The sequence below is a fragment of the Bacillus sp. 1735sda2 genome (assembly GCF_024159245.1).
Lineage (GTDB): Bacteria > Bacillota > Bacilli > Bacillales > Bacillaceae > Bacillus > Bacillus pumilus_O.
In genome coordinates this window covers 2,694,979-2,752,649 of sequence record NZ_JAMYWZ010000001.1, presented here as the reverse complement: position 1 = coordinate 2,752,649, position 57,671 = coordinate 2,694,979, and the positions used below count along the sequence as shown (strand labels likewise).

The window sequence follows — 57,671 nt, the reverse complement described above, 5'->3', positions numbered from 1 at the left end:
CAGTCCTTGTCTTTATTTTTGCTTCTTTTAGTATTATCAGCAATTACACAGGAATTGAAATCCAGCAGCAGATGGTCATGAACCATGAGTTTTCCTATCATCTCGGCTCGTCAAGCTCGATTGCCAATACGAGAATCATGGGGATCGAAATGGGCGGATTAATAGGAGGGCCGTTTGTTGGTATTGGCGCAGGGCTTTTAGCTGGTATTCACCGTTATTCATTAGGAGGAAGCACGGCACTCAGCTGTGCGATTTCTTCGATTTTAGCCGGTGTGATTGCAGGCTATGTCGGGAGTAGGTTTAAGCGGAAGAATCGAATGGTGACACCTCGCCAAGCCGCACTTTTTGGTGTGGCAATGGAATCGTTGCAGATGGTCATTATCCTTCTATTTGCAAAGCCATTTGCTGATGCTTGGGGGCTTGTGAGTATTATTGCCTTGCCGATGATTTTTGTGAATGGAATTGGCAGCTTTATCTTTTTATCAATCTTACAGTCAGTCATTCGGCAAGAAGAGCAAGCAAAGGCGATGCAGACACACCGCGTATTTTCAATCGCCGATCAAACGCTTCCTTTCTTCCGCCAAGGGTTAAATGAACAGTCATGTAAAAGTGTGGCGGAGATCATTCATCGATTAACAGAAACAGATGCGGTCTCCTTAACCGATACAGAAAAGATTTTAGCGCATGTTGGTGATGGGACAGATCATCATATTCCATCGAAAAGCCTCATTACAGGGCTGTCGAAACAAGTATTGATGAGCGGCAAAATTATGAAGGCACATTCGAAAGACGAAATCAATTGTTCAGTCCCGCATTGCCCGCTTCAAGCGGCGATTGTGCTGCCCCTCACCTCCAATGGTCAAACGATTGGAACATTAAAAATGTATTTCAATTCTCCGGTCGGATTAAGCAGGGTGGAAGAGGAGCTTGCAGAGGGTTTGGCGATGCTATTTTCTACACAGCTTGAGCTTGGGGAGGCGGAGACCCAAAGCCGTCTGCTAAAAGATGCAGAGATCAAAGCACTTCAAGCGCAAGTGAATCCGCACTTTTTATTTAACGCCATTAATACCATCTCTGTTTTGTGTAGAACGAATGTAGAGATGGCTAGGAAGTTGCTGCTTCAGCTGAGTATTTATTTTCGATCCAATTTGCAAGGCGCCCGCCAGCTGCTCATCCCACTTCATAAAGAAATACAGCATGTAGAAGCATATTTGTCACTTGAACAAGCAAGGTTTCCAAATAAATATCACGTGACCTTTCAAATTGAAAAGGAGCTGGAGCAGGTGATGATTCCGCCATTTGTGCTTCAGGTACTTGTTGAAAATGCAGTGAGACATGCTTTTCCTAAACATCAAACGAGCTGTGAAGTCATCGTATCCGCTGTGATGAAAGATGGACATGTCAATATGAAAGTGACGGATAATGGACAAGGAATCGAGAATGACAAGATGGCTCAGTTATTAAAAGCGCCTGTTGAATCAAAAGAAGGAACAGGTACGGCTCTTTTTAATTTAGATCAGCGGTTAAGAGGGATTTTTGGCAGACAAGCAGCTCTATCCATTCATAGCAGCCAAGGCACTGACATCTCATTTCGCATTCCAATGGACTATGTAAAAAAGGATGATTTTCGTTGATAAACGTATTAATCGTAGATGATGAAGTGTTAGCAAGAGACGAATTAAAATACTTATTACGCAGAACGAAAGAGGATGTTCAAATAGAGGAAGCAGAAAATATAGAATCAGCTTTTGACCGGATGGTGGATCATAAGCCGGACCTGCTCTTTTTAGACATTGATTTATCAGGTGAAAATGGATTTGATATTGCCAAAAGGCTCAACCGGATGTCTGATCCGCCAGCGATTGTATTTGCGACAGCCTTTGATCAATATGCGCTAAAGGCGTTTGAGGTCAGTGCGCTTGATTACTTAACAAAACCATTTGATGAAGAGCGGCTTTTGCAAACGATCCAAAAGTTTAAAAAGTGGAAGTCTGTTGAGACGCAAGACCACCAGCTATCAGATGAGAAAATTCCCCATCAGCAAAAATTAGCCATCTCAGTCGATGATTCAATTGTCATTCTGCAAGTAGAAGAGATCATGTATGTAGGGCTTAGTGAGGGAAAAAAGGTTGTAAAAACAAAGGATCACATGTACGAGGTCACAGAACCGCTTGTGGTCATTGAAAAGAAACTCCCTGAGGCTTACTTTATGAGGGTTCATCGAAGCTATATCGTGAACACCTCTCATATGAAAGAAGTACAGCCGTGGTTTAATTCGACGTATAATCTGCATATGACAGACGGATCGATTATTCCTGTCAGCCGTACGTACGCCAAAGAACTAAAGAAGTCGCTCCTACTAGAATAGGACGGCTTTTTTATTTGTATTTCAATACTCGTTTTCTGCATTTCATTCATTGAATCCGGTGAGTTTGATTGTAAACGCTTCATTCATTTATTTCATGCCGTATACTGAGGTCAGTCGAAGAAAGAGGTGAAGGGGCATGAGTGCCACTAAAGTATATGGATTTCTATCTCAAGCATTTATCTTTGCAACCGTAATGTTCGTTTCTAATCTCATTTCAATGTATTTACCCATTCCGATGCCTGCATCTGTGATTGGTCTAGTTCTATTATTTGTTTTGCTGACAACGAAAATCGTCAAACTGGAGCAGGTGGAGCAATTAGGTACATCATTGACAGGGCTCATTAGCTTTCTATTTGTTCCCTCTGGTATTTCGGTTATTCAATCACTAGGTGTCATGCAAGAAGTAGGTGTGCAAGTCGTCGGTGTTATCATCATTGCAACGATTATGTTGCTTGCAGCGACAGGGCTATTTTCACAGCTTCTCATGCAATTATCAGAAAAACCACAGAAACGTAAAGAGACAAAGGAGAGCAAATCGACTCCTTCTCATTCTAATAAACCAGCTTCAAGTACGCATTAAAGGAGAGATGCAGGATGGGTACAAGTACAATGAGTCCTTATTTTGGTATAGTCGTCTCATTAGTCGCCTTTGGAATCGGTACATTCTTATTTAAAAAATCAAAAGGCTTCTTCTTATTCACACCACTGTTTGTAGCCATGGTGTTAGGTATTTTATTTTTAAAAATTGGCGGTTTTTCCTATGCAGATTATAATGAGGGCGGCAAGATTATCAAGTTTTTCTTAGAGCCCGCGACCATTGCTTTCGCTATTCCGCTTTATAAGCAGCGTGCATTGCTTAAAAAATATTGGTGGCAGATTTTATCCGCTATTTTTGTAGGATCACTTTGTTCCATTACAATTGTGTATGTCGTAGCAAAAGGAATTCATCTTGATGCAGCTGTCATGAAAAGTATGCTCCCACAGGCAGCGACGACAGCGATTGCTCTTCCGATTTCAAAGGATATTGGCGGAATTGCAGATATCACAGCCTTTGCGGTCATATTTAATGCAGTCATCGTGTATGCGCTAGGTGCTTTCTTCTTAAAATGGTTTCGAATTAAAAATCCAGTGGCAAAAGGGCTTGCACTTGGTACATCAGGACATGCACTTGGCGTCTCTGTTGGAATTGAGATGGGTGAAGTAGAAGCGGCCATGGCAAGTATCGCCGTTGTGGTCGTAGGAGTTGTGACCGTCATTGTCATCCCAATCTTTATGCAATTCATCCTTTGATGGCGTCATTGTTTTGAAAAAGCCTTGCTCTATTCGTTTAATCATGCTAGAATGAAAAAGTTGTTTCAAGAGTTCGATTACTTGACGGACAAATGAAAATTGTGTAGAATAATTAACGAATTGAATAGATATCACAAGCAGAAGCACCCGCTTCTCACCTGATTGACACGTGTTTGTAGTTGACAGGTTGACCGTACATTTATTTTTTCATGCAAATGTTCGCAGTGTGGGTGTTTTATATGCCCACACTTTTTGTTTGCCTGTAAAACATACAACGAAATGGTCAAAATGAATTGTGAACTCAATTCAAAATCTCATGGAGGTGGCTCACTATTAGCAAAGATCAATTAGTTAATGAAGGTATTCGTGCGCGTGAAGTTCGTTTGATCGGACAAAATGGCGATCAGCTGGGAATTAAAACCCGCCAGGAAGCTCTGGAAATTGCTACGAAAGCCAATCTTGACCTTGTGTTAGTTGCTGCAAATGCAAAACCACCTGTTTGCCGAATCATGGACTACGGTAAGTTCCGATTCGAACAGCAGAAGAAGGAAAAAGAGGCACGTAAGAATCAAAAAATCATTAGCTTAAAAGAAGTTCGGTTGAGCCCGACAATCGATGAACATGATTTTAACACGAAGCTCCGTAATGCAATCAAATTCCTTGAAAAGGGCGATAAAGTGAAAGCTTCTATCCGCTTTAAAGGCCGTGCGATTACGCATAAAGAAATCGGACAGCGCGTGTTAGACCGTTTCTCTGAAGCTTGCGCTGAAGTAGCAACAGTAGAAACAAAACCTAAGATGGACGGACGCAGCATGTTCCTCATGCTTGCACCAAAAGTCGAAAAGTAAAGTAACAGAGGGAGGAAACATCCAATGCCAAAAATGAAAACTCACCGCGGATCTGCTAAACGTTTCAAAAAAACAGGTTCTGGTAAACTTAAACGTTCTCATGCGTACACAAGTCACTTGTTCGCTAACAAATCTACAAAGCAAAAACGTAAATTGCGTAAGAGCGCAATCGTAAGTGCTGGAGATTTCAAACGTATCAAACAACAACTTGCAAACATCAAGTAATCTGGAATAGGAATCATAGGAGGGAATTACAATGCCAAGAGTAAAAGGCGGAACTGTGTCGCGTCAGCGTCGTAAAAAGGTTCTTAAATTAGCAAAAGGTTATTTCGGTTCAAAACATAGATTATATAAAGTAGCAAACCAACAGGTGATGAAATCTGGAAACTACGCTTTCCGTGACCGTCGTCAGAAAAAACGTGACTTCCGTAAACTATGGATCACTCGTATCAATGCTGCAGCTCGCATGAACGGTCTTTCTTACAGCCGTTTAATGCATGGCCTAAAGCTTTCTGGTATCGAAGTAAACCGCAAAATGCTTGCTGACCTTGCTGTGAATGACCTAAGTGCATTCAATCAGCTTGCTGATGCTGCAAAAGCACAACTAGACAAGTAAGTCATATAAAAGATCATTCCGTCGAGGGATGATCTTTTTTGCTCATCATGTGAGGTGAAATAAATGAATATCGCGTTAATTGTGCTGCTCATCTTGGTAAATGGCTATGGTTTCTTTCTTATGGGAGAGGACAAGCGCCGGGCAAAAGCGCATAAATGGAGAATTTCAGAGGCGCACTTATGGAGTGCTGCCGTGCTTTTTGGGGCTGCTGGATCGTATGTAGGGATGCAGTATTTCCGTCATAAAACAAAGCATCCTGCCTTTCAAATTGGCATGCCCGTGTTAATCATGGTGCAGTTGATCATATTAGGATATATCAAGTTCATCTGAAAAAGGAGCAGACGCCATCAAGACGGCGTATCTGCTCCTTTCTTTTGTTTGATTTTTTTAATGGGCTGATCCCAATCAATTTTTGTTTGAGGATAACGTTCGATAATGTTTTCCTCCAATTTTTCAAAGTCTTCTAATGTAAATTCACTTAGCTTCTCAGGTGACTCCGTCCAAACGTAAATGGAGTGGACAAACAGAGGATGATCCTTAGAAGGAACATGCTTCTCCCCTTCAAACAAGACACCTTTATAGACGAAATTAAAATTTTTACGTGCATTTTGTTGTTCGTCCATAAAATAAAAGCCTTCTTTTAATTGTGCTTGTTTCAGCTTTCTTCTCGGATTTGAGAAGAATTTTACCGCCATGTAGAAGATGTAGACAAGCAGTGCAACAAGAGCTAGTCTAATGAGGATTACAAACATGACAGGATGCACCTCCAATACCGTTATCTGATGTACTACGAATGAAAAGGCCAAAAGGTTTCAACTTTATTTAAAAAAATATTTCGGAAAACGAAAAAATATTCATAAAAAGATCGTATTGAACGAAAGAGGTTTTGTATAATAAGAATGCACCATGAAGATAAAGGAGGATATATGGAATGACAAAGCTAGATCAAACATTAACTATGCTGAAAGACCTAACGGATGCAAAAGGGATTCCAGGAAATGAACGTGATGTCAAAAAAGTCATGCAGACATACATAGAATCATATGCAGATGAAGTCTCTAGTGACCGCCTTGGCAGCTTAATTGCTAAGAAGGAAGGAAACGCAAACGGACCTAAAATTATGCTGGCTGGTCACTTAGATGAAGTCGGATTCATGGTGACAAAAATTGATGACAAAGGCTACATTCGTTTCCAAACTGTCGGTGGATGGTGGTCACAGGTCATGCTCGCGCAGCGTGTCACCATTGTAACGAAAAAGGGAGACGTTACAGGGGTGATTGGCTCAAAGCCGCCACACGTCTTGTCACCTGAAGCACGAAAAAAGTCGATTGAGATTAAAGATATGTTTATTGATATCGGTGCATCAAGCAAAGAACAGGCAATGGAGTGGGGCGTTCTGCCTGGAGATCAAATCGTTCCTTATTTTGAGTTTACAGTGATGAATGATGAAAAAATGCTCCTTGCAAAAGCATGGGACAACCGTATCGGCTGTGCAGTAGCAATTGATGTCATGAAGAACTTACACAATACTCAGCATGAGAATATTGCTTATAGTGTTGCAACTGTACAAGAGGAAGTTGGCCTGCGTGGTGCCAAAACAGCAGCGTCTACAATTCAGCCTGATATTGGATTTGCCATTGATGTTGGTGTAGCAGGAGACACGCCGGGCATCACTGAAAAAGAAGCAACGAGCAAACTTGGCAAAGGGCCGACGATTGTTGTATTTGATGCTTCGATGGTATCTCATAAAGGGCTTCGCGATTTTGTTGTCCAAACAGCGGATGAATTGAACATCCCTTACCAATATGACTCCATGCCTGGCGGCGGGACAGATGCTGGCGGTATCCATTTAACAGGTCATGGTGTGCCATCACTATCGATCGGGATACCAAGCAGATATATCCATACCCATGCAGCGATGATTCACCGAGATGATTATGAAAATGCCGTGAAGCTTTTAACAGAAGTGATCAAAAGACTTGATCAAAAAACAGTTGAGCAGATCACGTACGGTTCTTAAGTAAGAAAGCCTTTCCTCAAATAGGGGAAGGGCTTTTTTATTTCAGTGAATTTCCCAGGAAATGAATGCTTTTTTTTCATTACGTCAAAAAGAACTGTTTTTGACAGAAGAAGAAAACATATTCTAGTGAATAAGGCACATGTGATCTGGCTTTTATTTTTGTAAGATGAAAGCAATAAAAAGGACAGAGCCTAAAGAATGCCCTGTCAAAAGAGAGTTTATGGAAGTAGGTGAAGATACCTCAAGAATAAACATATTATTCTTATTTGTCAACTAGGTTTTAAAAGAAAGAAAAATCAATCAATTTATGTTATATTTGTAACAAATTGTTTGTGCAAAGGGGATGGTTAAATGAATGCGGTTACAATTGTCATAGCTTCTATGTGTATTTTAGCGATTGCCTATCGTCTTTATGGCACTTTTATGATGGTCAAGGTCTTAAAGGTGACAGACGAACATCCTACACCAGCTCACACATTAGAGGACGGAAAAGATTATGTGCCAACCAATAAGTGGGTCACATTTGGGCATCACTTTGCTGCGATTGCAGCTGCCGGTCCGTTAGTGGGGCCGATTTTAGCCGCACAATTCGGGTATTTACCGGGTCTTCTTTGGCTGTTAATTGGCGCAGTGATTGGCGGAGCTGTACATGATCTTGTCGTCTTATTTGCGTCGATGAGAAAAAAGGGGAAATCGTTATCAGAGGTAGCGAAGGAAGAGCTAGGACCTGTCGCAGGATTTTGTACAGGGCTTGCGATGCTGTTTATCATTACGATCACAATGGCAGGTTTGTCCATGGTTGTGCTTCATGCGTTAGAACGTAACCCTTGGGGGACATTTGCAGTCGGAATCACGATTCCAATTGCGATGGGGGTTGGTCTTTATTATAAAAAGACAGGCAATTTAAAACTGGCGACAACTGCGGGATTTATTTTGCTGATGGTCGGTGTATTCCTTGGGCCGAATATTCAAGGAACGGCACTTGGCGATCTTTTAACACTTGATACAAAAACGCTTGCTCTTGCTTTACCGATCTATGCTTTTTTTGCTGCGGCATTGCCGGTTTGGCTGCTGCTTGCACCGAGGGACTATTTAAGTAGCTTTATGAAAATAGGTGTTTTTATCGCATTGATTGCTGGAATCTTTGTTGTCAATCCAACGATTCAATTCCCAGCGTTTACGGAGTTTGTCAATGGAGGAGGTCCTGTTTTAGCTGGTCCTGTCTGGCCGTTTATTTCGATTACTATTGCTTGCGGGGCCATTTCTGGTTTCCACGCATTTGTTGGATCTGGAACAACGCCTAAGATGCTTGATCGATGGAGCGATATGAAGCCTGTCGCTTTTGGCGCAATGCTAGTCGAATGTCTAGTTGGAATTATGGCGTTAATTGCCGCTACGGCTCTTCATCCAGGTGATTATTTTGCGATAAATAGCACGCCAGAAGTGTTCAGAACACTCGGGATGAGTGTCGAGAACCTTTCGCAGCTGAGTAAGGAAATTGGTCTTGATTTAGAAGGAAGAACGGGTGGAGCTGTGACATTAGCTGTAGGAATGGCGTATATCTTTACGGGAATTCCGTTCTTTGGTCATTTGGCGTCTTATTTTTTCCAATTTGTCATTATGTTTGAAGCTGTCTTTATTTTAACCGCTATTGATGCAGGAACACGTGTGGCTCGTTATTTAATTCAAGACTTTTTTGGCGAAGCTTATAAACCGCTTAAACGAAATGACTGGGTCCCTGGGTCGGTGTTCGCAAGTGCGCTTGCTTGTTTTATGTGGGGGTATTTACTTTACTCTGGAGACATCGGGTCCATTTGGGCACTGTTTGGGGTGTCAAACCAGTTAATGGCATCGGTCGGACTTATCATCGGAGCAACCGTTGTATTAAAAATTGCAGATAAAAGGCGCTATATGCTGACTTGTTTAATTCCGCTTGCTTACTTATATGTGACAGTGAATTATGCGGGCTATTGGATGGTAGCAAATGTATACCTTAATCCCGAGGCATCGGGTTACAGTGTGCTGAATGCGGTGCTGTCAATCATTATGCTGATCTTAGGATTTGTGATTATTGTGTTTGCGATTAAAAAATGGGTTGACATTTGGCGTGATCCAGCGCTTCGAATGGAAACACCGATCACTGGCTAAATGAAAAAGCCGGTTTGCTATGATAAGCAAACCGGCTTTTTTTATTGCTGCTGATGAGGCTTTAAGCCTTGCTCTAATGTTTCAAGAATCTCGTTCTTCTCGTTTTCTGATGCTTCTTGCCATAGCACTTCAAACAACACGCCAAGGCCTGGCAACATTTTTTCCTCACCGCTTTGAATGGCATCTAAAATCGTATGCTCAAGCTGTTCTTGATTATGGCCAGTAATGTTTTGAATGACTGCGCCTCTTAAATTAAAATCCATTACCCACACTCCTTTTTTGATGGTGATAGCCCTATTCTGTCTCAAAGACAGGTTTATTATGTAGTGTGCATGAGATATAATAAATTCATGATATTTAAAGGAGTTAAAGTCACTTGAAATATATAGAATCAGCAAAAAACACACACATTAAACAGTGGAAAAAGCTCCATACGAAAAAAGAACGAACGAAAACGGGGCTGTTTCTCGTGGAGGGAATCCACTTAGTCGAAGAAGCATTGAAGAGCCGAGCTGTGAAAGAATTAATGGTCACATCGCCTGATAAGCTTCCTTCTCATATCGATCCTGACATTGAGCTTTATGAACTGAGCGAAGAAGCCTTTTTTGCCATGACCGAAACGGAAACGCCTCAGCACATCGCGGCAGTTTGTACAGTTCCTGTATTTGAAGAAAAGAAGTATGAACGACTTCTTCTGTTAGATGCAGTGCAGGACCCAGGTAATTTAGGCACACTCATTCGGACAGCAGATGCAGCAGGTCTTGATGCTGTGATCTTAGGCGATGGAACAGTTGATGCGTATAACGGAAAAACGCTCCGTTCCGCACAAGGGTCACATTTCCACCTACCCATTTTAAAGCAAAGCCTTCAGCAGACCATAGCAGCATGTAAGGAGCAAGGCATTCCTGTATACGGAAGCGCGCTAAACAATGCGAAAGCGTATAAAAGCGTAACGGCAGAAGGTCCGTTTGCGTTGATTGTGGGTAATGAAGGAGGGGGTATAAACCCAGAGATTCGTCAAATGACTGACCACAATTTATATGTGCCAATGTATGGACAGGCTGAATCATTAAATGTGGCTGTTGCAGCGGCAGTTCTTGTTTATCATTTGCGTGGATAGTGTTGCAACATGCGCTCATTTTCACTATAATGAAACTAATATTTTAAAAACCATGATAGAGGAAGATTGTTTCAAGGAGCGGCCTTATAGGGAGAATGCATCGTAGACTGAAAGTGCATTTAAGGAATGCGGAAACAGGAATTCACTTCTGGAGTTGTCACCGGGACCGCAAGCTTTGCGTAAAGGTGAACCGGATTCGTTTGATTCCGTTATGTCAATGAAGCTTATTCGCACATGTATTTGTGCTTAACAAGGGTGGTACCGCGACCACAACTCGTCCCTTCTTTTCTAGAGGGGACGGTTTTTTTTATTGTCTTCAAACGATCAAACAGCCGTTTATCCAGGCGGTTTTGTATATCAAAAGGAGGATTACACTCATGCAAGAAACGTTAAAACAGCTTGAAACAGAAGCGATAGCGAAGGTTGAAGCAGCTAGCTCGCTCAAAGAAGTCAATGACATACGTGTTCAATATTTAGGGAAAAAAGGACCGATCACAGAGGTACTCCGCGGAATGGGCAAGCTCTCCGCAGAAGAAAGACCGAAAATGGGCGCACTCGCAAACGAAGTGAGAGAGCAGATTGCTGGTGCTATTGCTGAAAAAAATGAACAGCTGGAAAAAGAAGAAGTGAAGAAGAAACTTGCGTCTCAAACGATCGATGTGACATTGCCAGCAAACCCAATCAAAATAGGGGCAAGACATCCATTAACGATTGTTGTTGAAGATATTGAAGATTTATTTATTGGCATGGGCTATACCGTTGAAGAAGGTCCTGAGGTAGAAACGGATTACTATAACTTTGAAGCGCTGAATCTTCCAAAGGAGCATCCGGCACGTGATATGCAGGACAGCTTCTACATTACCGAGGATACACTGCTCAGAACACAAACGTCACCAGTTCAAGCGCGTACACTTGAAAAATATAAAGGACAAGGTCCTGTGAAAATCATTTGCCCTGGGAAAGTATATAGACGAGACAGTGATGACGCGACTCATTCACATCAATTTATGCAGATTGAAGGGCTTGTTGTTGATCACAATATTAGCATGAGTGATCTAAAAGGTACGCTTGAAACAGTCGCAAGAAAAATGTTTGGTGAAGATCGTGAAATTAGACTGCGTCCAAGCTTTTTCCCATTCACAGAACCATCTGTAGAAGTGGATGTGTCTTGCTTTAAATGTGGAGGAAAAGGCTGTTCTGTATGTAAAGGAACAGGCTGGATTGAGATTTTAGGAGCTGGAATGGTTCATCCGAATGTCCTGAAAATGAGCGGATTTGATCCGGAAACTTACCAAGGCTTTGCTTTTGGAATGGGTGTTGAACGGATTGCGATGCTCAAATACGGCATTGATGATATTCGTCATTTCTACACAAATGATATTAGATTCACAAAGCAATTCAAGCAGGACTAAGAGGAGGAAATCAACATGTTTGTTTCATATAAATGGTTAGAAGACTATGTCGATTTAGAAGGCATTCAGCCGGATGAATTAGCAGAAAAAATCACAAGAAGTGGAATTGAAGTGGAAGCCGTTGAATATAAAGGCGAAGGCATTAAAGGAGTTGTCGTTGGACACGTCGTGGAGCGAGAACAGCACCCGAATGCCGACAAATTAAACAAATGTCTCGTGGATATCGGAGAAGACGAACCGGTTCAAATAATTTGCGGGGCGCCGAATGTGGATAAAGGTCAATATGTGGCTGTCGCAACGGTTGGCGCAGTCCTTCCTGGGAACTTTAAAATTAAAAAAGCAAAGCTGCGCGGCGAAGAGTCTCATGGCATGATTTGTTCTCTGCAAGAATTAGGTGTCGAAAGCAAACTCGTACCAAAAGAATATGCAGAAGGTATTTTTGTTTTCCCAAATGACGTCAACCCCGGGGAAGATGCCCTTCAGGCACTTCAGTTAGACGATGCAGTACTTGAGCTTGGCTTAACGCCAAACCGCGCGGATGCCCTGAATATGCTAGGTGTTGCCTATGAGGTTGCAGCCATCTTAGGGAAAGAGATCAAACTTCCTGATACAGCACATGACACGTCTTCAGAAAAAGCAGCAGACTATATTTCTGTGAAAATTGAAGATCAAGAAGCGAATCCACTTTATGCTGCGAAGATCATTAAAAATGTAAAGATTGGACCAGCACCGCTTTGGATTCAAACAAGATTGATGAATGCAGGCATTCGCCCAATTAACAATGTCGTCGATATTACAAACTTTGTACTGCTTGAATACGGTCAGCCACTTCATGCATTTGATTATGATCGCTTTGGTTCAAAGCAAGTGGTCGTACGTAAAGCAACTGATAGTGAAAGCATTCAAACACTTGATGAGCAAGAGCGTACACTTTCATCAAAGCATCTTGTCATCACGAATGGCACGAAAGCGCACGCTGTCGCAGGCGTCATGGGCGGCCTTGAATCAGAGGTGCGTGATGAAACGACAACGATTCTCTTAGAAGCGGCATATTTCAACGGTCAAACAGTCCGTCAAGCATCTAGAGATTTAGGGCTTCGCAGTGAATCAAGCGCACGATTTGAAAAAGGACTTGATCCGCAACGTACGAAATCAGCAGCCGAAAGAGCAGCGCAATTGATCAGCATCTATGCAGGTGGTGAAGTGTTAAGTGGGACTGTGGAGGAAAACCACCTTGAAACAAATATGAATGTCATCCACGTATCCACTGAGCGTGTGAACAAGGTGCTTGGCATGAGCATTTCAAAAGAAGATATGATTCAAATTTTCAACAAACTGGGCTTTACAGTGGGCGAATCAAATGACGTACTTGTTGTAACGGTTCCTTCTCGCAGAATGGATATCACAATTGAAGAAGATCTCATTGAAGAAGTTGCGAGATTATACGGCTACGATAATATCCCATCTACACTACCTGCGACAGCTGGTACAGTTGGAGGTCTCACGCCATACCAAGTGAAGCGTAGAAAGGTGAGACGTTTCTTAGAAGGCGCAGGTCTTTCTCAAGCGATCACGTATTCATTGACAAATCAGCATAAATCTACTGCCTTTGCATTGAATTCAGCTTATAAAACAAGACTTTCCTTGCCAATGAGTGAGGAACGAAGTGTGCTTAGACAAAGTCTGCTGCCAAACTTACTTGATTCAGTTGCCTATAACTTGGCTAGACAAGCTGATTCATTTGGCTTTTATGAAACGGGTTCTGTGTTCTTAGCAGAAGCTGAAGGGGCAAAACCAGTGGAAAAAGAACATGTCGCTGGGGCGCTGACAGGCTTATGGCATAAAAATCTTTGGCAGGGCGAGAAAAAAGCTGTCGATTTTTATGTAGCGAAAGGAATTGCAGAAGGTCTATTTGAAAAGCTTGGTGTATCAGGCCAAATCACATATGTTCAAGCAGAGCGTGAAGGTCTTCACCCAGGACGTACAGCAGATGTTCATTTAAATGGAAAAGTCATTGGGTTTGTTGCTGCGCTTCATCCAGTCGTTGAAAAGGAATTAGATTTAAAAGAAACATATGTCTTCGAGTTTGATTTAACAGATGTGATGACGTCTGAATCCAAGGATATGAAATATACAGCAATTCCGAGATTCCCTGCTGTGACAAGAGATATTGCACTTGTCGTAGATCAGCATATCTCAAGCGGACAGCTGGAGCAGGTCATCTTTGAAGCAGGCGGGAATTTACTGACTGATCTATCCGTCTTTGATGTGTATGAAGGTGAACACATGGAAGAAGGCAAAAAGTCTGTTGCATTCTCTCTCCAATATTTAAATCCGGAACAAACATTGACAGAGGAAGAAGTCAACGCTGTTCATACAAAAGTATTGAAAGCATTAGAAGATACGTATCAAGCCGTCTTGCGCGGTTAAAGAAAAAAGAGCTAAGGCCGTATTGGCCTAGCTCTTTTTTATAACCATTTTTTCGCTTTTTGTGTGTTGGCAAAATGCAGTTTTGTAAATTGACGTAGAGCCTCTTCGCCGTGCAGCTTGATGAGCTTTGCAGCGGCCTTGTCCACATGAGGACCTGCTCCCTTTGGAATCTCAAACCCTGCTGCTTCAGATAACTTATCCATTTCAATTAAAAAAGCGTACCTTGCAATAATGGAAGCGGCAGCAACTGACAAATGAATGCCTTCTGCTTTTGTGCTAAAGTACGTCCGCTCCCGAATGATTTTTTTTCCAGCAAGATGCTTAAAATAAATACCCGGTTCTGCAAATTGGTCAATCAAAATAGCTTCAGGCTGTTTCCCATCTAATTTCTCCAGCGCAGAGGTGATCACTTGGTTGTGAAGGAGCGCCTTCATTTTCCCTTGGCTCATGCCCTTTTCCTGCATGGCATTATACTTTTCATTTCGTAGTACGAGAAGGCTGAACGGAATGGTTTTGATGAGATCTTTAGCAATGTTGATAATTTGCGGGTCTTTTAGGCCTTTTGAGTCTTTTACGCCAAGCTCTTTCATGAGAGCAAGGTGGCTAGCATCAACATAGGCGGCACAGACCGTTATCGGTCCAAAATAATCACCAGTTCCTACTTCATCTGAACCGATGACGGACATAGAGGCAATCCCTGACGGCGGACTATATTTTGTGACAGCAGGTGTTTTTGAACTTTTCGGATCAGTTGCTTTTAAATGGCTGAATTGACTGGCTTCAGCTTCAGCCTTTTGTCCTTGAAATAGCACTTTTCCAGATCGATAAGCTGTAATCGTACAGCCAGGAACCTTTGCTTGAAAAAGGGCGCCTGGTGGTAACGTATCAGTTAGGTGGTGCGCATACGCGCTCTTCATCTTTTTAAGGTCTTCTGATGTTGCTTTTAAGACGGATTGGGGCACAGTGGATAACTCCTTTTTACCTTGATATCATTGATTTCTAAAGTGTACCATAACAGGGAAGGGCTCGTCTTTCCATTCAATGTCTAAACATGTTATGATAGAGACTAGGATTCTCGTGGAATGGAGGAGAAACGTTGTCTGACGGCGGTAAAACGAAAACAACAGTTGAGATTTACGGACAGTCCTATACGATCATCGGTCAAGAAACGAAGATGCATATGCGACACGTTGCTTCAATTGTTGATGATAAAATGAGAGAAATAAATGAAAAAAACCCATACCTTGATATAAACAAATTAGCTGTACTGACAGCAGTCAATGTCGTCCACGACTACTTGAAATTAAAAGAGCAATACGAAAAACTAGAGATTCAGCTTAAAGAAAAGGAATGAAATTACCGTGATCGATATCATCATTTTGTTTTTGCTTCTTATGGGAACGCTTGTCGGTCTAAAACGCGGGTTTATTCTTCAATTTATTAAATTGATCAGCTTTGTTGTTTCTATCTTAGTGGCTTCCATGTTTTATCAGTCACTTGCACCACAGCTTACGTGGATTCCAGCACCTAATTTTAGCGGCGGTCAAGCGCAGCTCGCTTTCTTTAGTGGGAATCTAGAAACAGCTTATTATAATACCATTGCGTTTATCATTCTGTTTATCTTGACCAAAATCCTGCTCGCCATCATTGGCGGATTGCTCACAACCATTGCAAGTATACCTGTAATTAAGCAGGTCAACAAACTGCTTGGCGGTGTTTTAGGATTTCTTGAAACCTATCTATTTGTATTTATTCTCTTGTTTGTCGCTGCATTACTTCCAGTCGATGCACTGCAAACAATGTTGAGCAAATCGATATTAGCAGATGCGATCGTAAGCCACACCCCTTATCTGTCCGGTCTTGTCAAAGACTTATGGACGACGTATGGAGTTTAAAAACTTCTCCTATCTTGGAGAAGTTTTTTCTCATTCCATGACAGAAAGTTGTAGGATGAAGGAAAAGTTTGTATATTTATAAATGAAGATGCCAAAGCGGCTGGAGGATGAGAGATGAATAAAAAAGATATTATCAAACTTCTTGAAACAATTGCAGTCTATATGGAGCTAAAAGGAGATAATCCTTTTAAAATTTCTGCCTTTCGTAAAGCAGCAGCGGCACTGGAACAAGATGACCGCAGCCTTTCTCAAATAGATGATCTATTAGCATTACCCGGCATTGGAAAAGGAACCTTTGCTGTGATCACTGAGTATATCGAAAAAGGACAATCAGAAACACTCGAACAATTAAAAAAGGAAGTGCCTGAAGGACTTGTCCCGCTTTTGAAATTGCCAGGACTCGGCGGGAAGAAGATCGCTAAGCTTTACCAAGAGCTTGGCGTCCATGATGCACAGTCTCTAAAAGAAGCATGCGAAGCGGAAAAGGTACAAGCGCTTGCTGGCTTCGGGAAAAAAACAGAAGAAAAGATTCTTGCAGCTCTTGAGGAAGCAGGAAAGCAGCCAGAACGACTGCCAATTGGCTTTGCATTAGATGTGGCAGAGAGGATTGATCATGCACTTGAAGAGATGAAAGGTATCATCCGTTTTTCAAGAGCCGGCAGCTTAAGACGTGCACGCGAAACCGTCAAAGATTTAGATTATATCATTGCAACAGACAATCATGAGCAAGTCAGAGAACAACTTGTTGCACTTGATGATGTGAAAGATGTAATCGCAAGCGGTGATACGAAAGTATCTGTTGTGCTTGCCCTTGATTTTGAAATCAGTGTTGATTTCAGGCTTGTGACATCAGATCAATTCGCAACGACGCTGCACCATTTCACTGGCTCAAAAGATCATAATATTCGAATGCGTCAGCTTGCGAAGGAACGCGGAGAGCGCATTAGCGAATATGGTGTGGAAACGATTGAAACTGGAGAAGTAAAAACGTTTAAAGACGAAAGCGCTTTTTATGCGCATTTTCAACTTCCGCTCATTCCACCAGAAATTCGTGAAACCGGAGCAGAGATTGATACGTATAAAGAAAGTATGCAGTTTGTAGAATTGAGAGATATCAAAGGCGACCTACATATGCACTCGACATGGAGTGACGGAGCTTTCTCTATTCGTGAAATGGCGGAAGCATGTATCGCAAAAGGCTATGAATACATGGCGATTACAGACCACTCGCAATATTTAAAAGTAGCCAACGGTTTAACAAAAGAACGTTTGCGTTTGCAAGCAAAAGAAATTGATAAGTTGAATCAGGAATTCGAGCATTTTCACATATTCAAAGGGGTCGAAATGGATATCCTGCCTGATGGATCGTTAGATTATGATGATGACTTTTTAAAAGACATGGATTTTGTCATTGCGTCTATTCATTCTAGCTTCTCTCAGCCGGAAGAAGTCATTATGGAACGCCTTGAAAATGCCTTGCGTAATCAACATGTTGATTTAATTGCACATCCAACAGGCCGTTTAATCGGTAGACGGGATGGCTATGCCTTAAATATAGATCAGCTCATAGAGCTTGCGAAGAAAACAGGCACTGCACTTGAACTCAACAGCAATCCATCAAGACTTGATTTGAAAACAGAGCACTTAATCAAAGCAAATGAAGCGGGTGTGAACATCATGATCAATACAGATGCGCACAACATCGCCATGCTGGAACATATGGAAGTTGGTGTAACAGCTGCAAGAAAGGGCTGGACACAAAAAGGAAATGTCGTGAATACTTTTACTCTAAACGAGATCAAAAAGTTTTTAACGCGTGACAGGTAGTCGTTAGGAGGCTGGACCATGCTGCAACAAAAAGTGTTATCATCATTAGAATTTCATAAAGTAAAAGAAAAAGTGATGTCCTATACCGCATCCACATTAGGAAAAGAAAGAGCGCAGGATTTAACACCTTTGACGGATATAGAAACCATTCAGCATTTGCTGGAAGAGGTAGCAGAAGCGCAAGATGTGATCCGCTTAAAGGGATCTGCGCCATTTGGCGGATTAACAGATATTAGACGTGCAGTGAAACGGGCAGAAATCGGCAGTACATTAAGCCCTTCTGAGCTGATGGAAATCGCAGGACTATTATATGCGGTGAAAAATATGAAACACTTTCTCACGTCCATGTATGAAGATGGAGTAGATATACCGCGCCTTCATACATATGCAGAGACGCTCATTTTACTGCCTGACATTAGAAAAGAAATTGAAAGCTGTATCGGCGACAATGGAGAAGTACTTGATCATGCAACACCGGCACTTCGTACAATTCGAACGCAATTACGTTCTTTAGAATCAAAAGTCCGTGATAAATTAGAAGCGATGATTCGTTCACAATCGGCTTCAAAAATGCTGTCAGACACCATTGTCACCATTCGTAATGACCGGTTTGTTATTCCAGTGAAACAAGAGTACCGCTCGAATTACGGCGGAATTGTTCACGATCAGTCTTCATCAGGGGCAACTCTTTTTATTGAGCCGCAAGTCGTCGTGGATGTAAATAACACCTTGCAGCAAACCCGTTTAAAAGAGAAGCAAGAGGTTGAAAAGATCCTGCAAATGCTGACAGAGAGTGTGTCAGAGCACATTGGGGAACTGCTTCACAATGTAAAGGAACTACAGACGCTAGATTTTATTTTTGCTAAAGCTAAATATGCAAAGACAGAAAAAGCCACTAAACCTGCTGTGAATGATCAAGGAGAAATCTATTTAAAACGAGCAAGACATCCTCTATTGCCTCGGGATCAAGTTGTCGCAAATGATATTGAACTCGGTAAAGATTTTTCAACAATTGTGATCACTGGACCAAATACAGGGGGAAAGACCGTTACTTTAAAAACGCTTGGTCTTCTGACTTTGATGACACAGGCGGGCCTCCATATTCCAGTTGAAGAAGGCTCTGAAGTGGCTGTGTTCGACCAAGTCTTTGCTGATATTGGAGACGAACAATCCATTGAACAAAGCTTGAGTACGTTCTCATCTCATATGGTCAATATTGTCGATATCTTAAAGAATTTGACTTCTAACTCTCTCGTTTTATTTGATGAATTAGGGGCAGGAACAGACCCAGCTGAAGGTGCGGCACTTGCGATGAGCATATTAGATGAAGTGCATCAAACAAATGCACGTGTCATTGCAACGACTCATTACCCCGAGCTGAAGGCATATGGGTATAACCGGGAAGGCGTCACGAATGCAAGCGTGGAGTTTGATATCGAAACCTTATCACCAACGTATCGCCTGCTCATCGGTGTGCCTGGACGAAGTAACGCATTTGAAATTTCAAAGCGTCTTGGTTTGCCAGATCACCTGATAGACCGGGCAAAAGCGGATATGCATGCAGAGCATAATGAAGTAGACCAAATGATTGCTTCATTAGAAGATAGCAAGAAACAGGCAGAAGAAGAACTGCATGAGACAGAAGTCTATAGAAAAGAAGCAGAAAAGCTTCATAAAGAATTGCAAAGACAAATTCTTGAATGGAATGAGCAAAAAGACAAACTGCTTGAAGAAGCTGAACTGAAAGCGAAAGAGAAAATTGAACAAGCATCAAAAGAAGCAGAAGAGATCATTCAAGAGCTCCGTTCGATAAAAAGTGAACACCGCTCATTCAAAGAGCATGAACTCATCGATGCGCGAAAGCGTCTTGAAGAAGCCGTTCCTGAGTTTGACAGGAAAAAGAAGCCAGAGCCAGCGAAAAAAGCAGTAAGACAGCTGAAGTCAGGCGACGAAGTCAAAGTGCTCACCTTCGGGCAAAAAGGAACGTTGCTTGAACAAACAGGCGACAAAGAATGGAGTGTCCAAATGGGCATTCTGAAAATGAAGGTAAAAGAAAAAGACATGGAATTTATCAAATCAGCACCTGAATTTAAGCAAGAAAAAGCCATCACGGCAGTTAAAGGGAAAGATTATCATGTCTCGCTCGAACTCGATTTAAGAGGCGAGCGTTATGAAAATGCCTTAAGCAGAGTCGAAAAATATTTAGATGATGCTGTATTAGCTGGTTATCCGCGTGTGTCTATTATTCACGGAAAAGGAACTGGCGCCCTTAGAAAAGGGGTTCAGGAATTACTGAAACAGCATCGAAGTGTGAAAAATGCTCGTTTTGGCGAACAAGGTGAGGGAGGATCAGGCGTCACCATCGTCGAATTAAAGTAAAAAGGAGAAAACGCATGAAAGCCTTTTGGGAAAATGAACTTGTGGAAATTGCCGCCTATTATAGCGTGGCCGTCCTCTGTCTCGTCTTATTTCTAACCATTTTTGAACTCGTCACCTCTTATAAAAACTGGGAAGAGATCCAGCGTGGCAACTTAGCTGTTGCCATGGCAACAGGCGGGAAGATCTTTGGGATTGCGAATGTGTTTCAGCATTCAATCGCACAGCACAATTCCCTTCTTCAAATGGTTGGATGGGGCGTATACGGCTTTGTGATGCTGCTCGTCAGCTATTTCATTTTTGAATTTTTAACACCGCGTTTTAAAGTAGACAAAGAGATTGAAAATGATAATAGAGCGGTCGGGTTTATTTCACTTATCATTTCAGTTGGGCTGTCTTATGTAGTAGCAGCCGGCATTTAAGGAGACGACATGGAAAAGCTAGCAAAAGTATTAATCGTAGTTGCCTGCACTTTTGCGGTCATTGGTGCCGTTTATCTGTTCCTGTGAAATGAAAAAACAACGTTAGAAAGCTGTCAGGGAACCCTTGACAGCTTTTATCTCATCAAAGGCGGCGAATGATGATATGAAGCACATTCTGCAAAAAGACGAACTGATCAAGCGCATTGACACTTGTCTTCAAATGACATCCCTCCCAAGAAACATATATGAACCGTATATTGCACGTCCATTTCAAACGTCAGGGTTTTTTGATGATTTGAGTCCCTATATTCAAATCGATTCGAGTGGTTATATCCTCATTCAATATGAACGAGGAATTCAAATGTTGCATAAAAGAACAAAAGTGGCGGATGAAGTCATTTACTGGATTTTAGAAGACACCATTTTTCTCACGGTTTACATCGACATGATGAGGAAGTATCAAGTCGACAACATCCAGACGCATTTACCGAATGATCCAAGTATCCATCAACAGATCGTGGATAGAGTCAACGAGTCTTTTCGTGCAATTGGAGGTTTATATGAACAGTGGCATCATGAAGGAAAAAGAGCTTCTATTGAAACACCGGCCAAAAAGTAAACATGTGCAATTGAACCAAGCCCTATTAGAAAAAAGCAAACTGCCCTAAGGAAAAGTTTGCTATACTATAATAGTACGAAAGTTCAGGAAGGAGGGTTTTTATGCAGTCAGATAAACGTTGGCTTCTGCATTACCCGAATCAAATTCCCCACGAACTCACCATCCCAAATGAAACATTACAATCTTACTTATTCAGCTCCGCAGAGGCTGCACCTGAGCATACAGCCATTCATTTTCTAGGAAAGAACATCACCTATGAACAGCTGCAAGAAGACGTATTGAAACTAGCCAATCATTTGATCAAAATTGGCGTGAAAAAAGGCGACAGAGTAGCGATCATGCTACCGAACTGCCCTCAATCAGTCATCTCTTATTACGCTGTTTTAATAGCAGGTGGCATCGTTGTTCAAACAAATCCGCTCTATACAGAGAAAGAACTGGAATATCAAATGGAAGACAGCGGCGCCAAAGTGCTGATCACGCTAGATTTGTTGTATCCAAAGGCTTATAAAATGAAAGCGTTGACAAGTATGGAGCACTTCATCGTTACCAAACTACAAGATTATTTACCATTCCCGAAAAACATACTGTTTCCTATTGTGCAAAGAAGAAAAAACAAAATGGTCATCCAAGTCGAGAAAAATGATACCATTCATCACTTCTCGCAGATTATGAAAAAATCGGCTGGTGAACAGCAGATACCCGCACTTGCCTTTGATCCGAAAGAGGATATCGCTGTTTTGCAGTATACAGGCGGAACGACCGGTTTACCAAAAGGGGTCATGCTCACACATGAGAATATTTTAGCGAATACTGAAATGTGCGCTTCCTGGATGTATAAAACAAACAGGGGGAAAGAACGTATCCTCGGCATCATTCCGTTTTTTCATGTCTACGGAATGACGACTGTCTTAAATCTTGCGGTCAAAGAAGGGCATCAAATGATTCTGCTCCCACGCTTTGATGTCGCAGATACCCTCAAAACCATTGAAAAACAGAAGCCGACACTATTTCCAGGCGCACCAACTATGTATATCGCCTTGCTAAATCATCCGAACATTGAAAAGTATGACCTGTCGTCCATCACTGCATGTTTAAGCGGCTCAGCGGCACTACCTGTTGAAGTCAAACAAAGCTTTGAAAAATTAACAGGAGGACGCTTAGTGGAGGGGTATGGACTTTCAGAAACCTCTCCCGTCACTCATTCTAACTTTTTATGGGGAGCGAACAAAACAGGCAGCATTGGCTGCCCGTGGCCTAATACAGATGCCGGTATTTACTGCGAAGAAACCGGAGGCCTCAAAGAGCCATATGAGCATGGGGAAATTATTGTGAAAGGCCCTCAAATCATGAAAGGGTACTGGAATCAACTAGAGGAGACAGCAGCTGTACTAAGAGATGGTTGGTTTTTTACGGGAGATATTGGATATATGGATGAGGACGGTTTTTTCTATATCGTCGACCGAAAAAAAGATGTCATCATTGCGAGCGGCTATAATATATACCCAAGAGAGGTCGAAGAAGCCCTTTTTGAGCATGAGCTTGTACAAGAAGTCGTCGTTGCAGGTATTCCAGATCCGTACAGAGGAGAAACAGTGAAAGCATTTATTGTACCGAAAAAGAATGCCTACTTAACAGAGGACGAACTTGATCGCTTTGTCAGAACGAGAATTGCCTCATTTAAAGTACCGCGCGTGTATGAATTTAAAGAGTCACTGCCTAAAACAGCCGTCGGGAAGATATTGCGCAGAGTATTAATTGAAGAAGAAAAAAGAAAGCACGCTTCTTCAGCTGAAACGCCTGCCGATCAATCGAAAACATAGCGGCATCGTCATCCGGTCCACCGGCCGGATGATTTGAATGTTGACCGCTTCCTCTGTTATGCTAAAAGAGGAAAAGAAAGAAGAAGATGACTTGACAAATCGCCCGTTTCTTTTTAACATAAAGTTATGAATGAATACTCATTCAATTTAGAAAGGGACGAAGCACATTGAAGCAGAAAAGACCGAAGTACATGCAAATTATTGATGCAGCAGTTGTGGTGATTGCAGAGAACGGCTATCACCAATCACAAGTTTCAAAGATTGCGAAACAGGCAGGGGTAGCAGACGGAACCATTTATCTTTATTTTAAAAATAAAGAGGATATTTTGATCTCATTATTCAAAGAAAAAATGGGACAATTCATCGAACGGATGGAAACAGATATTCAAAAGAAACCGTCTGCGAAAGAAAAGCTTTTACTGCTCATTGAAGAGCATTTTCGTATGCTTGCGCAAAATCATCATTTGGCTCTTGTGACACAGCTTGAACTCAGGCAGTCAAACCTTGAGCTGCGGCAAAAAATCAATGAGGTGCTGAAAGGGTATTTAAATATGCTCGAATCCATTTTAGCAGATGGAAAGAAAACAGGAGAATTTAGACAAAATCTAGATGTCCGTTTAGCGAGACAAATGGTATTTGGGACGATTGATGAAACCGCTACAACATGGGTCATGAATGATCAAAAATATGATCTTCCTGCACTCGCAGAAAACGTACGTGATCTACTCTTAAACGGAATACATCAATCTTAAAGACATTTTGAAAAAGGATGATTGACATGGAAAAGATACTCACCTTACATCATGAAGGACAGACAGCACTTATCACGATTCAGCATCCACCAGCAAACGCCTTATCTTCTCAGCTGCTTAGCGAGCTTAATGACATGTTTGACCAGCTCGAACAAAATGAAGAAGTAAGAGCCATTGTGATCCATGGAGAAGGAAGATTTTTCTCAGCAGGTGCTGATATTAAGGAATTTACGACCTTGCAGGAAGAGTCTGACTATTCAAGCCTTGCAGACAGAGGGCAGCAGGTCTTTGAACGGATTGAACAATGTCCAAAACCGGTCATTGCTTCAATTCACGGAGCTGCATTAGGCGGGGGCCTTGAGCTTGCTATGTCTTGTGATATCCGAATCGCAACAAAAGATGCGAAGCTTGGACTGCCAGAACTAAACCTCGGCATCATTCCAGGATTCGGTGGTACGCAGCGCCTGCCGCGCTATGTTGGTTCTGCTAAAGCGCTTGAAATGATGGGTACAGCTGAACCGATTACAGGGGAAGAAGCATTTGCTTGCGGACTTGTGTCAAAGCTGGCAGAAACAGAGGAAGAGGCGCTCGAAGCAGCCAAAACACTTGCGTCAAAATTTGCAACGAAAAGTCCGAAATCACTCGAGTATGTGCTGGATTTATTGAATGCGACAAAATTGTATTCATATGACGGCGGTATGAAGCTAGAAGCCAAAAAGTTCGGTGAGATTTTCCAATCGAATGATGCCAAAGAAGGCATCCAAGCCTTTATCGAAAAGCGCAAACCAAATTTTAAAGGGGAATAAGGGATTAAACGACACAAGGGGGAGAAATAAATGAATATATTTGTTTTGATGAAGCGTACGTTTGACACGGAAGAGAAGATTTCGATTCAGTCTGGTGCAATTCAAGAAGATGGAGCAGAGTTCATTATTAATCCTTATGACGAGTACGCCATAGAAGAAGCGATCCAGCTTCGCGACGAGCACGGGGGAGAAGTGACCGTTGTGACAGTTGGCAGTGAGGATGCGGAAAAACAGCTGAGAACAGCGCTTGCTATGGGCTGCGATCAAGCCGTTTTATTAAATGTGGAAGATGACTTAGAAGAGTGGGATCAATATTCAGCTTCTACGATTCTTTACCATTATTTAAAGGACAAAGAGGCTTCCTTGATCTTAGCAGGGAATGTGGCAATTGACGGTGGCTCTGGACAGGTTGCCCCGCGTCTTGCTGAATTACTTGGGTTTTCATATGTCACAACGATTACAAGTATCCAAATTGATGGCGGCTCTGCTTCGATTGAACGAGATGCAGAAGGTGATGTGGAAGTCATTTCTGCTGAGCTCCCGCTTGTTGTCACTGCGCAGCAAGGTCTCAATGAGCCACGCTATCCATCATTACCTGGCATTATGAAGGCAAAGAAAAAGCCTTTAGAAGAATTGGAACTTGATGATTTAGATCTCGATGAAGATGATGTGCCATATAAAATCAAAACAATTGAACGTTTCTTACCGGAGAAAAAAGAGGGTGGCAAGGTGCTGAGCGGAGAGCTTCAGGATCAAGTCAAAGAACTGACAGATTTACTTAGAAATGAAGCGAAGGTCATCTAAACATCCACTTTACGATATCACGAGAACAAGGGGGAACTTGAAAGATGAGTAAAAAAGTTGTTGTACTTGGAGAAAGTCGTGACGGTAAATTAAGAAATGTGACATTTGAAGCCATTGCTGCCGCTCATCAAGTGGCAGATGGCGGTGAAGTCATTGGCGTGTTAATAGGGGATGACGTCAAAGACCAAGCGAATGAACTGCTTTACTATGGAGCGGATCATGTCATGATTGTGGAGCATCCGCACCTTTCATATTATACGTCAGATGGATTTGCGCAAGCACTTCAAGCTATATTAGATCAGGTTGACCCAGATGCCGTCCTTTTTGGCCATACGTCTATCGGAAAAGACTTGTCGCCGAAAATAGCTGCACGCTTGCAAACTGGCCTCATTTCAGATGCAATTGATGTAAGCGTTACCGGAGAACATCTTGTTTTTACAAGACCGATTTATTCTGGAAAAGCCTTTGAAAAAGTGATTTCAACAGATCGTCTGCTTTTGGCAACCATCCGCCCAAACAACGTGGCACCTCTTGAGCGGGATGCCTCACGAAGCGGAGACATTACACCGGTTTCTGTCGATATTCAAAACTTGCGAACGATTGTGAAGGAAGTCATTAAAAAAACGTCAGAAGGTGTAGATTTATCTGAAGCAAAGGTCATTGTTGCCGGGGGACGTGGGGTCAAGAGTAAGGAAGGGTTTGAACCGCTGAATGAACTCGCTGAGACGCTGGGTGCAGCAGTCGGTGCCTCGCGTGGCGCCTGTGACGCAGACTACTGTGATTACGCCCTGCAAATTGGGCAAACAGGCAAGGTCGTCACACCTGATCTCTATATTGCGTGCGGGATATCAGGGGCGATTCAACATTTAGCCGGAATGTCTAACAGTAAAGTCATTGTGGCGATTAACAAAGACCCAGAAGCTGAGATCTTCAAAATCGCCGATTACGGAATCGTCGGTGACTTGTTTGAAGTGGTACCGCTTTTGAATGAAGAGTTAAAAAAGATGAATATCCACTCGTAACGCTCATACACTCAGAATGCCTAGGTATTCTGGGTTTTTTTGTATGTAATCAATACACAAAGGAGCGGTTGACAAGTGAAGGGGACAGTAAAAGTCAATGACGTGATCGGACGTATTTCTAAACACATCTATGGACATTTTCAAGAGCATTTAGGAAGAGGGATTTATGACGGGATTTGGGTCGGAAAAGATTCAGAGATCGATCATATTGAGGGGATTCGTACGGATGTGCTTAAAGCCCTTCAAGCATTACATATTCCGGTGCTTAGGTGGCCGGGCGGCTGCTTTGCAGACGAGTATCATTGGGCAAATGGTGTAGGAGATCTGAGCGAACGAAAGCCAATGGTGAACACTCATTGGGGTGGCACGGTTGAATCCAATGAATTTGGTACACATGAGTTTATGAAATTGTGTGAGCTACTTGAATGCGAGCCTTATATTTGCGGAAATGTGGGAAGTGGGACTGTTCAAGAATTAGCAGACTGGGTTGAGTACATCACCTTTCCAAAGGGAACGCCTATGTCTGATTGGCGCATTCAAAATGGAAAACATGAGCCTTGGGATTTGACCTATGTTGGTGTAGGAAACGAAAGCTGGGGCTGCGGCGGGAATATGACGCCTGAATACTATGCCGATTTATATAAACGATATCAAACGTATGTGAGAGAATTTGTAGGTCAATCCATATACAAAATTGCGTGCGGAGCCAATTCAAATGATGTGAATTGGACAAAAGTATTAATGGAGCGCGCCGCACCTTGGATGGATGGACTCAGTTTGCATTACTACACTGTACCTGGTACGTGGGAGAAGAAAGGGTCAGCGACTGAATTTGATGAAGATGAATGGTTTATCACGTTGAAAAAAGCCTATGAGATGGAACGGCTTGTCTTGGATCATGGAGAGATCATGGATCGGTATGACCCAGACAAGAGAATCGGGATGATCATTGATGAATGGGGGACATGGTATGATCCAGAACCAGGAACAAATCCAGGGTTTTTGTATCAGCAAAACACGCTAAGAGACGCACTTGTTTGTGCCCTTCATTTTCATATCTTTCATCGTCATTGCCAGCGAATTCATATGGCGAATATTGCTCAGACGGTCAATGTTCTTCAAGCAATGGTGTTAACGGAAGACGAAAAAATGCTTCTGACCCCGACGTATCATGTGTTTCACATGTTTCAAGTGCATCAAGAGGAGGAAGCACTTGAAGTGGATTTCGTGTCAACGCCTTATGAACGAAGCGGTGAAAAAATACCTCAAGTTAGTGTGTCAGCTTCGCGCTCGTCAGATAAGATGCATATTAGCTTCTGTCACCTGAATCCGCATGAACAAAACGAAGTATCCCTTGCCATTGAAGGTTTGGATGCACAAACGAAAGTCACGGGCCGCGTGCTGACAGCGGATCGCATGAATGCGCACAATACATTTGATGATCCCCATGCTGTCCAGCCAGTAGAGTTTCAGCAATTTGCTGTAAAATCCGGTGAGTTGACCATAGATCTGCCGCCAATGTCTGTGGTGATGATCACGATCGATCTGGCTTGATCGCATATTTAAATGTTTGATGAGCGGGATGTTGGGGCATCATACATTGTAAACAAAGCGGAAAGGGAGTTATTGATATGCTTAGAACGATTCTCATGATTATCGGTGCAATTGTTGTCATTGGTGCGATTGTGCGGTTTGTTTTTTAATTCATTTCATCAAAAATGATTCGTAAGCATTTCATTCGCAAGTCACATTGGTAGATGCTATACTAAAAAGCATAATTTACATTGGAGGAATGAATAATGGCAATCGTAAAAGCTACTGACGCAACATTTTCACAAGAAACTGCAGAAGGTGTTGTTATTGCGGACTTTTGGGCACCATGGTGCGGACCTTGTAAAATGATTGCTCCAGTTCTTGAAGAACTTGATCAAGAAATGGGCGATAAAATGAAAATTGTAAAAATTGATGTAGATGATAACCAAGAAACTGCTGGTAAATACGGCGTAATGAGTATCCCAACACTTCTTGTTTTAAAAGACGGCGAAGTGGTAGAAACTTCTGTTGGTTTCAAACCAAAAGAAGCACTTGCTGAGCTTGTTAACAAACATCTATAAACCTGTCTATGCCCAAGCGGCATACTCACTGAAGCGGTTCTCGTAAAGACGAGAGCCGCTTTTCTTTCAATATGGTATAAAACAAATGTTCGTGATACACTAGAAGGAGTGAAAGAGGAAAACAAGGACGGATGAAAATATGAACAAACTGATCAAAGAAAAGCTATCGGTCTTGCCAGATCAACCTGGCTGCTATTTAATGAAAGATCGACAAAATACAGTCATTTATGTGGGAAAGGCAAAGATCTTAAAAAATAGAGTACGCTCTTATTTCACTGGATCTCATGACGCCAAAACGCAGCGACTTGTCAGTGAAATTGAAGACTTTGAATACATTGTCACCTCTTCTAATATCGAGGCACTCATTTTAGAGCTGAATTTAATCAAAAAATACGACCCAAAATACAATGTCATGCTCAAGGATGACAAAACGTATCCTTTTATTAAAATTACGAATGAACGGCATCCTAAATTGATCGTCACCCGTCATGTAAAAAAGGACAAAGGGAAATATTTCGGACCATACCCGAACGTACAGGCAGCACGTGAAACAAAAAAACTGCTCGACCGTTTATATCCTCTCAGAAAATGTGCCACCCTCCCTGACCGCGTCTGTCTCTATTATCATCTTGGACAATGTCTTGCGCCATGTGTGTATGACATTTCTGAAGAAACGAATAAGCAGCTCGTGGATGAAATCATAAGGTTTCTAAACGGAGGACACCAGCAAATAAAAAAAGAACTCACCGAAAAAATGCAGGAAGCTGCCGAACAACTAGAGTTTGAACGGGCAAAAGAACTGAGAGATCAAATCGCTTACATTGACTCTACGATGGAAAAACAGAAAATGACGATGAGCGATTTATCAGATCGAGATGTTTTTGCATATGCCTATGACAAGGGCTGGATGTGTGTCCAAGTCTTCTTCATCAGGCAGGGAAAATTGATTGAACGCGACGTTAGCCTGTTTCCTATGTATCAAGATCCTGAGGAAGAGTTTCTCACGTTTATGGGGCAATTTTATGCAAAGAACAACCACTTTCTACCGAAGGAAATTTTGGTGCCAGATAGCGTAGATCAAGAGATGATTGAACAATTGCTTGAGACGAACGTTCATCAGCCGAAAAAAGGAAAGAAAAAGGACTTGCTTTTACTAGCCCATCAAAATGCCAAAATCGCTTTAAAAGAAAAATTTTCGCTCATTGAGCGTGATGAAGAGCGCTCAATTGGTGCGGTGAAGCAGCTTGGAGATGCACTAAATATTTATATGCCTTACCGGATTGAGGCTTTTGATAACTCGAATATTCAAGGTGCTGACCCAGTTTCTGCCATGGTCGTTTTTCAGGACGGGAAGCCGTATAAAAAGGAATACCGAAAATACAAAATTAAAACCGTCACAGGTCCAGATGATTATGCATCGATGCGTGAAGTCATTAGAAGGCGATATACTCGCGTGTTAAAGGATGAGCTTCCGCTACCAGATTTGATTTTAATTGACGGTGGAAAGGGACAGATCAATGCAGCGATAGATGTCCTTGAAAATGAGTTGAATCTGTCTGTTCCAGTAGCAGGTCTAGTCAAAGATGAAAAGCACCGGACTTCCAATCTGATGATGGGCGATACACTTGAAATTGTTGCACTTGAGCGGAATAGCCAAGCCTTCTATTTATTGCAGCGCATTCAAGATGAAGTGCACCGGTTCGCAATTAGCTTTCACAGGCAGCTGCGCGGAAAAAATGCATTTCAATCTATTCTAGACGATGTGCCAGGTATCGGAGAAAAGCGTAAAAAACAATTGCTTAAACATTTTGGCTCCGTGAAAAAGATGAAAGAAGCCACGATCGAAGACTTTCAAGAGGCTGGCATCCCGAAACAAACGGCCGAGCTTTTAATAGAAGCTTTAAAAAAATAGATTGTACTTTTTCAAAAAGTCTGTTAAGATTGTGACTAAATTTAATAAATGAACGTGTTGTTTGTTGAAGATAGAGGTGCGAACTTCAAGAGTAAGCCTTCAGAGATCGATGGGATCTAGGAAGAGGGCTGAAAGGGGAGCGTCGCCGAAGTGAATAAAATCCACTCATTTTATTCGCTGGCTGTACATTGAAGAAATGTAGGGCTGTCAAGAATTTATTTCTTGGAGGGCTATCTCATTGTTTGCATCGTTTGATGATGATTATAAAGCAATGGGAGATCTGTTCTCTCATTGCTTTTTTTATTTGCAGTGAGCGGGCAATCTCCAAAGCCGCTTCTTGCCTCTTCTCTCACACGTGATCTTTTGAAAAAGGGTGGTAGACATGGGATTAATTGTACAAAAATTTGGCGGAACGTCTGTTGGATCAACAGAAAAAATTCGCAATGCTGCAGAAAGGGTCATCGCTGAACGCAAGGCTGGACATGATGTGGTTGTGGTTGTGTCGGCAATGGGTAAATCAACGGATGTTCTAGTAGACCTAGCGAAAGAACTCACAGATCATCCGAGCAACAGAGAAATAGATATGCTGCTCGCAACTGGAGAGCAAGTGACCATTTCCTTATTAACGATGGCGCTACAAGCAAAAGGCTATGATGCCATTTCCTTTACAGGCTGGCAGGCTGGTATGAAAACAGAGCAAGTACATGGTAACGCAAGAATCGTCGATATTGATGAATCAAGAGTAAAAGAGGAATTAAATGCTGGGAAAGTGGTTGTCGTAGCAGGCTTCCAAGGCATCGCAGATGATTTGCATATCACAACGCTTGGACGTGGTGGATCAGATACAACAGCTGTGGCACTTGCTGCTGCACTAAAAGCGGATAAATGTGATATTTACACAGACGTTCCAGGTGTGTTTACAACAGATCCGCGTTATGTACCAGCGGCGCGAAAACTTGCAGGTATTTCATACGATGAGATGCTCGAACTGGCTAATTTAGGAGCTGGCGTCTTGCATCCGAGAGCTGTCGAATTTGCGAAAAATTATCAAGTCCCCCTAGAAGTCCGTTCTAGTATTGAAAATGAATCAGGTACGTTAATTGAGGAGGAATCATCCATGGAACAAAATTTAGTCGTCAGAGGCATTGCATTTGAGGATCAGATTACACGCGTGACGGTATGCGGTCTTTCAAGCGGTCTCACCACATTGTCGACCATCTTTACGACACTTGCGAAACAAAATATCAATGTGGATATCATCATTCAGTCCGTCACAAGCACCAATCAGACGTCGATCTCTTTCTCTGTGAAAACGGATGATTTGTCTAAAACAGTTGAAGTGTTAGAAGAATATAAAGGAGCACTTGGCTATGAACAGATCGAGACAGAAAGCAAATTAGCCAAAGTATCTATCGTTGGATCTGGTATGGTCTCAAATCCAGGCGTAGCCGCAGAAATGTTCGCTGTGTTAGCGGAAAAAGACATACAAGTGAAAATGGTCAGTACGTCTGAAATCAAAGTCTCAACAGTGGTTGGCCGTGACGATATGGTCAAAGCAGTAGAAGCACTGCATGATGCGTTTGATTTATCAAAGGTAGCTGCCCATTCTTAAAACAAAAAGGAGGTGTATCTCATGAAAGAGTGCACCTCTTTTTTATATTCGAAACCGCCGCATTCAACAAAGGAAAACGTGCGTAAACATATTCACTAAGTATGCTATGATAGAAGAAGGCAAACAAAAAAGGCGTGACCTAAAGTCCGCGCCTTTCATAAAGAGTGTTAGCTAGGGTCTCTTAAATCCCATTTAACGGTTAAAATGACTTTTTCAGCACGCTTTTTCACTTGTTCATAAGATTCAGCCACATGCTCGTTGAGAAGCTGGATTTGTTCAGCAATAAAACCTGCTTCCATCTGAAAGCAAGGCTCCTTTTGATAGGTGAGTCGATTTGATACAAGTGGACCTTCGAGCTCAAACTCAATTTCCTGTTTTTTCGAATGGACCATCGTGAGAGTTCCCCAACCGGCATCATGGAAAAATTCGGGGATCTTCTCCCATGACTCTTGAGGAAATTTACGAGCAAGTAGCTTACCCGCAAAATACATCATAGATGAATGATCCTGACCAAGAATATCAGGCAGCAGAACTTCGCGTATCAGCTCGTAGGCAAATCCATTGACTTCAATTTCTTTTAGCTGTTCTAAGTTAGATTCGAATTTATTCATTGTACGGCTCCCCTCTTTCAACAATTTATTATAGCTTATGTGAGCATATGATGACAGAGTTTTCCCTGAAGTCTAAGAAATTCTTATTGTAGTAAAACGAATTTTGATTTAAAACTTTTAAATTTCGGAAAATTTTAATTTATGTACGCGGTTTCTTGACGCTTTTTTGACATAGGAGTAAAATGAAATTGTCAATAAATTTGAATAAAGTGCTTACAATTGAAAGAAGCGGGGGTAAGACAATTTTCAGCAATTGCACTTTTTATTAGGGGGTAAAGTAATGTCGGGGAACAAAGAATTTTTTTATCGGAGATTGCATTCTTTGCTTGGCGTCATTCCGGTCGGTCTATTTTTAATTCAGCACTTAGTTGTGAACCATTTTGCGACGAGTGGACCAGAGGCGTTTAACAAAGCTGCACACTTTATGGAACAGCTTCCATTCAGATATGCACTTGAGCTGTTCGTGATTTTCTTACCACTGATCTATCATGCTGTTTATGGGGTGTACATAGCCTTTACGGCACAAAACAACACGTCTCGCTTCAGTTACTTAAGAAACTGGTTGTTCAGACTGCAAAGGATTTCAGGTATCATCACATTGATTTTTGTCAGTTGGCACGTATGGGAAACACGAATTCAAGCGCAGCTTGGAGCTGAAGTGAACTATGACATGATGGCGAATATTTTAAGCTCTCCATTTATGCTAGGCTTCTATATTGTCGGCGTTTTATCTACTATTTTCCACTTTGCTAATGGCTTGTGGTCATTTGCTGTCAGCTGGGGAATTACTGTTTCACCACGCTCACAAAGAATCTCCACATATGTGACATTAGGTATATTTATAGCGCTTTCATATGTAGGGCTAAGAGCAATTTTCGCTTTTGTTTAAGAGGAAATAGATTAGTAGAAGAGGGAGAGGGGCTACAATGAGTAATTCTAGCATCATCGTTGTCGGAGGCGGCTTAGCTGGTCTCATGGCAACTATTAAAGCAGCAGAAGCGGGAACAGCTGTTAAACTATTTTCAATCGTACCTGTAAAACGTTCGCATTCCGTATGTGCACAGGGCGGAATCAACGGAGCGGTAAATACAAAAGGTGAAGGGGATTCACCTTATGAGCATTTTGATGACACGGTATATGGTGGAGACTTCTTAGCCAACCAGCCGCCAGTAAAGGCAATGTGTGAAGCAGCACCGTCCATTATCCACTTACTTGATCGGATGGGTGTGATGTTTAACAGAACACCAGAGGGGTTATTGGACTTCCGCCGCTTCGGGGGAACACAGCACCACCGTACAGCATTTGCTGGAGCTACAACAGGTCAGCAGTTATTATATGCACTTGATGAGCAGGTTCGCCGCTATGAAGTAGCAGGACTTGTCACGAAATATGAAGGCTGGGAATTCCTTGGCGCTGTGTTAGATGACGAGGAAGTATGCCGAGGCATTGTCGCTCAGAACTTGACGACAATGGAAATTGAATCCTTCCGTTCAGATGCAGTGATCATGGCAACAGGCGGTCCTGGAATCGTGTTCGGAAAATCAACGAACTCCATGATCAACACTGGATCTGCTGCATCCATCGTCTATCAGCAAGGGGCTCATTACGCAAATGGAGAATTCATTCAAATTCACCCAACAGCGATCCCTGGAGATGACAAGCTTCGTCTCATGAGTGAGTCGGCTCGTGGTGAAGGCGGACGTGTTTGGACATATAAAGACGGGAAGCCTTGGTATTTCCTAGAGGAAAAATATCCAGCATACGGAAACCTTGTACCGCGTGATATCGCAACGCGTGAAATTTTCGACGTATGTGTCGAGCAAAAGCTTGGCATCAACGGAGAGAACATGGTATATCTCGATCTTTCTCATAAAGATCCGAAAGAACTTGATATTAAACTTGGCGGCATCATTGAAATCTATGAAAAATTCATGGGTGATGACCCGCGTAAGCTTCCAATGAAAATTTTCCCTGCTGTTCATTACTCAATGGGCGGATTATGGGTTGATTATGATCAAATGACAAATATCAAAGGTCTATTCGCTGCCGGAGAATGTGATTACTCTATGCACGGCGGAAACAGACTTGGTGCAAACTCACTGCTTTCAGCCATTTACGGCGGAATGGTCGCTGGACCAAATGCTGTGAAGTACATTAGCGGTCTTGAAAAGTCTGCGGAAGACCTATCTTCTGCAACATTCGACAGTGCTGTGAAGAAAGAGCAGGAGAAATGGGACAACATTCTGAGCATGGACGGAACAGAAAATGCGTACGTGCTTCATAAAGAGCTTGGAGAATGGATGACGGATAACGTCACAGTCGTTCGTTACAATGACAAACTCTTAAAAACAGATCAGAAGATCGAAGAACTAATGGAGCGCTACAAACAGATCAACATCAATGATACCGCTTCATGGAGCAACCAAGGCGCTGCCTTCACACGTCAGCTTGACAATATGCTTCAACTGGCAAGAGTCATTACGATCGGGGCTTACAACAGGAATGAAAGCCGAGGCGCACACTACAAACCGGACTTCCCAGAGAGAAACGATGAAGAATTCCTAAAAACAACGATGGCTACGTTCAAAGGAAAAAATCAAAAGCCTGCATTCCACTATGAGGACGTCGATGTATCGTTAATTGCACCTCGTAAACGAGATTACTCGAAGAAAAAGGTGGAGAAATAAGATGAGTGAAAAAAACAAGATTCAATTCATAATCACACGTCAAGATACAGCAGATGGAAAGCCTTATGATGAAGAATTCGAAATCCCTTACCGCCCAAATATGAACGTCATTTCCGCACTCATGGAAATTAGACGGAACCCAGTCAATAAACAAGGGGAAAAAACAACGGCGATCAACTGGGATATGAACTGTCTTGAAGAGGTGTGCGGAGCTTGTTCTATGGTCATTAATGGAAAGCCGCGTCAATCATGTACAGCTCTTATTGATCAATTAGACCAGCCGATTCGTCTTCAGCCGATGAAGACATTCCCGGTTGTAAGAGATTTGCAGGTTGATAGAAGCCGGATGTTCAATTCCTTGAAAAAGGTGAAAGCATGGGTACCGATCGATGGCACGTATGATCTTGGTCCAGGACCAAGAATGCCTGAGAAAAAACGTCAATGGGCATACGAGCTTTCGAAATGTATGACATGTGGCGTCTGCCTTGAAGCTTGTCCAAACGTGAATGATAAGTCTTCCTTTATGGGACCTGCACCGCTTTCGCAAGTTCGTCTATTTAACGCACATCCGACAGGTGCGATGAATAAGTCTGACCGTCTAGAAGAAATTATGGGGGACGGTGGCCTTGCGAACTGCGGGAACTCCCAAAACTGTGTGCAGTCTTGTCCGAAAGGAATCCCGCTGACAACATCAATTGCTGCACTTAATCGAGATACAACTTTACAAGCATTCCGTAATTTCTTCGGAAGCGATCACGCAGAATAACATCACATTCAGTCCTCTTTGCCAATCATGATGAGTGTTTTAGAGGCTGGATGCAATATTTAAACAAACGCCTCTTCCGATATGGGAGAGGCGTTTTGTTCCAATTAAGGAGATGATCAAGTGAGATTGCCGTCATATATTGAAGAACCGTTTGAAGAGTGGAGGGCGTCCTTTCGATTTTATGTCGAAACGACTGTTCGTTTTTCAGAAACGGATATGTTTGGCCATATGAACAATGTTACCCCTTTTGTGTATTTTGAAGAGGCGCGCATTGCCTTTTTTCAAAAAACAGGCATTGTTGATAAACGGATGAAACGTGTGAGAGAAACCATGACAGTCGTCGCTAACCTGCAATGTGATTACATCAAGCAGGTAGAGATTGGAGAGAGGCTTCGTGTGTATGTCAAGCCTGAGAAGGTCGGCTCAAGCTCACTCATTCTTCATTATTTAGGAGAAAATGAACAGCAGGAGCCATGCTTTACAGGCTCAGTCACCATGGTGCAAATTAGTAAAGACACAGGCACATCTGTCCCATTTACGGAAGACGAGAAAGAGACATTTCAGGCGCAGCGAAATGAGTAGCATGCTGTCTGATCAACGTACACGCTTCATTTTGTTATAATAAAAGCACCATATCAAGAAGAAACAAGAGGAGAACACATGAAGATTTTTCAATATGACACCATTGATAGTACAAATAATGAAGCGAAAAGGCTTATGCAGCAAGGAGAAAAGCCCTCATTTGCTGTCTATGCACGCCAGCAGACAGCAGGTAGAGGCAGACTTGGCAGGCCGTGGGAAACACCTTTAGGAAATGTGGCGGTAACCATGACAGTCATGCCACCAGAAGAACTCTCCACTCAATCAACGATCGCCCCGCTGACAGCACTAGCAATCTATGATGTGCTGAAACCACTCATAAGAGCGGAGGATCAGCTGGCGATCAAATGGCCGAATGATATTCTCATTAATGAAGCAAAGGTATCCGGCACATTAATTGAAGCAGACCGCAGCGCCATTTATATCGGTGTCGGCATCAATGTACAGACGAAGCCGGAGCATGTCCCGTACAAAACGATTTGCTTATCAGAGCTGACAGAGGTGAAAGCTGATCAGCTAGTGAAAGACCTGGCAGCGGCTTTTGAAAAATACCATTCACGCTGGCAGAATGAAGGGCTTGAAGCACTCACTGCCCTTTATAACAAACGGTTATATCGTCTCAACAAGCCGCTTCGCATTTCGTTAGATCGTGAAAAACAAACATGGGAAGAAGGCATTTGCTGCGGTGTTAACCGCTTTGGTCATCTTCAGCTAAAAGATGATAAAGGACAGATCAAAGCTCATTCTGCGGGAGATATTGATGCCCCGCTTCAACATTAAAAAAAGCAGACGATGTTCTCGTCTGCTCAGCGTGTAGACAAACCCTCGCATTCGGTGTCAGTCCTGCGTGCTGGTGCTCACGAATGTCAAATTCGCTCCGCGCCAGTACTCGTCCTTCCTAGATTGCAAAGGTTTTCTATCACGCTGAAAAGAAGACAAAGGGCTAAAATCAAGATCATTTTAGCCCTTTGTCAACAATCTGAGCAGACGATGTTCTCGTCTGCTTTAGGCTTCTCTTTTAATGTGAGGCTGCACAATATAATCTTGTTTCGTAAAGACAACCCCGTCTAGAATTTCTCTTGCGGTTCGAATGACTTTGACTCTGTTTTGAGACACGTCAATGTCCGTTTGCATAATCCCGGCTGGATGCCCAATTCGAAGCGTATCATGCTGTCCATCATAAAGCTGTGCAGGAAGCGTATGTTCCATAAAACAGCTGGCTGATACGCAGACAGAGCCGGTAATGGCAAGCGCTTGGTGTGGTCTTTGCATCGATAACATGCGTACGACGATATCCATATCGGCTGCTCGTCTCAGCACCCCGTTTGTATCGATATAATCAGCAGGCTCACTAATGATCGCAAGCTTCGGAACAGCTGGTGACTGTAATGTCGCCATGTCTCTTGGCGCAAAGTGACACATTTCAGCAGCAATAGAACGAATCTCTTCTAAATCATTCAGTAATGCGTCTGTAAACTCCTCAGGCAATTCGGTTCCTTTTAAATGAAGATCCTTCGCTCGGAGAAAGGCAATGGGATTTGCGATGTCAACGATCGAGATCGGAATTTCTCCGAATTTTGTTTGAATCGTATCCATGCGGTTTCCTGTCGGAAAGGTTTTACCTGTCACAGCACCTTCAGGTTTTTCAAAGGATAGATAGATGGGAGATCCTGTCCCTTTTACTCCTGGAATTTCTACATCTCCCTCAAATTTTACTTCACCGTTTTCAACCTCAATCTCTGCTACAATGACTTTATTCGTGTTGGTATTGAGGATACGTACAGTCGTAATGGGCTCAACCGCTTGAACAAGTCCTTTAATGATGGCGTAAGGTCCAACCGCTGATGAGATATTCCCGCAGTTTCCTTTAAAATCGACATATCTCTCATTGATGCTGACTTGTGCAAACGTATAGTTCACATCCACATCTGGACGTGTGGTTTTATCGATAATGGCTACTTTGCTTGTTAAAGAATTACCGCCGCCTATCCCATCGACCTGCAGCCGGTCAGGACTGCCCATAATGTCTAAAAGAAATGCCTCGAGCTCATCGTGTTCATAGGGAGCATCGTTTGCTTGAATGAATACCCCTTTGCTTGTACCGCCTCGCATTATTGTGATTGGAACTTTTCTCATTGCTCTCACCCTCAATTTTTAATGAACTGTTTATCTAATCAAAATGGTAAAGTATAATAAGAAATAAGTTAAATACATTATTTTGAGAGAAAATGATAAAAAATTTTTATAACAAGGGCAAAAGGAGGGTACACAATGGATGAAAAAGACTGGCGGTTTTTAAAGGTGTTATATGAAGAGAAGAACATTACAAAAGCAGCGGAAAAATTATTTGTCTCTCAGCCTGCCTTAAGTTATCGATTGAAGCAGCTTGAAGAGGAGTTTGATATGAAGCTTTTCTTTAAAAGAAAACGAGGGATTGAATTTACGTCAGAGGGCGAGTACTTGGCTAAATACGCAAATGACATGCTCAAGCAGCTCCAGCAAACGAAAGATGGCATGCTCAACATGCAAAAAAAGGTCAAAGGAACAATCCGGTTAGGGGTATCAAGTAACTTTGCTCAATATAAGCTCCCAGAAATTTTAAGAGAATTTTCTAAGCAGTATCCACACGTCCAATTTATGGTCAATACAGGCTGGAGCACTAAAGTCATGGATTTATTAGGCACATCAAGTGTCCATTTAGGGATTTTAAGAGGGGATTATGACTGGAATGGAGAGCGGTTTTTACTTGATAAAGAGCGGCTTTGTATCATTTCAAAATCAGAAATTCAGCTAAAGGACCTTCCGAAGCTGCCGCTCATTGATTATCATACAGATAGTTCATTAAAACGATTGATTAACAGATGGTGGCAGGAAACGTTTGCTATGCCTCCGCTTGTGACGATGGAGACAGACCGCCAAGATACATCAAAAGAGATGGTCAAGCATGGTTTAGGCTATGCCATTGTCCCAGAGATTTGCCTCAGACCAAGTGATGAGCTTTTTGTAAAAGGTCTTTCGTATAAAGATGGACAGCCTGTTTTAAGAGATACATGGCTTATGTACCAGCCTGACTCCCTTCATTTGTCTGTTGTGAAAGCATTCATCGAATTTTTAAGAAGCCGGCAAGGTTGATTATAAAAATAATTTATAGAATATACGAAAAAATCAATATTTTCATTATGAAAAAAGCTATTATATCCTTGAAATAGAAAGCGCTAACATTCAGATCACAAGTGAAAAGGGGCGCTTGTTGATCGTGTAAAAAGAGGATGGAGGGATATATAGTGCTAGCTATTTTAGGGCTCTTAATGGTCGTGACATTTACATTTCTTATTATGACAAAACGAATGCATCCGGTGGTAGCGTTAACCGTTGTACCGATCATCTTTGCATTGATTGGTGGGTTTTACAGTGGGCTAGGGGATATGATGCTCGATGGACTCAAAACGGTTGCACCATCTGCCGCTTTATTGCTATTTGCGATTTTATTCTTCGGTGTCATGCTGGATGCAGGGCTATTTGATCCACTGATTAAACTCATTTTACGTCTTGTGAAAGGGGATCCTGTCAAAATTGCGTTTGGGGTAGCGGTTTTGTCTATGCTTGTTGCATTAGATGGTGATGGGACGACAACGTACATGATTACCGTATCCGCTTTACTGCCGCTTTTCTTAAGAATTGGGATGAATCCGCTGATTTTAGGAACGATTTCATTATTATCATTAGGAATTATGAGCGGTATGACCCCGTGGGGTGGCCCAGCTACTCGAGCAATTGCTGCGCTTGGCTTGGATGCCGCTGAATTTTTTATTCCATTACTCCCAACGATGGTAGCAGGCGGTCTATTCATCCTTTTTACTGCCTATGTGCTCGGGAAAAAAGAGCGGAAGCGAATTGGTGTTGCAGAGATTCAGTATAAAGAAGAGTATCAGATCTCCCCTGAGCTGGCAGCGTCAATCGAAGATGGCGTAGAAGACATAAAGAGACCGAACCTCATTTGGGTGAACTTCTTCCTGACGATGGCGGTTATGGTGACACTTGTGTTAGATATCGTACCGATTCCAGTTCTCTTTCTCATTGGGTTTGTCATCGCGCTCATGATCAACTATCCAAAGGTTGAAGATCAGCGTGAGAGAATTTTATCACATGCCGGAAATGCCTTAACGGTCATTACCCTTGTGTTTGCAGCTGGAATTTTCACAGGCATTTTTTCAGGGACAAAAATGGTGGAGTCTATTGCTAACTTGGTCATCTACATGATTCCGGATTCCCACAGCTCATTCTTTCCACTCATTGTCGCTTTAACGAGTATGCCATTTACCTTTGTTCTTTCAAATGATGCTTATTATTTCGGGGTGTTGCCAATTTTGGCGGAAGCCGGCGCTGCATACGGGATTGATCCGGTGGAGATTGCGCGCGCTTCTATTATAGGACAGCCTGTCCACTTGCTAAGCCCTCTTGTGGCTTCAACGCTTCTTCTTGTCAGTATGCTGAACAAAGATATTGGCGATTTGCAAAGGTACGCCCTGCTATGGACCGTGTTAACTGCCCTTTTTACAACATTGATCGCTTTGTTAACAGGTGCCATTTCTATCTTTTAAATATGTGTATAAAAAGGACGATGTCTCGGGTAGGAGACTCGTCCTTTTTTGCGCGGATAAAAGCGCACAAAATGGACGCTCATATGCGGGAATTCTCGATTTTAACGTCACCTACCTCGGGCAACCGGCATATGATATCTCGACTATACAGAATCCCATTCTATAGAGACTAGAGCTCTCACCTTAGCAAGGAGGGTTACAATACTTGAAGGAGAAAGAGTTTCAATCCAAGCCGCTATTAACCAAAAGAGAAAGAGAAGTATTCGAATTGCTCGTCCAAGATAAAACAACAAAAGAAATTGCAAGCGAGCTTTTTATTAGCGAAAAGACTGTTCGGAACCACATTTCGAATGCCATGCAAAAGCTAGGAGTCAAAGGTCGTTCACAGGCCGTAGTCGAGCTTCTGCGTATGGGTGAGCTAGAGCTCTAAAGTCAGCCGGTTTTCCTTCCACACTAGGGAGGAACCGGTTATTTCTATATGGTTCCATGAGTCTCTTCTTGCATTTTCTCTGAAAAACGAGGAAAATAGGAATGTACGTTTTAATTAAAGTGAGATGCTATAGTGAGGTATCAATGAAATGGAAACGAATGAGTCTGGCCATGTAGCAGAGATTGAAAAATCATTGCGCCATATTGCGGCAATTATTAAGCAAAAAGGCAGAGAAATCCTGAATCAATATACGATTACACCTCCTCAATTTGTAGGGCTTCAGTGGCTTTATGAATTCGGAGATATGACAATAGGTGAGCTATCACAAAAGATGTATTTGGCTTGCAGTACAACCACCGACTTAATTGATCGAATGGAAAAAAGTGAACTTGTCGAACGAGTAAAAGATCCTTCTGACCGCCGCGTGGTTCGCATTCATTTATTGCCTGAAGGCGAGCGGATCATTCAAGAAGTGATTGTCAAACGCCAAGAATACGTCAGTGAACTTCTAGGGGCTTTCTCAGAAGAAGAAGCCATCGTTTTCAATCAATCCTTAACGAAACTACAGCAGCAAATGAAAAGAAAATGAGGCGATTTTGTTGGATCAACCAATCGGCGTCATTGATTCCGGCGTCGGCGGTTTAACCGTTGCAAAGGAAATCATGAGACAACTACCAAAAGAAAAAATCATTTACGTAGGCGATACAAAACGGTGCCCGTATGGTCCTCGGAAAGAAGAAGAGGTTCTTCAATATACTTGGGAAATGGCACACTACTTATTAAGACATCACCATATTAAAATGCTCGTCATCGCATGCAACACAGCAACGGCGATCGCACTAGATGAAATCAAAGCAACACTCGATATTCCGGTCATTGGCGTGATTCAGCCTGGTGCTCGCACAGCCATCAAGGTGACAAACAATCAGCAGATTGGTGTCATTGGTACGGCCAATACGATCAAAAGCAAGGCATACAAAGAAGCTTTGCTATCCCTAAAAGCAGGACTAGCGGTTCAAAGTCTGGCATGTCCGCTGCTTGTCCCATTTGTGGAAAGTGGTACATTTTTAGATCAGACAGCAGATGAAGTGGTGAAAGATTCCCTTGAACCGATGAAAGAAACAGGAATTGATACACTCATTCTTGGCTGCACGCACTATCCGATTTTAAAAGAGTCAATTCAGCGCTTTATGGGCAGTGATGTCAGCATCATTTCATCAGGAGATGAGACAGCTAGAGAAGCGAGTACAATTCTTTCCTATAAAGGACTGTTAAACACTTCTCAAGAAGCGCCTGTTCATACATTTTATACAACAGGGCAACAGCAAAATTTTGAAAACATCGCTCGTGACTGGTTTGGCTATCTGCCAGGAAAAGTCGAAACCGTATCACTCGAACATGTCTATCAGCAATAACCCCCTTCTTCTTGAGGTGGGTTATTTTTTTATGAAAAGGGTCTAATCCGTAGAGGGAGCTCGTATACATAGTAGTACAAACTACTAGAGGAGGGTGAAGTATGCTGAAAAAAGGATCTACAGCAGCTGTGACGTGTATCGCGTCAGCCATGCTTTTGTCAGGATGCGGATTGTTTCAAACAGACCAAGCGAAAACAGAGATTGACCCGCCACAAAACGTCACATATGTGAAAGATAATAAAGAAGATAAACAAACAGCCAAAGAAGGAAAAGAAGAGAAGAAGGCAGATACAGTCATGAGAGAATTATATTTAATTGATAAAAACGGGTATGTCGTCTCTCAATCCATTCCACTACCGAAAAATGAAGGAAGTGCCAAACAAACCCTTGAATATCTCGTAGACGGAGGACCGATTTCGAATCTCATGCCAAATGGATTCCGGGCTGTTTTGCCGGCTGACACGAACGTATCTGTCGACATTAAAGACGGAACAGCCGTAGTGGATTTTTCAAATGAATTCAAAAACTATAAAAAAGAAGATGAACAGCGTATCCTTCAATCGGTCACTTGGACGTTAACACAGTTTGATTCTGTCGCCAAAGTCAAATTGAAAATGAATGGTCATGAATTAAAAGAAATGCCTGTGAATGGTACACCGATTTCAGATGATTTAAGCAGAGAAGATGGTATTAATATTCAGCATGAGGTTGCCGCTGATATGACATCGACAAAGCCTGTGACGGTTTATTACTTAGCTGAATCTGATGAACAGACGTATTATGTTCCTGTGACCAAAAGGGCGCCAAAAGACGAGGATGATCAAATTACAGCAGCCATTGATGAGCTCGTCTCTGGACCAAGCAAAAAAAGCCATTTACTCACAGACTTTGATCAAGATGTTAAGCTGAATGATATCCCGAAAGTAAAAGACGGACATGTGACACTTGATTTCAACGAATCCATTTTTGGCAGCGCGGATGAAAAGAAAAAGGTGATTTCACAAAAAGTTCTTGATAGCATTGTGCTCACATTAACAGAGCTACCGGACGTCAAAAGCGTATCCGTTAAGGTAAACGGCAAGGCTGAACTTGTGAACGAAAAAGGAACAGAGCTGACAAAGCCAGTTTCAAGACCAGAACAAGTGAATACAGGTAGTTTTTAACGGCACACATTGATATAATGGAGAAAAAGAGGCATGCATATTCGCTGCCTCTTTTTTATTCCAAGCGATTAGAACGAGCCGAGGTTGTCAAAGTTAGTAGAAGAACCCGCTGGCATACGCGCGGAATGTATATTGTAACGGAGGTAAATCATGAGATTAGATGAAAGACACTATGACGAATTAAGAAAAATTGAAATAGAGGCAGGCTACATTACGCATCCAGAAGGCTCTGTCTTAATCTCAGCGGGCAATACGAAGGTGATTTGTAACGCATCCATCGAAGACCGCGTACCTCCTTTTTTAAGAGGAGAAGGAAAAGGCTGGATTACAGCAGAATATAGCATGCTTCCAAGAGCAACCGCTCAAAGAACCATTAGAGAATCATCTAAAGGCAAAGTGACAGGACGTACAATGGAAATTCAGCGATTAATTGGACGAGCACTCCGTGCAGTCGTTGACTTAGAAAAGCTTGGCGAACGCACGATTTGGATTGACTGTGATGTCATTCAAGCAGATGGCGGCACACGCACAGCATCCATTACAGGTGCTTTTGTTGCCATGACGCTTGCGATTCAAAAGCTCCGAGCAGAAGGTGTCATCAAACAAAACCCGATCACTGATTATTTAGCGGCGATATCCGTCGGAATTGATTCTCAGCAAGGTCTTCTGTTAGATTTAAATTATGAAGAAGATTCTTCAGCTGAAGTAGATATGAATGTCATCATGACAGGCGCTGGACGCTTTGTTGAACTTCAAGGCACAGGCGAAGAAGCGACATTCTCAAGAGAACAGCTAAACGGACTGCTTGATTTAGCCGAAAAGGGCATCAAAGAACTAATTGAAAAGCAAAAAGCAGTGACAGGAGAAGTCATCGAATAAAAAGAAGGGTTTGATCAGGATGAAAACAGCCATCATTGCAACGCACAATGCGGGCAAAGCGAAAGAATTCAAAGCCATTCTTGAGCCAAAAGGATTCACGGTCAAAACACTAGCAGACATCGGCTTTACTGAAGAAATTGAAGAAACAGGACATACCTTCGAAGAAAATGCCGTCATCAAAGCCGAGGCGATTCAAGCCAAAGCGGGTGAAATGGTCATTGCAGACGATTCCGGTTTATCGATTGATTATCTTGGCGGAAAACCTGGCGTCTATTCAGCGAGATACGCTGGAGAGCATAAGAATGATGCTGAGAATGTAGAAAAAGTGCTCAGAGAACTTCAAGGCATTGAAAAAGAAGACCGCACAGCTAGATTCAGATGTGCCCTGGCTGTCAGCATACCAGGCAAAGAAACAAAAACGGTAGAAGGATCAGTAGAAGGCTTTATCGCAGAGGAACCAATCGGCGAAAATGGCTTCGGATATGACCCGATTTTCATCGTCAAAGACAAAGACCAGACAATGGCCGAATTATCACCAGAGGAGAAAAATAAGATCAGCCATCGAGCGGTCGCGCTTCAAAAGCTTTCATCACTGCTAGACGCAAATGAATAAGGGGGAATGAAGCCATGAAGATACTCATCATTAGTGACAGTCATGGACTCACAGACGAACTTCAAATGATCGCCAAAAGGCACGCGGCTGAAGTCGACATGATGATTCACTGCGGAGATTCAGAACTCGAAACGAACCACCCAGCACTCGAAGGATACAAGGTCGTCAAAGGAAATTGTGACTTTATGGGCGATTTTGAAGAAGAGCTCCTGCTCCCACTGGATGGAGGCGGAAAACTATTTCTTACTCACGGACATCTGCATGGCATCAAACAATCCTTGCTTCAAGTCTACTACCGTGCAGAAGAGCTAGGCGCAGACATCATCTGCTTTGGTCACTCGCACATCCCAGGCAGTGAACTGCTAAGAGGAAAACTGCTTATTAACCCAGGCAGCGTGCACCTGCCAAGAGTGCGCAAAGAGCGCAGCTATGCTATACTGACACTAGATGGAAGTGAAGCGAACGTACAATTTTTCACAGACGAAGGTCAAGCCATACAAGACCTCGAAAACACTGTCACATTGGAAAGTATTTCATAAGGGTGCAGCATTTGCCCCTTATGAAAAAAACTTTCGAAAAACCGTTGACTTTAAAGAACAATAGTAATATAATAAATATTGTCGCTGAGGTAATACACCATAGCACATTACATAACAACATGTCCCAGTAGCTCAGCTGGATAGAGCAACGCCCTTCTAAGGCGTCGGTCGGGAGTTCGAATCTCTCCTGGGACGTATTAAATTAAAAGCCTGAAATCCTTGATATGAAAGGATTTCAGGCTTTTTTGTTTCTGGGAACATAAGATTGTTTATCGCTGCAAATTAGGGTTTTGGGAGCGGATTTGTTCTTAAGTATTTCGTTCACTGTTTTTTATCAAACAAGCTCTTGAAGGGTGACTGCTTGTGTCGCCGGCATCAATTTGTGCCAAGTGTATCCGATATACTTCAATTGAGAGTGAAGGATGTAAGAAAGCAATATGTCGTTGGGAGAAAAAACAACTAAAGACGCAATGGGCGAAACGATGTACGAATTTTGTTTATTAGAATAAGTACACTAAGATTCTTTCACTTCTTGCAACTATTAATTATTAATATGTCTAGGGCCAAATTTCTTTACATAAGGACGAGAAATAAATTGGCACCTAATAAATCGAATGAATTTTGGTATAATTGTATTTATTTTGGTAATTCAAATGAAACTTTAAGGAGAAAAACATGAAAAGTAAAAAAGTCATTATTTCATCAATAAGTATTCTCTTAATCACCACTATATGTATAATACTCTATGCAAAAAGCAATTATCCAAAATTCATTGGAGAAAGTAAAGATGGATTTTGGAAAGCAGAACTAACGAAAAGTGACAAAACAACTATTGGTCCAAATTATTATTTGGAGCTTTATTGGAAAGGAAAGAAAAACATAGAGAAAGAAATAGTAATAAAAAAATTAAGACTAAAAGTAGATGGAGAAGTATACAAAGAAAATGATAATTACGTATTAGCAGAATACTCCGCAGATACATCTGGAAATGCTCCAGACCATCTAACGACATTTGATTTTATGCCAGAAGAGAATTTAAAAGGACAAAACCTGAATTTGGAAATAGAATGGGAAAATAAAGATTCTAAATCATCATCTAATATAAAAATAGAAGAAAAAAACATTATAATTTTTAATAAATAGAACTTTTGCTAAGAGCAGACTTACTAGTCTACGAAATGGCTTGATGCAGTTAGGGAAAACGGGAATGAAGCAGCTCATGAAACACAGAAATCTTCAAGGGAAGATGCTGAAAAAATAATTAATTTTTTAGAAATTGTTGAGATCAGTCTATGAATTTGAGGTTGAGATTTAGACACTGTATAAATGGCACACTTTTGGCACGATCTTGGCAAAGCATTTTGTCTGAGAGCGGCTTCTATTACGGGGGTCGCTTTTCGTTCGACAAAATTTGCAAATAATAAAATTTTACAAATGATAGGTCGATATATCATCTGAGGTGACTATATATGAATAGGAAACTTGGAGAATCTAAAGGTGTTACAACATATTTAAAAGGTCGTTATAAAAAAATTTATAAAAAATAATTAAAACTACTTTCGACGAAGATGTAAAATTACAAAATGACATTATCTTAGATCATGATAAGGATGATTTAAACAGGATGTTAAAAAGAATTGAGGCTTCTATAGAAGTAGAGAAAGATACTCAAACTTTATACAATCAACCTTTCTCAATAATACTTGTTATGATAACTGTTATGTCGTCAACAGGAATGGCAATAGTATCAATTTTTATGAATTTCTTTTGTAAATATTTAGATAGTAAAGATATTAATCCTGAAGAGTTGATGAACTCTCTACAAGGTTTTATACCTTCAATTCAATATTTGTTATCAAGTGTTGGTTTGACTTTCTTGATTTTGATTGGTTTTTGGATTTGGGCTTATCAAAGACGGATTAAATCCATTGGAAGGTTATATGCGACCTTGGTTTTATTGGAAGAGTGTATAGAGAATTATGATAAAGTAGTAAAGCAGCAAGTTAATACTTGATTAATATAAGAAATGGAATATGGTATTAGGTAATAAATTGAGAGCGGCTTCCATAACATAGGTTGCTTTTCGTTCGACAAAATTTGAGAAAGGTTCTAATTACCTATTTCTTGTCGATATAAAGTTGGGAGGGGATTTTCATGAGTGAACAAATAACAGAAAAAATCCAACTTGTAAAAGAGAAACTGAAAATCAAGAATAAAAAAATTAATTCTAAAAAGGAGGAATATGAGTCTTTAATAGATATTCAGACTAATGAAGTACAGAGAATCTTAAAAGAAATTAAGCCTTTAATAGATCATTTTAGAGGTGAAAAGTTCGCATTTAACAACAAAAAATTGCAATTTCATTCATATGAAGGCCCAGTAGTTGGAGTAGATAAGGATATTAATGAATATTATGTTCTAAGCTCTAATGGATTTATCAATGGATACAACATATACTCTAATGAGATATCTAAACCGAATATTGTATTAAGTAATTTTTTATCAGTGCATTCGTTTGAAACACTGTTAGAGAGCTTGTTAGAAACATTGGATATCCAGGATCGCATCTTAGGTTCTTATCAAGATAAAATCGAAGAAGCTAAATCAACATTAAAAAAATATCATATATCTTTTTAGCACCCTATTAAGGGTGCTTTTTTGTTTGGAGGTGAACTCTAATGAGAAAGTCATTGAAACCATGCAATGAGCCCGATGTCCCCAACTAACCCGAAAAGAATATTGTGAGCAGCACAAGACATCGAAGCCTTTATATGATCTGTTCCGTGAATCATCGTCTCGCCGTTGGTATAACAGCCGATGGCGTAAAGCTCGTAGGTTATTTAGCAAAGCATCCGTTGTGTCAGTCTTGCATGTTACAAGGCAAATGGATTGCTGCTACAGTAGTGGATCATATCAAACCGCATAAGGGAGATAAAAAACTATTTTGGGATTCTTCTAACTGGCAGCCGCTGTGTGCGTCCTGTCACAGTAGGAAGACCGCTAAAGAAGATGGATGGTTTGGAAATGAATTATAAAAAATGCATATGTGATCAATGCAGAACAATCTTCATAATTAAATTCTGTTCTAGGATTATGAAGGTCGGTCGTGGAGTATGTCCGGGTTGTAAGGCTAGGTACACATCTTACTTTACAAACGCGGAAAACAGAAGGCAACAAAACAAAATCAGTAAGCTATACACTGCTATTCTTATGACGAGGAACAAAATCCTACTTGATCAACATTATAAGAAAATAGATTCGATACGAGCAGATTTAGAAAGAGACATGAATCAGCTTCGCATTGAAGTTGAAGGCCCCCTTAAATCCCTAGAAACGGTTTGCCGTAGACCGCTTCTTCCTCAACATTTTGGGAAATTCCCTAAGCCTGAATAGCTATGAATGGTTATGTATCTACGATAAGCCGAATTGGTCAGCAAAGTACAAAGAAGTAAAGTCGGGTGGAGCATTCACAGTCAATGAAGCAAAAATGTACAAGCAGAAATCAGGTTATTACATCACAGCTGCTTCAAAATATGTTGAAGTAAAACAGAAGTAAAAGAAAGCCCTTCCGACACGGAGGGGCTTTTCAATGTTATTCATCGCTGTCAAATTCCCATAATTTTTGACCGTCTACTAAATATACAGACTTAGGTGGATCATCATAAAGGGAAATTTCCACATAAGAATTTCCTTCTTGTATTACCCAATCACATACTCTTCCTTCATTATGAGAAGGGTGGGCAATGATGTCCTTCACAATAAAGGCAACTGCGTAATATTCTGTATAATTTTTATCGTCGTCTTCTAGTCCATTATCTGTTTCATAGAGTGCATCTGGTTTTCCAATAATCTGTAATCCGTTTTTCCATTCTAAACGCAATTCGTTGGCACCATATTTATTTAATATTTTGATTAAAGAGTTATATCCCAAGAGTATCAATCCTTTTCTATGGTATTGGTTTTGTTGGAACTATATGAGCGCCATCTTTTGAGTAATGTATTGTTCCTCTATCGGTTTCTATATACTTTCCAGTTTCTAAGTCATATGCTTTACCTATTTTTTGATCAAACTTAACAACTTCTCTTCCTTTTGATGGGATGTGTCCTGTACCAGCATGTTTATCAAGCAATTCTTGTGCTTTTTTATTGTCCCCGTAAAAGATGCTTTTTTTCTTTCCATTAGCTATCTCCTGTTTATAGTTAGGTGCATCAGAAATATGTTTTTCTTGAGCGCCTGGTTTTACTTTTACAGGGAAACCATTTACTTCACGATACGGACCTTTTGGTACGGAGTGTTTGCCGAAGGAAGGTGTTTTGACAATCTTCTTAGATCCTTTCTCTCCTTTCATTATTTTAAATACGTATTTTCCTACTTTAGCGATTTTAGCTCCGGGTATCATGTACAAGCTTGATACTAGACGGTCCATGTCAGCGACTTTGTCACCTGTTACAGGGTCTCTTCCTGTGATGACTCGAATGGCATCATTTATTCCTGTAAATTCAACTGCTGTATATAAGATGTTTGAGGTTTGTTTCAAGTCGGAAATCTTTGTGATGCTTTCAATATTCACTTTGTTTTGATCCGTTATTCGTAACCGATAGAGCATTCCATCTCGAATAACTTCAACTGTTTTGGCATTTGCGAAGTCAATCTTTTCATTTGTATTATATACTTTTCCATTTACGAACACGGCGTTTTGATTGATTTTATTAGAGGGTTTCTTCTTCACAAGAGTATCCACATTCGATTGCTCTTTATCATTCAGCTTGTTCAGCATGATCGTCATTGGATTTTCTTTAGGGTCGTCTATTTTTTTATTCAATCCGCTGATGTTACTGCTGATTTTTTCTTCTTTTCCATCTTTGAAGATAGAGCCTTTTTGATAACTGGTAATTTCAATTTTCGGACCAGTGAACATCTTGCTTAAAGTATCTATGTATTGCTTCATTGTGTGAAGGGCACTTTTTGTTTCATTTAGTGCACTTGTTTGTTCTCTGTCAAATGCATGAAGTAGACCAATGGTTTTGGACGTCTCAAGCCATGCTTTCTGATAGCTTTGTTGGAAAGTAGATTCGTCTACATGAGGCAAATGCACAATATGGTTTACTCTGCCAATGGCTTGATTCACATCTGATACGATATCAGAAATGGTCCGTTCGGCTTTTTTTAACCCTTGGTCAAGCTCTTGTTCAATGAATGATTGAGAGATAAAACCATTCGGGTTTGATTCAAAAGCATGAAGTGCCTGTTTTGTCTTTTTTAGCGCACCGCTGTATTCTTCAATGACGATCTGAAAGAATTGCAAAAAGGGAATATGACACTCCATATAAAAATCTTTTATCGCTTGTCCAGCTTCTCCCTTTAATGCGCTATCTAAGGAGATGATTTGATTGATTTGTTTTTCTAGGGATTTCACATTCTGTGATTGCTGCTTCAACTTGTTCAGCGTTTGGTCAATTCCATTCTTCAACTCAAAGACGTCAATGGTTTTCATTCCATTCTCCTTTACTTTCTGTTAGTACTCTTAGCAATTGCTTTGTCTATTTTCACCATGGTGTTAACGCTTGTTCTGTCCGTGCAAGTTGTTTTTGCTTTCATTTAGAACTTTGAGAGAGTTCACATAAAAAAAGGAGCTGCATAAACGACAGCTCCCAAGAAGAGGAGTTAATTTTTCTTTTTTTTGTAGTCTTTTACTAAGCTTGAAACAACTAAACCTATCACACTGAAAGCCACAATATAAAATAAAACATTTGTTACAGGTGTATCAATTTTCCCTAGGATCATTACATGGGCAATAATAGCGCCGGGTAAAGTAATTAATAACATTTTGGATGGCGTGCTTGGCTGTGACACTTAATGACCTCCTGGTTGATCCATTAAATAGATATTTTAGTTGATTTTAACATATGGAGATTGTGCGAACAACATAAGGGAAAAGCGGACAAACGAAACTTGCTGATTTTATGGAATTATTTCTATTTAACCTTTTATGTAATAAAATGTATATGATTTATACAAAGGGGTGAGATGGCGGTGAAGCATTTTTTAACGGCAATCGTAGTGGCTATCATAGTGGGGATCATTGTATATGTTGCAGATAATCGTTTAAGCATGTTTCCGTTGATGCTGATTTTAGCGGCTGCGATCTATATCGTAAGCAGAATTAGCGAAGCATTGATTAAGAAATACTCAAAAGAAAATAGTTAATAGCACAGCCCTCCATTGGAAGGGCGTTTTTTAATTAACCTTCCTAATGAAAAAGGCATTGTAAAGCGGTAAATATGCGAAAGAGAGAATATTCTTTCTCCAACTAAAAAAAGTAAGGTGTATAAGATCAAAACGGAGAACCCGCTTGCCTTGTGACGGATTTTCTTATCATGGAATGACGAGAAACCCATGAAATCATGGGTTCTTTTTATTTCTCTAGTCAAACTAAATTAAGGTGCCACCAATTCAACTTTCATTCTATCAGGATCTTCGAAATAAACTGCGTAATGTTTATCGCCGCCTGCGAAGGGGTGTGTATCGGTATAAAGAATTTTAACCCCTATGCTTTTTAACTTTTCAGTCATATCATCTACTTGCTGCCGGGAACTGGCATGAAAAGCCAGGTGGTTTAGACCTGCCCTGCGTCTATGATAGGGTATGTCCATAAATTGTTCCTCCGTTTGTACGAAAACGATATAAGTTTCTCCTAATTTCCAACTTCGACCGCTTTCCCAGGTTTGATACGGCTCGTAGCCTAACTCCTCTAAAAACCACCCCCAAAAAATAATCGAATTCTTTAAATTCGAAACATTTAGTTCAATATGATGAATAAGTCCTTTTGACAATATATGAACCCCCCATTTAGAAGATTAATTATTATATGATTTAATGTAACTTAATTCAGATGAATATGGAACTTTATTTCATTGTTTAGCTGTTAATGAATAAATCTAAAGAAGAATATGCTGCTTATCGACAGCTTTCAGCAATTTTAAGGCAAATTTAAGCTCGGATTTTATTTCAAATGTATTAAATCTTTGTTACAATAAGACAGCTTTGCTCAGAAGAGACGTTCCAAGGTTCGACATTTTTTTAGCATCTCTTAAAAAATTTATGGTTTGACATGAAACTCTTTTAATGATTCATGCGTCTCTATAAGTGTCAAAAGAAAAGAGGTTATCAATATGCTATTCAAAAAGCTATTAGAAAATAAGTCTGTAAAATGGATAGGATATACAAGCTTTTACTTACTTATTTTGCTATTATTGTTCTTTATTTACGGATTCCATACAGCAAATACGGGATCATTCATTTACAACGATTTTTAATTGGAGATTAGACTATGAAACTATTACACACGATTCATGAATACCAACAAACGAAACCAACACAGCCAGCATTTGTTTCTCAACATGCTTCGATCACATATGATGAGCTTTGGCATCTATCAGACCAAATGGCTGGTGCGATCGATGCGGTCACTAATGATAGTGCACCTGTCATTGTATACGGTCATATGGAGCCAGAGATGCTGATTTCTTTCTTAGGCAGTGTGAAATCAGGTAGGCCATACATTCCGGTCGACATTTCAATCCCTGCCGAGCGTATCGTCTCAATTATTGAAAGCTCAAAAGCCAGTCTGTTGATTTGTGCTAATGAGCAGAATGTACTAGATGTAGAAGAGCACATTGAAGTGAAGAGTGCGGCATCGCTTTTAGCTCTTGAAAAAGAAGCACCGCCATCCTCACAGTGGGTTCAACAAGATGATGTGTTTTACATCATTTATACGTCTGGCAGTACCGGAAAACCGAAAGGCGTTCAGGTAACAGCCAAAAATTTAGAAAGCTTTACAGAGTGGATGTGCCGAGACTTCCCAATTGGTGAGGGGCGCACGTTCTTAAATCAAGCACCATTTTCTTTTGACTTATCAGTGATGGATTTGTATCCAGCGCTTCAATCAGGTGGCACGCTGTACTGTTTAGTAAAAGATCTAGTGAATAAGCCGAAGGATATGTTTGCAGCACTTGGTCAATCTGACGTTGAAGTGTGGACATCAACACCTTCCTTTGTGCAAATGTGTTTGATGGATCCTTCCTTTACAGGGGAGCTTTTACCAGATTTGAAAGTTTTCTTGTTCTGCGGAGAGGCACTTCCTGTATCTGTAGCAAGTGCACTCCTTGAGCGTTTTCCAAAAGCGCAGGTCTTTAATACGTATGGTCCGACTGAAGCAACTGTTGCGATCACATCGATTGAAGTCACGCAGGCCATTCTTGATCAGCACGATTCTTTACCAGTCGGCTATGCGAAACCGGATACAGATATCGTCATTTTAGATGAAGAAGGTAAGAACCTTCCGGATGGTGAAAAAGGAGAAATTGTCATTGTGGGGCCAAGCGTCACGAGAGGCTACTTAGGTGAACAAGCCTTAACGGATAAAGTGTTCTTTGAATACGAAGGGCGCCCTGCTTATCGCACAGGAGATGCAGGTGTGGCGCAGGATGGTTTGATTACGTGCCACGGTCGTCTGGACTATCAAATTAAGCTGCACGGATACCGGATGGAGCTTGAAGAAATTGAATATCATGTGAGCGAGACAACGCATGTCAATGCTTGTGTGATTGTGCCGTTCCAGCCAAACGGTCATGTGGAGTACTTGATTGCAGCCATTGTTCCAGCAGCGCATTCTTTTGAAAAAGAATATCAGCTGACAAGTGCAATTAAGAAAGAAATGGCAGATTCACTGCCTGCGTACATGATTCCAAGAAAGTTTGTCTATCTTGAGCAGCTATACATGACGCCAAACGGGAAGGTTGACCGTAAAAGAATCGCGAAAGAGGTTCTTCTATGATTCCGTTTAGTTCATTCTTTTTCTTCATTCTAATTGGTGTTCTTCTTTTGCCGACGATCATTCTTGGTCTACGCGGCAAACGAATGCAGGGCTACAACATGTTTGCAACGGTTGTGGCACTCGCGCTTATTTTCTCAAAGGATGCACATGGCGCGCTGCTGCTCTTCTTGTTTACAGTTTGGCAAGTCTTGATCATCCGCCTGTACCTTTCGTACCGGTTGAAAGCGAATAAAGCGTCTGTCTTCTATATGGCAGTGGTGGCATCGATTTTGCCACTTGTACTCTCAAAGGTTTTACCGTTCTTTTTAACTCATCAGCCGCATCAACCGCCGCCAATGAACTGGCTGAGCTTTTTAGGGATCTCGTACTTAACATTTAAAGGTGTTCAGTTAGTTATCGAGACAAGAGATGGCTTGATTAAGAAGAAAATTCCGATTCACCGTTTGGTCTATTTCATTGTCTTTTTCCCGACGATTTCATCAGGTCCAATTGATCGTTACCGCCGGTTTGAAAAGGATATGGATACGCCGCCTGAAAAGGAAGCATACAGTGATCTTTTATACGCCGGTGTTCATAAAATTTTTATCGGCTTCTTATATAAGTTCATTATAGGTTATCTAATTAACACGTATATTCTAACGAATATTCATCACTTTAGCAGCAGTCAATTTGTTCAACAGTTAACGTATATGTATGCGTACAGTATGTATTTGTTCTTTGACTTTGCTGGCTATACAGCATTTGCTGTTGGTGTGAGTTATATCATGGGCATTAAATCACCAGAAAACTTTAACAAACCGTTTATCAGTCGGAATATTAAAGACTTCTGGAATCGCTGGCACATGTCCCTGTCCTTCTGGTTCAGAGACTACGTGTTTATGAGATTTGTGTTCTTTATGACAAAAAAGAAGTGGATCAAGAACCGTATGGCTGTATCAAATATTGGGTACTTTGTCCTCTTTCTATTGATGGGTGCTTGGCATGGTCTCGCCCTTCAATATATTATTTACGGACTATATCACGCAGTTGTGATGTCCGGTTACAATCTATTTGAGAAATGGAATAAAAAACACAAGTGGTGGCCGGATAACAAGGTCACAATGGTTGTGTCAATCATTATTACATTCCATGTGATTTGTTTCGGATTTTATATTTTTTCAGGAAAACCATTTCATCATTAATTATTAAGGGAGTAGAAAATTATGGAATTTAAAAATCAAGTATACGGTATTATTGCAGAGGTTTGTCAGGACGACGTTGTGAAAGAAAATCCAGAGATTGCAATTTTTGACGAAGGTCTTCTAGATTCATTTGGTACAGTAGAACTGCTTATGGCAATCGAAAGTCAACTTGGAATTACTGTTCCGATTACAGAATTTGATCGTGATGTGTGGGATACACCGAATCACATTGCTGAGCAGCTGGCAGAGATGAAGTAATGAAAAAGCGTTTTTTTGGGCCGCTTATTTTAGCGGCTGTTCTATTCATTGGTGTTCTTCTTGTACCAAATGCATGGCTCTCACATCTGATCCCAAAAGACAAATTACAAAAGTCAGCCACAGAATTAGATCCGGGGATGTTCCAAGGGCTATATTTACAAGATGAAATGCTAAAAGATCCAACTTATTTGCCGATCTATGGATCTTCTGAACTATCACGTTTTGATCCATATCACCCTTCGAATTTCTTTCATGAGAATCCTCAAGGGTTTACACCTTATCTTATTGGAAAAGGTGGATCTCAATCATTAATTCATGCGATGAACTTTGCTGCTCATATGGATGAATTAAAAGGGAAGAAGCTTGTATTTATCGTGTCCCCGCAGTGGTTTGTAAAAGGGGGATCAGACGAGAATCACTTTGCACCGAACTATTCAGCGCTTCAAGCACTGAATCTCGCTTATAATAAAGAAATTGATCCAACTGTGAAAAAAGAACTGATTAAGAGAATCATGACGTTTAAAGCAGTAAAGAACGACATGGTCATCACAGAGCTTTTTAAAGCAGAGCTTTCTGGGAACAAATTCGCTTATGGCGCGATTTCTCCTATTGCCAAAATGTATTATGGCATGCTTCAAAAGAAAGACATGTACTATACAATTGGATCGGGGCATGAACGTAACCTTAAACCGTCTCCTTCAGTCAAAGGAAAAACATGGTCTGAGCTTGAAAAAGAAGCAAGTGTCTTAGGTGCGAAAAAAGCAGGGAATAACCCATTTTATATTAATCAAAAACTGTTTGAGCGCAAGCTGAAACCGATTATGAAAAAGATGAAGGATTCTCGTGAAGACCACT

Annotated in this window: 60 protein-coding genes, 1 tRNA gene, 2 pseudogenes, 1 riboswitch and 1 other annotated feature (2 of these 65 only partly in view); of the genes and pseudogenes, 54 read left to right on the top strand and 9 right to left on the bottom strand. The window is 41.3% G+C overall.

Going from position 1 to position 57,671, the window contains the following annotated elements; genetic code table 11:
- The 8 genes from NKR21_RS14345 to NKR21_RS14310 all read left to right on the top strand — a co-directional run.
- On the top strand, positions 1–1,634 hold the 3' portion of the coding sequence (locus NKR21_RS14345; RefSeq protein ID WP_012010843.1) for a sensor histidine kinase. It extends 124 nt beyond the left edge of the window; 1,634 of the gene's 1,758 nt are visible here — the last part of the coding sequence; its start codon lies off the left edge, out of view; the stop codon is at positions 1,632–1,634.
- Positions 1,631–2,368 carry a LytR/AlgR family response regulator transcription factor gene (locus tag NKR21_RS14340; protein ID WP_044139936.1) on the top strand — a complete coding sequence of 246 codons (738 nt, stop codon included), beginning with the start codon at positions 1,631–1,633 and terminating at the stop codon, positions 2,366–2,368. Before NKR21_RS14345 ends, NKR21_RS14340 begins: the two co-directional genes overlap by 4 nt.
- A gap of 136 nt (positions 2,369–2,504) precedes the next feature.
- Positions 2,505–2,948 (top strand): antiholin-like murein hydrolase modulator LrgA, encoded by a 444-nt coding sequence (lrgA, locus tag NKR21_RS14335; protein ID WP_012010841.1) that lies wholly within the window; start codon positions 2,505–2,507, stop codon positions 2,946–2,948.
- A gap of 14 nt (positions 2,949–2,962) precedes the next feature.
- Positions 2,963–3,658: an antiholin-like protein LrgB gene (gene lrgB / locus NKR21_RS14330; protein ID WP_186299619.1), complete on the top strand. Its 696-nt coding sequence runs from the start codon at positions 2,963–2,965 to the stop codon at positions 3,656–3,658.
- Between the two features lie 129 nt (positions 3,659–3,787).
- Positions 3,788–3,919 (top strand) — a sequence feature (ribosomal protein L20 leader region).
- 71 nt (positions 3,920–3,990) lie between these two features.
- Positions 3,991–4,506, top strand: coding sequence for a translation initiation factor IF-3 (infC, locus tag NKR21_RS14325; RefSeq protein ID WP_024718649.1), 516 nt, complete (start codon positions 3,991–3,993; stop codon positions 4,504–4,506).
- 24 nt (positions 4,507–4,530) lie between these two features.
- Positions 4,531–4,731, top strand: coding sequence for a 50S ribosomal protein L35 (rpmI, locus tag NKR21_RS14320; RefSeq protein WP_003216324.1), 201 nt, complete (start codon positions 4,531–4,533; stop codon positions 4,729–4,731).
- Positions 4,732–4,762: 31 nt separating this feature from the next.
- A complete protein-coding gene (gene rplT, locus NKR21_RS14315; protein WP_003216409.1) occupies positions 4,763–5,122 on the top strand; it encodes a 50S ribosomal protein L20 in 360 nt (119 codons plus the stop codon).
- Positions 5,123–5,185: 63 nt separating this feature from the next.
- Entirely contained in the window at positions 5,186–5,452 is a 267-nt protein-coding gene (locus NKR21_RS14310) for a DUF1294 domain-containing protein (protein WP_144455570.1), read from the top strand.
- A gap of 17 nt (positions 5,453–5,469) precedes the next feature.
- On the opposite strand, the gene NKR21_RS14305 is transcribed toward NKR21_RS14310, so the two are convergent.
- Complete coding sequence (locus tag NKR21_RS14305) at positions 5,470–5,874, bottom strand: hypothetical protein (protein WP_003216690.1); 405 nt, start codon at positions 5,872–5,874, stop codon at positions 5,470–5,472.
- A gap of 179 nt (positions 5,875–6,053) precedes the next feature.
- Here NKR21_RS14305 and NKR21_RS14300 point away from each other — a divergent pair, with 179 nt between their 5' ends.
- Positions 6,054–7,142 (top strand): M42 family metallopeptidase, encoded by a 1,089-nt coding sequence (locus NKR21_RS14300; RefSeq protein WP_144455572.1) that lies wholly within the window; start codon positions 6,054–6,056, stop codon positions 7,140–7,142.
- A 351-nt stretch (positions 7,143–7,493) separates the two neighbouring features.
- The gene (gene cstA, locus NKR21_RS14295; RefSeq protein WP_144455574.1) at positions 7,494–9,290 is read left to right on the top strand and encodes a carbon starvation protein CstA; all 1,797 of its coding nucleotides are present in this window, start codon (positions 7,494–7,496) and stop codon (positions 9,288–9,290) included.
- Between the two features lie 41 nt (positions 9,291–9,331).
- On the opposite strand, the gene sspI is transcribed toward cstA, so the two are convergent.
- Entirely contained in the window at positions 9,332–9,553 is a 222-nt protein-coding gene (sspI, locus tag NKR21_RS14290) for a small acid-soluble spore protein SspI (protein WP_003216243.1), read from the bottom strand.
- 113 nt (positions 9,554–9,666) lie between these two features.
- Between sspI and NKR21_RS14285 the strand changes: the two genes are divergently transcribed.
- From NKR21_RS14285 to pheT, 3 genes are all read left to right on the top strand, one after another.
- Positions 9,667–10,410 carry a TrmH family RNA methyltransferase gene (locus NKR21_RS14285; protein ID WP_144455576.1) on the top strand — a complete coding sequence of 248 codons (744 nt, stop codon included), beginning with the start codon at positions 9,667–9,669 and terminating at the stop codon, positions 10,408–10,410.
- 377 nt (positions 10,411–10,787) lie between these two features.
- On the top strand, positions 10,788–11,822 hold the full coding sequence (gene pheS, locus NKR21_RS14280) for a phenylalanine--tRNA ligase subunit alpha (protein WP_012010834.1): 1,035 nt from the start codon (positions 10,788–10,790) through the stop codon (positions 11,820–11,822).
- 15 nt (positions 11,823–11,837) lie between these two features.
- The gene (gene pheT / locus NKR21_RS14275; protein ID WP_088001969.1) at positions 11,838–14,252 is read left to right on the top strand and encodes a phenylalanine--tRNA ligase subunit beta; all 2,415 of its coding nucleotides are present in this window, start codon (positions 11,838–11,840) and stop codon (positions 14,250–14,252) included.
- A 38-nt stretch (positions 14,253–14,290) separates the two neighbouring features.
- Here pheT and rnhC read toward each other — a convergent pair whose 3' ends face one another.
- Positions 14,291–15,214: a ribonuclease HIII gene (rnhC, locus tag NKR21_RS14270; RefSeq protein ID WP_012010832.1), complete on the bottom strand. Its 924-nt coding sequence runs from the start codon at positions 15,212–15,214 to the stop codon at positions 14,291–14,293.
- Between the two features lie 134 nt (positions 15,215–15,348).
- On the opposite strand from rnhC, the gene zapA reads away from it, so the two are divergent.
- The 15 genes from zapA (at position 15,349) to NKR21_RS14195 (ending at position 32,236) form a co-directional block, all read left to right on the top strand.
- The gene (zapA, locus tag NKR21_RS14265; RefSeq protein WP_012010831.1) at positions 15,349–15,606 is read left to right on the top strand and encodes a cell division protein ZapA; all 258 of its coding nucleotides are present in this window, start codon (positions 15,349–15,351) and stop codon (positions 15,604–15,606) included.
- Positions 15,607–15,613: 7 nt separating this feature from the next.
- Entirely contained in the window at positions 15,614–16,147 is a 534-nt protein-coding gene (locus tag NKR21_RS14260; protein ID WP_012010830.1) for a CvpA family protein, read from the top strand.
- A 114-nt stretch (positions 16,148–16,261) separates the two neighbouring features.
- A complete protein-coding gene (gene polX, locus NKR21_RS14255) occupies positions 16,262–17,974 on the top strand; it encodes a DNA polymerase/3'-5' exonuclease PolX (protein ID WP_012010829.1) in 1,713 nt (570 codons plus the stop codon).
- A 21-nt stretch (positions 17,975–17,995) separates the two neighbouring features.
- On the top strand, positions 17,996–20,353 hold the full coding sequence (locus tag NKR21_RS14250) for an endonuclease MutS2 (RefSeq protein WP_041816302.1): 2,358 nt from the start codon (positions 17,996–17,998) through the stop codon (positions 20,351–20,353).
- A 14-nt stretch (positions 20,354–20,367) separates the two neighbouring features.
- Positions 20,368–20,772, top strand: coding sequence for a DUF350 domain-containing protein (locus tag NKR21_RS14245; protein WP_007501637.1), 405 nt, complete (start codon positions 20,368–20,370; stop codon positions 20,770–20,772).
- 163 nt (positions 20,773–20,935) lie between these two features.
- Positions 20,936–21,391, top strand: a complete 456-nt coding sequence (locus tag NKR21_RS14240) for an immunity 63 family protein (protein ID WP_144455578.1) — start codon at positions 20,936–20,938, stop codon at positions 21,389–21,391.
- Between the two features lie 101 nt (positions 21,392–21,492).
- Positions 21,493–23,214 carry an AMP-binding protein gene (locus NKR21_RS14235; protein WP_144455580.1) on the top strand — a complete coding sequence of 574 codons (1,722 nt, stop codon included), beginning with the start codon at positions 21,493–21,495 and terminating at the stop codon, positions 23,212–23,214.
- A gap of 167 nt (positions 23,215–23,381) precedes the next feature.
- On the top strand, positions 23,382–23,966 hold the full coding sequence (locus NKR21_RS14230; protein ID WP_012010825.1) for a fatty acid metabolism transcriptional regulator FadR: 585 nt from the start codon (positions 23,382–23,384) through the stop codon (positions 23,964–23,966).
- A 26-nt stretch (positions 23,967–23,992) separates the two neighbouring features.
- Positions 23,993–24,772: an enoyl-CoA hydratase gene (locus tag NKR21_RS14225; RefSeq protein ID WP_012010824.1), complete on the top strand. Its 780-nt coding sequence runs from the start codon at positions 23,993–23,995 to the stop codon at positions 24,770–24,772.
- A gap of 30 nt (positions 24,773–24,802) precedes the next feature.
- Complete coding sequence (locus NKR21_RS14220; RefSeq protein WP_012010823.1) at positions 24,803–25,576, top strand: electron transfer flavoprotein subunit beta/FixA family protein; 774 nt, start codon at positions 24,803–24,805, stop codon at positions 25,574–25,576.
- Between the two features lie 44 nt (positions 25,577–25,620).
- The gene (locus NKR21_RS14215; RefSeq protein ID WP_003216494.1) at positions 25,621–26,598 is read left to right on the top strand and encodes an electron transfer flavoprotein subunit alpha/FixB family protein; all 978 of its coding nucleotides are present in this window, start codon (positions 25,621–25,623) and stop codon (positions 26,596–26,598) included.
- A gap of 75 nt (positions 26,599–26,673) precedes the next feature.
- Positions 26,674–28,152: an alpha-N-arabinofuranosidase gene (locus NKR21_RS14210; RefSeq protein WP_144455582.1), complete on the top strand. Its 1,479-nt coding sequence runs from the start codon at positions 26,674–26,676 to the stop codon at positions 28,150–28,152.
- Positions 28,153–28,397: 245 nt separating this feature from the next.
- Positions 28,398–28,712 carry a thioredoxin gene (trxA, locus tag NKR21_RS14205; RefSeq protein WP_003216330.1) on the top strand — a complete coding sequence of 105 codons (315 nt, stop codon included), beginning with the start codon at positions 28,398–28,400 and terminating at the stop codon, positions 28,710–28,712.
- Positions 28,713–28,851: 139 nt separating this feature from the next.
- Positions 28,852–30,624 (top strand): excinuclease ABC subunit UvrC, encoded by a 1,773-nt coding sequence (uvrC, locus tag NKR21_RS14200; RefSeq protein ID WP_088001958.1) that lies wholly within the window; start codon positions 28,852–28,854, stop codon positions 30,622–30,624.
- Between the two features lie 63 nt (positions 30,625–30,687).
- A riboswitch (Lysine riboswitch) is annotated at positions 30,688–30,865 on the top strand.
- Positions 30,866–31,006: 141 nt separating this feature from the next.
- Positions 31,007–32,236 (top strand): aspartate kinase, encoded by a 1,230-nt coding sequence (locus NKR21_RS14195; protein ID WP_144455584.1) that lies wholly within the window; start codon positions 31,007–31,009, stop codon positions 32,234–32,236.
- A 167-nt stretch (positions 32,237–32,403) separates the two neighbouring features.
- On the opposite strand, the gene NKR21_RS14190 is transcribed toward NKR21_RS14195, so the two are convergent.
- Positions 32,404–32,847, bottom strand: coding sequence for a YslB family protein (locus tag NKR21_RS14190; protein WP_024423214.1), 444 nt, complete (start codon positions 32,845–32,847; stop codon positions 32,404–32,406).
- Between the two features lie 280 nt (positions 32,848–33,127).
- Between NKR21_RS14190 and NKR21_RS14185 the strand changes: the two genes are divergently transcribed.
- The 5 genes from NKR21_RS14185 (at position 33,128) to NKR21_RS14165 (ending at position 37,680) form a co-directional block, all read left to right on the top strand.
- Positions 33,128–33,736: a succinate dehydrogenase cytochrome b558 subunit gene (locus NKR21_RS14185; protein ID WP_012010818.1), complete on the top strand. Its 609-nt coding sequence runs from the start codon at positions 33,128–33,130 to the stop codon at positions 33,734–33,736.
- 37 nt (positions 33,737–33,773) lie between these two features.
- Positions 33,774–35,534: a succinate dehydrogenase flavoprotein subunit gene (gene sdhA, locus NKR21_RS14180; protein WP_012010817.1), complete on the top strand. Its 1,761-nt coding sequence runs from the start codon at positions 33,774–33,776 to the stop codon at positions 35,532–35,534.
- 1 nt (position 35,535) lies between these two features.
- The gene (gene sdhB, locus NKR21_RS14175; protein ID WP_144455586.1) at positions 35,536–36,300 is read left to right on the top strand and encodes a succinate dehydrogenase iron-sulfur subunit; all 765 of its coding nucleotides are present in this window, start codon (positions 35,536–35,538) and stop codon (positions 36,298–36,300) included.
- Between the two features lie 120 nt (positions 36,301–36,420).
- Positions 36,421–36,882 (top strand): acyl-CoA thioesterase, encoded by a 462-nt coding sequence (locus NKR21_RS14170; protein ID WP_003216642.1) that lies wholly within the window; start codon positions 36,421–36,423, stop codon positions 36,880–36,882.
- A gap of 78 nt (positions 36,883–36,960) precedes the next feature.
- On the top strand, positions 36,961–37,680 hold the full coding sequence (locus tag NKR21_RS14165) for a biotin--[acetyl-CoA-carboxylase] ligase (RefSeq protein ID WP_144455588.1): 720 nt from the start codon (positions 36,961–36,963) through the stop codon (positions 37,678–37,680).
- 225 nt (positions 37,681–37,905) lie between these two features.
- On the opposite strand, the gene NKR21_RS14160 is transcribed toward NKR21_RS14165, so the two are convergent.
- Positions 37,906–39,036 (bottom strand): 2-methylaconitate cis-trans isomerase PrpF family protein, encoded by a 1,131-nt coding sequence (locus tag NKR21_RS14160; protein WP_144455590.1) that lies wholly within the window; start codon positions 39,034–39,036, stop codon positions 37,906–37,908.
- A gap of 135 nt (positions 39,037–39,171) precedes the next feature.
- On the opposite strand from NKR21_RS14160, the gene NKR21_RS14155 reads away from it, so the two are divergent.
- From NKR21_RS14155 to NKR21_RS14090, 15 genes and pseudogenes are all read left to right on the top strand, one after another.
- Positions 39,172–40,032, top strand: a complete 861-nt coding sequence (locus NKR21_RS14155; RefSeq protein ID WP_088002276.1) for a LysR family transcriptional regulator — start codon at positions 39,172–39,174, stop codon at positions 40,030–40,032.
- A 152-nt stretch (positions 40,033–40,184) separates the two neighbouring features.
- A complete protein-coding gene (locus NKR21_RS14150; protein WP_144455592.1) occupies positions 40,185–41,501 on the top strand; it encodes a CitMHS family transporter in 1,317 nt (438 codons plus the stop codon).
- A gap of 205 nt (positions 41,502–41,706) precedes the next feature.
- Complete coding sequence (gerE, locus tag NKR21_RS14145; RefSeq protein ID WP_003184172.1) at positions 41,707–41,931, top strand: spore germination transcription factor GerE; 225 nt, start codon at positions 41,707–41,709, stop codon at positions 41,929–41,931.
- A 148-nt stretch (positions 41,932–42,079) separates the two neighbouring features.
- Positions 42,080–42,520, top strand: coding sequence for a MarR family winged helix-turn-helix transcriptional regulator (locus NKR21_RS14140; RefSeq protein ID WP_007501606.1), 441 nt, complete (start codon positions 42,080–42,082; stop codon positions 42,518–42,520).
- 7 nt (positions 42,521–42,527) lie between these two features.
- Positions 42,528–43,346, top strand: a complete 819-nt coding sequence (gene racE, locus NKR21_RS14135) for a glutamate racemase (protein ID WP_144455692.1) — start codon at positions 42,528–42,530, stop codon at positions 43,344–43,346.
- A gap of 101 nt (positions 43,347–43,447) precedes the next feature.
- Positions 43,448–44,509, top strand: coding sequence for a GerMN domain-containing protein (locus NKR21_RS14130; RefSeq protein ID WP_012010810.1), 1,062 nt, complete (start codon positions 43,448–43,450; stop codon positions 44,507–44,509).
- Between the two features lie 150 nt (positions 44,510–44,659).
- The gene (gene rph, locus NKR21_RS14125) at positions 44,660–45,388 is read left to right on the top strand and encodes a ribonuclease PH (protein WP_058014504.1); all 729 of its coding nucleotides are present in this window, start codon (positions 44,660–44,662) and stop codon (positions 45,386–45,388) included.
- 10 nt (positions 45,389–45,398) lie between these two features.
- Complete coding sequence (locus NKR21_RS14120) at positions 45,399–46,001, top strand: XTP/dITP diphosphatase (protein WP_186299624.1); 603 nt, start codon at positions 45,399–45,401, stop codon at positions 45,999–46,001.
- A gap of 14 nt (positions 46,002–46,015) precedes the next feature.
- Entirely contained in the window at positions 46,016–46,540 is a 525-nt protein-coding gene (locus NKR21_RS14115; RefSeq protein ID WP_144455696.1) for a YfcE family phosphodiesterase, read from the top strand.
- Positions 46,541–46,661: 121 nt separating this feature from the next.
- Positions 46,662–46,735, top strand: a tRNA-Arg gene (locus NKR21_RS14110).
- Positions 46,736–47,215: 480 nt separating this feature from the next.
- A complete protein-coding gene (locus NKR21_RS14105) occupies positions 47,216–47,683 on the top strand; it encodes a DUF4944 domain-containing protein (RefSeq protein WP_144455698.1) in 468 nt (155 codons plus the stop codon).
- Positions 47,684–47,728: 45 nt separating this feature from the next.
- Positions 47,729–47,836, top strand: a pseudogene (locus NKR21_RS21290) (DUF4145 domain-containing protein); the annotation flags it as partial.
- 328 nt (positions 47,837–48,164) lie between these two features.
- On the top strand, positions 48,165–48,554 hold the full coding sequence (locus tag NKR21_RS14100) for a hypothetical protein (protein ID WP_253602541.1): 390 nt from the start codon (positions 48,165–48,167) through the stop codon (positions 48,552–48,554).
- 140 nt (positions 48,555–48,694) lie between these two features.
- A complete protein-coding gene (locus NKR21_RS14095) occupies positions 48,695–49,177 on the top strand; it encodes a hypothetical protein (RefSeq protein WP_144455702.1) in 483 nt (160 codons plus the stop codon).
- 41 nt (positions 49,178–49,218) lie between these two features.
- Positions 49,219–49,575: pseudogene (locus tag NKR21_RS14090) on the top strand (HNH endonuclease signature motif containing protein).
- 557 nt (positions 49,576–50,132) lie between these two features.
- On the opposite strand, the gene NKR21_RS14085 reads toward NKR21_RS14090, so the two are convergent.
- The 3 genes from NKR21_RS14085 to NKR21_RS14075 form a co-directional block, all read right to left on the bottom strand.
- The gene (locus NKR21_RS14085; protein ID WP_144455704.1) at positions 50,133–50,471 is read right to left on the bottom strand and encodes a hypothetical protein; all 339 of its coding nucleotides are present in this window, start codon (positions 50,469–50,471) and stop codon (positions 50,133–50,135) included.
- A gap of 16 nt (positions 50,472–50,487) precedes the next feature.
- Positions 50,488–52,035 carry a T7SS effector LXG polymorphic toxin gene (locus tag NKR21_RS14080; RefSeq protein ID WP_144455706.1) on the bottom strand — a complete coding sequence of 516 codons (1,548 nt, stop codon included), beginning with the start codon at positions 52,033–52,035 and terminating at the stop codon, positions 50,488–50,490.
- Positions 52,036–52,205: 170 nt separating this feature from the next.
- Positions 52,206–52,394 carry a hypothetical protein gene (locus NKR21_RS14075; RefSeq protein ID WP_144455708.1) on the bottom strand — a complete coding sequence of 63 codons (189 nt, stop codon included), beginning with the start codon at positions 52,392–52,394 and terminating at the stop codon, positions 52,206–52,208.
- A 174-nt stretch (positions 52,395–52,568) separates the two neighbouring features.
- Between NKR21_RS14075 and NKR21_RS14070 the strand changes: the two genes are divergently transcribed.
- The gene (locus NKR21_RS14070; protein ID WP_012010801.1) at positions 52,569–52,748 is read left to right on the top strand and encodes a hypothetical protein; all 180 of its coding nucleotides are present in this window, start codon (positions 52,569–52,571) and stop codon (positions 52,746–52,748) included.
- A 230-nt stretch (positions 52,749–52,978) separates the two neighbouring features.
- Here NKR21_RS14070 and NKR21_RS14065 read toward each other — a convergent pair whose 3' ends face one another.
- The gene (locus NKR21_RS14065) at positions 52,979–53,374 is read right to left on the bottom strand and encodes a VOC family protein (protein WP_119125197.1); all 396 of its coding nucleotides are present in this window, start codon (positions 53,372–53,374) and stop codon (positions 52,979–52,981) included.
- Positions 53,375–53,707: 333 nt separating this feature from the next.
- On the opposite strand from NKR21_RS14065, the gene NKR21_RS14060 reads away from it, so the two are divergent.
- The 5 genes in view from NKR21_RS14060 to dltD are tightly spaced (at most 21 nt apart) and all read left to right on the top strand, a layout consistent with a single transcriptional unit that may run on beyond the window.
- Positions 53,708–53,857 (top strand): teichoic acid D-Ala incorporation-associated protein DltX, encoded by a 150-nt coding sequence (locus NKR21_RS14060; protein WP_225970086.1) that lies wholly within the window; start codon positions 53,708–53,710, stop codon positions 53,855–53,857.
- 14 nt (positions 53,858–53,871) lie between these two features.
- Positions 53,872–55,377 carry a D-alanine--poly(phosphoribitol) ligase subunit DltA gene (dltA, locus tag NKR21_RS14055; protein WP_012010798.1) on the top strand — a complete coding sequence of 502 codons (1,506 nt, stop codon included), beginning with the start codon at positions 53,872–53,874 and terminating at the stop codon, positions 55,375–55,377.
- On the top strand, positions 55,374–56,558 hold the full coding sequence (gene dltB / locus NKR21_RS14050) for a D-alanyl-lipoteichoic acid biosynthesis protein DltB (RefSeq protein WP_012010797.1): 1,185 nt from the start codon (positions 55,374–55,376) through the stop codon (positions 56,556–56,558). The genes dltA and dltB overlap by 4 nt, the downstream gene beginning before the upstream one ends.
- Before the next feature lie 21 nt (positions 56,559–56,579).
- Complete coding sequence (dltC, locus tag NKR21_RS14045) at positions 56,580–56,816, top strand: D-alanine--poly(phosphoribitol) ligase subunit 2 (protein WP_003216498.1); 237 nt, start codon at positions 56,580–56,582, stop codon at positions 56,814–56,816.
- On the top strand, positions 56,816–57,671 hold the 5' portion of the coding sequence (gene dltD / locus NKR21_RS14040) for a D-alanyl-lipoteichoic acid biosynthesis protein DltD (RefSeq protein WP_012010796.1). 311 nt of this gene lie beyond the right edge of the window; the window shows 856 of its 1,167 coding nt (coding positions 1–856); its start codon is at positions 56,816–56,818; its stop codon lies beyond the right edge, outside the window. Before dltC ends, dltD begins: the two co-directional genes overlap by 1 nt.

Bases quoted from the DNA above. Each gene is read 5' to 3' on its own strand.
- lrgA (WP_012010841.1), top strand. From the start codon at position 2,505: ATGAGTGCCACTAAAGTATATGGATTTCTATCTCAAGCATTTATCTTT.
- lrgB (WP_186299619.1), top strand. From the start codon at position 2,963: ATGGGTACAAGTACAATGAGTCCTTATTTTGGTATAGTCGTCTCATTA.
- rpmI (WP_003216324.1), top strand. From the start codon at position 4,531: ATGCCAAAAATGAAAACTCACCGCGGATCTGCTAAACGTTTCAAAAAA.
- rplT (WP_003216409.1), top strand. From the start codon at position 4,763: ATGCCAAGAGTAAAAGGCGGAACTGTGTCGCGTCAGCGTCGTAAAAAG.
- NKR21_RS14310 (WP_144455570.1), top strand. From the start codon at position 5,186: ATGAATATCGCGTTAATTGTGCTGCTCATCTTGGTAAATGGCTATGGT.
- NKR21_RS14305 (WP_003216690.1), bottom strand. From the start codon at position 5,874: ATGTTTGTAATCCTCATTAGACTAGCTCTTGTTGCACTGCTTGTCTAC.
- NKR21_RS14300 (WP_144455572.1), top strand. From the start codon at position 6,054: ATGACAAAGCTAGATCAAACATTAACTATGCTGAAAGACCTAACGGAT.
- cstA (WP_144455574.1), top strand. From the start codon at position 7,494: ATGAATGCGGTTACAATTGTCATAGCTTCTATGTGTATTTTAGCGATT.
- sspI (WP_003216243.1), bottom strand. From the start codon at position 9,553: ATGGATTTTAATTTAAGAGGCGCAGTCATTCAAAACATTACTGGCCAT.
- pheS (WP_012010834.1), top strand. From the start codon at position 10,788: ATGCAAGAAACGTTAAAACAGCTTGAAACAGAAGCGATAGCGAAGGTT.
- pheT (WP_088001969.1), top strand. From the start codon at position 11,838: ATGTTTGTTTCATATAAATGGTTAGAAGACTATGTCGATTTAGAAGGC.
- polX (WP_012010829.1), top strand. From the start codon at position 16,262: ATGAATAAAAAAGATATTATCAAACTTCTTGAAACAATTGCAGTCTAT.
- NKR21_RS14245 (WP_007501637.1), top strand. From the start codon at position 20,368: ATGAAAGCCTTTTGGGAAAATGAACTTGTGGAAATTGCCGCCTATTAT.
- NKR21_RS14240 (WP_144455578.1), top strand. From the start codon at position 20,936: ATGAAGCACATTCTGCAAAAAGACGAACTGATCAAGCGCATTGACACT.
- NKR21_RS14235 (WP_144455580.1), top strand. From the start codon at position 21,493: ATGCAGTCAGATAAACGTTGGCTTCTGCATTACCCGAATCAAATTCCC.
- NKR21_RS14225 (WP_012010824.1), top strand. From the start codon at position 23,993: ATGGAAAAGATACTCACCTTACATCATGAAGGACAGACAGCACTTATC.
- NKR21_RS14220 (WP_012010823.1), top strand. From the start codon at position 24,803: ATGAATATATTTGTTTTGATGAAGCGTACGTTTGACACGGAAGAGAAG.
- NKR21_RS14215 (WP_003216494.1), top strand. From the start codon at position 25,621: ATGAGTAAAAAAGTTGTTGTACTTGGAGAAAGTCGTGACGGTAAATTA.
- trxA (WP_003216330.1), top strand. From the start codon at position 28,398: ATGGCAATCGTAAAAGCTACTGACGCAACATTTTCACAAGAAACTGCA.
- uvrC (WP_088001958.1), top strand. From the start codon at position 28,852: ATGAACAAACTGATCAAAGAAAAGCTATCGGTCTTGCCAGATCAACCT.
- NKR21_RS14195 (WP_144455584.1), top strand. From the start codon at position 31,007: ATGGGATTAATTGTACAAAAATTTGGCGGAACGTCTGTTGGATCAACA.
- NKR21_RS14190 (WP_024423214.1), bottom strand. From the start codon at position 32,847: ATGAATAAATTCGAATCTAACTTAGAACAGCTAAAAGAAATTGAAGTC.
- NKR21_RS14185 (WP_012010818.1), top strand. From the start codon at position 33,128: ATGTCGGGGAACAAAGAATTTTTTTATCGGAGATTGCATTCTTTGCTT.
- sdhA (WP_012010817.1), top strand. From the start codon at position 33,774: ATGAGTAATTCTAGCATCATCGTTGTCGGAGGCGGCTTAGCTGGTCTC.
- sdhB (WP_144455586.1), top strand. From the start codon at position 35,536: ATGAGTGAAAAAAACAAGATTCAATTCATAATCACACGTCAAGATACA.
- NKR21_RS14165 (WP_144455588.1), top strand. From the start codon at position 36,961: ATGAAGATTTTTCAATATGACACCATTGATAGTACAAATAATGAAGCG.
- NKR21_RS14160 (WP_144455590.1), bottom strand. From the start codon at position 39,036: ATGAGAAAAGTTCCAATCACAATAATGCGAGGCGGTACAAGCAAAGGG.
- NKR21_RS14155 (WP_088002276.1), top strand. From the start codon at position 39,172: ATGGATGAAAAAGACTGGCGGTTTTTAAAGGTGTTATATGAAGAGAAG.
- NKR21_RS14140 (WP_007501606.1), top strand. From the start codon at position 42,080: ATGGAAACGAATGAGTCTGGCCATGTAGCAGAGATTGAAAAATCATTG.
- NKR21_RS14130 (WP_012010810.1), top strand. From the start codon at position 43,448: ATGCTGAAAAAAGGATCTACAGCAGCTGTGACGTGTATCGCGTCAGCC.
- rph (WP_058014504.1), top strand. From the start codon at position 44,660: ATGAGATTAGATGAAAGACACTATGACGAATTAAGAAAAATTGAAATA.
- NKR21_RS14115 (WP_144455696.1), top strand. From the start codon at position 46,016: ATGAAGATACTCATCATTAGTGACAGTCATGGACTCACAGACGAACTT.
- NKR21_RS14105 (WP_144455698.1), top strand. From the start codon at position 47,216: ATGAAAAGTAAAAAAGTCATTATTTCATCAATAAGTATTCTCTTAATC.
- NKR21_RS14100 (WP_253602541.1), top strand. From the start codon at position 48,165: ATGTTAAAAAGAATTGAGGCTTCTATAGAAGTAGAGAAAGATACTCAA.
- NKR21_RS14095 (WP_144455702.1), top strand. From the start codon at position 48,695: ATGAGTGAACAAATAACAGAAAAAATCCAACTTGTAAAAGAGAAACTG.
- NKR21_RS14080 (WP_144455706.1), bottom strand. From the start codon at position 52,035: ATGAAAACCATTGACGTCTTTGAGTTGAAGAATGGAATTGACCAAACG.
- NKR21_RS14070 (WP_012010801.1), top strand. From the start codon at position 52,569: ATGGCGGTGAAGCATTTTTTAACGGCAATCGTAGTGGCTATCATAGTG.
- dltA (WP_012010798.1), top strand. From the start codon at position 53,872: ATGAAACTATTACACACGATTCATGAATACCAACAAACGAAACCAACA.
- dltB (WP_012010797.1), top strand. From the start codon at position 55,374: ATGATTCCGTTTAGTTCATTCTTTTTCTTCATTCTAATTGGTGTTCTT.
- dltC (WP_003216498.1), top strand. From the start codon at position 56,580: ATGGAATTTAAAAATCAAGTATACGGTATTATTGCAGAGGTTTGTCAG.